The organism is Lewinella cohaerens DSM 23179 (genome assembly GCF_000379805.1).
In the GTDB taxonomy this organism is placed as follows: domain Bacteria; phylum Bacteroidota; class Bacteroidia; order Chitinophagales; family Saprospiraceae; genus Lewinella; species Lewinella cohaerens.
In genome coordinates, this window is sequence record NZ_KB903534.1 from 1 (window position 1) to 57,671 (window position 57,671).

A 57,671-nucleotide genomic window follows, 5' to 3' on the forward strand; every position below is an offset into this window, starting at 1 on the left:
TGTGACGCTTGCCCCACTTCTTCGACAGGAGACAGCGACGGGGATGGTGTATGTGACGATGCCGATATCTGCCCTGGTTTTGATGATCTGGTAGATACTGACGAAGATACCGTTCCCAATGGCTGTGACCTTTGCCCTGGAGGGGATGATTTATTAGATAATGACCACGATAATATTCCTGATGAATGTGACGATACCATCAATGGAGGAGAGGGCACGGGAGTTGAGGTAACTGGAAATAATGTCGAGGAAGTCTATCCCAACCCGACTACAGGAGAATTACGCTTGATTCTCGCAAAACCCTATGAAGGAGCCGTACAGATTTTTGATGTGTTTGGAAACTGTGTACTTACTTATTCAGCAACAGACGAGAAATACCTGAGACTCAACGTTGAGTTGCTGCCCTCGGGAACGTATATAGTCTTGTTGAATACCAGAGGGGCTTACGGTGGGTTTAAGCGTTTTGTGAAAGTCAATCGTTGATTTTTTGAATGCATGAGTCATCACGGATTCTGATGACAATCAAAATCCGTGATGACTCATGTTTACTGTAGTAAGCGTTTTATCCGCATATACTCTCCGCGGTTGTCAGCGGTGCCTCGACAGCCGAGCTCTTGCGCTTTGGCGTCAATATCTGCTACTCTGTTGCCTGGATTAGGGTGAGTAGACATGAATTCAGGCGGACGGCTGGCGCTGGAATCTTCCATCTTGCGGAAAAAACCTGCAGCGCCGTTGGCATTATAACTTGTGCCGCAGAGGTAAATGACAGAGTACTCGTCGGCTTCACTTTCGTGACCTCTACTATTTTTCAAGCTGGCCAACCCCAAAGCAATTTGCTCAATCATACCTGGCTCAGCATTGCCGGTAACGACACTGGCTAAAATTTGCAGACCGTAAAGTTTAGTCATCTGCTGGGTGCTATGGCGCTGAGCAGCGTGGGCAATCTCATGGCCCATTACGCCTGCTAACTCATCTTCTGAGTCTAGAAACTTGATCAATCCGGTATACACATAAATGTATCCCCCCGGTGTCGCAAAAGCATTGAGTGTTTCAGGGTCGTCAATGATCTTTACCTCCCAGGCGAATTCATCTTTGTGAGCGACTTTACCCGAATTAAGAATCTTATTAGTAATACCTCTGATGTATTGATAGACTTCCTGGTTGCTTTGCTCTGGAAGAATGGGGAACTCAGAGGGGTTGGTATTGATTTCTTGGCTTACCTGCCGACCCAACTCAATATCCTGTTCAACAGAAAATAAGTTGAGGCCTCCTCCGCTACCACTACAGCCGATGGCAAAAAAAGAGATGATCATGGTACCAATGAGTGCAAAACTGAAATATCGCATATAATAACACGTTTGAGGTTGGTTGATAAGGAACAGCACAAATACTAATGGTTTAAACACCCATTAAAAGTAATTTGTTAGCTGTAGACTATTAAACGTAGGCAAACAACGAAAATGCTATAGACCTTGTTAAAAAAAAGGTAAGGGATTATAAAAATAATCCATAGCCGTTAAACAATAGTTAAAGACAGTAGCTAACTTCGGCCCTCTTTGTATCTTTTTCGTTGTTAATCCGTCCACAAGGTGAAGATAAATTTTAATTTTGGCCTTGAATTCAAAGCAATTAATTCATTACCCGTTATGATGTACCGCAAAATATTACCACTGTTCTTCGGAGCACTATTCTTTTTCAGCCTTTCGGCCAATGCACAAAAAATCGCTTTCGTTGATGTTCAGGAAATCCTGGAAAACATCGTAGAATACCAAGAAGCGCAAACAGAACTCGATCGTTTAGCTAATCAGTGGCGGCAAGAAATTGCCAAAGAATACGATCAAATTAAGGGCATGTACAACCAATACCAGGCAGAACAAGTCCTTCTTAGCGAAGATGCGCGAAAGCAGCGTGAAGAAGAGATTATGAATAAGGAAAAAGCTGTACGAGATATGCAGCGCGAACGCTTTGGCCCCGAAGGGCAATTGTTCAGTCGCCGCCAGCAGCTTGTACAACCAATTCAGGAGAAAGTCTACGCTGCTATCGAAAGTTATGCCAATGAGCGAGGTTATGATTTTATTTTTGATCGCTCTAGCGATTCAGGGATGATTTTCTCTAACCCCCAGTACAATAAAACGGAGGATATTCTCCGCAGACTTTAATTGAGAACAGCACGAAAATAAAACGCGATTTTGTTTTTCATATTAGTTGAATAAACAGTTCATTTAAAGTGTTTTAACTATTTGGAAAACTTAAGGAAAATCGCGTTTTATTTTCTGCGCAATACTCGGTTGAAAAAAAACAACTAATTTTGCCGGTCAATTCATTGATCACAACATTTGAGAGTTACACAAAATCACTAGAAGAGATGAAGAATGTATTTAAAATAGGCGCTTTAACCCTTGCAATGTTCGCCTTTGCTTTTACTGGTCAAGCCCAGCAGACCTTTGGTTACGTTGATGCCCAGGCTATTTTAGCAGAACTTCCTGCTGTAAAGCAGGCAGAAGCTAACTTGGAAGCATTACAAGCACAATTGCAAAAGAAACTGGAGGCTAGTGTTAGTCAGTTCCAGCAGGATGTTCAAACTTTCCAGCAAAAAGTTGAACGTGGAGAACTTTCACGGATACAGCAGGAAGAGCAGCAGAGAGCGTTAGAAGCACGCCAGCAGGAATTAGCTCAGGAGGAGCAAGGCATGGTTCAGCAAATTCAGGATAAGCGCACCGAATTACTGGAGCCTATCTATGATAGCTTAAACGAAGCCATTGCATCTGTTGCGGAAGAAAATGGTTTCACGTTTATCTTCGACAAGCAAGTACTACTGTACAGCGAAGAAAGCCAGGATATGAGCGAAGCTGTAAAGGCTAAGATCAATATCTAGTTTTGTCTTCCGGAAATAATAATCCGATTGGAGTCTTTGACTCCGGCATTGGCGGCCTTTCGGTCGCCAATGCTATTTCTGGTCTCTTGCCCAACGAGAGTCTAATTTATTTTGCGGATACCGGCCGGGTTCCCTATGGGCCAAGGTCGCGCAAAGAAATTACCGATTTCTCAGCAGAAATCACTCAGTTTCTACTGGATCATCAATGCAAAATGATCGTCGTAGCTTGTAATACAGCTACTGCGGCAGGCTTAGAATCCTTGCGTAAACAGTGGCCCGAAATTCCTTTCATAGGGATGGAGCCAGCCGTAAAACCAGCAGCAGAAGCTACCCGCTCAGGCAAGGTAGGCGTGCTGGCCACGCTCTCTACCATACGAAGTGAGCGCTATGCAGAACTGATGCGCCGCTATGCCGCAAATGTGCAAGTTTTTGAAAACCCTTGCATCGGCCTCGTCCCCCTTATCGAAGCAGGTAAACTTAATCACCCTGATACCATCGAGCAGCTAAAAGAAATTTTGATTCCCATGCTGCAAGAGGACGTCGATACCATCGTTTTGGGGTGCACGCACTATCCGTTTTTACTTCCCTTTCCAAAAGACATCGTACCAAGCGATTGCAAAATTATTGACCCGGCCCCAGCTGTGGCTCGACAGGTAGCCAGGCGGTTGGGGAATTTAGCCTTAGTAGCTAGCTCCGCACATCAGGCCGAATACCATTTTTATCGTTCTGGCGCGGTAGCAGACCTCTCACTCTTTACCAAGCTCCCCTGGCAGATACACCCAGTGATGGAAATGCTTAAAGGTTAGAAGTTGTTGAAATAATAGCCCTTGTGATAAAGATTATCTTTTCCTACTGACGAATGTCAGGAAAAGGAGTGCAATATATGCGGAATTTAGTACCAAGATCAAGCATTTGATCGGTATTAAAACCAGCATATTATGTTTACTAACTTTTCCTTCACCGGCTCCGAAGTGTTTCTTGGTCTCGGCCTTCTGGCTGCCCTGGTCATCGGAATAATCATTGCGGGACGATATCGCTTATCGAACCTTGCCCAAACTAATCTCAAATCCCAACACGCAAACGATCCTGTAGGTGCTGAAATTAAGGCACGGAATAAGTATCCTGAAGTAGATGTATTACACAATACTGGTATCTTCTGGAAATTAGGGTTAGTCGTTGTTTTGGCCCTTACGGTAATGGCCTTTAACTGGACACAGTTTGAAAATAAAGTCGATATTCCGGAAGGTGCAATGGATATGGATTTTGATATTGAGATGGAAGCACCTCCGCAGACCACAACACCTCCCCCTCCTCCCCCTCCACCGCCCCCCGTCATTGAAGAGGTACCTTCTGATGCTGTTCTCCTTGACGAGCAGGAAACGTTTTCCGATCAGTCTGCTAGTGCAAATTTAGCGGTGAGTAATGCGCCTGTGGCAAAAGTGGATGAAGGGCCTGCCCCACCTCCACCACCTCCACCACCTCCTCCAGCATTGGAAGTGAAAGAAATTTTCAAAATTGTAGAGGATATGCCCCGCTTCCCTGGTTGTGAAGATGTTGGAACGAAAGAGGAAAAAATGGCTTGTTCTCAGCAGAAATTGCTGGAGTTTATCTATGATAATATCAAGTATCCAGCTATCGCCCGTGATAATAATGTCTCTGGTACAGTAGTTGTCCGCTTCGTTGTCCAGGATGATGGTTCTATTGAGAATGCAGAAATCCTAAGAGATATTGGCGCAGATTGTGGTGCTGAAGCACTTCGGGTAGTGAAATTAATGCGTAATCTTCCAGAAAAATGGACGCCAGGGAAACAAAGAGGCCGTAATGTACCGGTTTACTTTAACCTTCCTATCAAATTTGTTTTGCAGGTAGATCATTAAAGTATTTATAAGCATGTTTAAGACATGAGTCATCCCGAATTTTGATTGTCATCAAAATCCGTGCTGACCAACGGCAAAACCTACCGTTAAAGACGAAACCCCATGATTTCTATTAGTGAAATCATGGGGTTTTCTAACTTAAAGTCAGGCTGGATTTTGGCCTTAGCCAAAATTCGGGATGACTTATGTTTCTGTTTTACAACGCTACTTCAGCTGCTGCTAAAACGGTCATCTGCTCGGCATCCTGTATAAAGAGAATGATCTTGCCATTGGAAAAAGTACCCAATACGCTGGTATCTACGGTTAAAGCACCTTGCGACTTAGGGTTGGTCTCACTGATTAATGCTCTTACTACATTGGTATGAGTGAGGTGGTGTCCGCTATTTTCACCACGAGGGACATCGTTGGCCAGCGTTGTTTCAATAAGCGCAATTTGCAATACAATATCATTGGTTTTTCCGGTTATTTCATAAGCTATTTCTCTGCTGTTTCTGTCGTTTTGGGCTGGGTTTAGGGAGACCAAGAGGTTACTTGTTGGAGCTTGTTGAGAAATACGCTGAATGGCTGCTCTTACTTCTTTTTCTCGTGACCCAACGTGAGCACGTTGGCCTTGGATAACCATTTGAGGGGTGTAAACCCGATGATCGGGTAATACTTGAGCGTACTGGCGTTGGCGTTCGGAAAAAACAGCTTGACTGTAGGGGTCTGCCCAACCCAGACGATTCCAATAGTCGACATGATAGGAAAGTGCAATTACCGCCATGTTGCCTTCTTCGGCCTCCTCTACGAGTCGTTGTAATACCTGGTCTGCTGGTGGGCAACTAGAGCATCCTTGGGAAGTAAATAGTTCTACCAGAACAGTTTGGGCAGATGTTGTTTTATTTATGATAGTAGGACTTCCGTCTAATTCGCTGTTGTTACCTCCCCTTAAGCAGGCAATGAATAAGGCTGCTAATAGCAAGCTTCCGGTTATTTTTAATTGAAGAGACATTGTTTTCCTGCTTTTGGTATCGTAGAATAAACGCTATTTAATCTTGCTTCGTTGGTTAAAGGCCTGTACATTTACGGACAATATGAAAAAATTGGTTCAAAATATTACCTTTCTTGAGAACCGTCGCCGCCTTGAGCGTCGTCGCCCTTTGGGGCGCAACACTGTCATATTATCCCACCGGGTGGGCTTTTAGTAAAGTCTTCCTTCCCTCATTTTGAGCAGTTTTCCTGTTACAGAACCAGAGCTAGTCTAGGCACCCCTTTTAAAGTAGGGTGTTTCTTACTTACTTATCAAGTTAATTTTCAATGGAAATTATTATTCGTGTGGCTGATGCCAACGATTTCCACTACGCCCCGGCTATTTGTGAATTGATCAAAGAGTCGGCAAAAGTACGAGGCACAGGAATTGCCGAGCGTAAGCCGGAGTATGTGTGTACCAAATTTGAGAATGGCAACGCAGTTATTGCCCTTTGTGATGGCAAGCTAGCGGGCTTTTGCTACATCGAAGTATGGAGTCACGACCGTTATGTTGCCAATTCGGGCTTGATTGTAGCACCAGAATTTAGGCGATTAGGGCTGGCTCGAAAGATCAAGGAGCGGGTCTTTCAGCTTTCGCGTGAAAAATACCCAACTGCTCATGTTTTCGGCATCACCACGAGTCTTGCTGTTATGCGAATTAATTCTCGCTTGGGGTACGAGCCGGTAACCTTCTCGGAACTCACCCAGGATGAGGCTTTTTGGAAAGGCTGCCAATCGTGCCCTAACTTCGATATCCTCGAACGAAATGAACGTCGGATGTGCCTGTGTACAGCCATGCTGGCACCAGCATTGGAAGAAACCACAACTATGGCTACCGATCTCAGTAATCTTATTTTACCCAATCAACCATCAGAATAATGACAACGCCTAAAAAAATAGTATTGGCTTATAGCGGAGGCCTTGACACCTCTTATTGTATAAAATACCTGACCAAAGAACATGGTTATGATGTACATGCCCTGACTGTAGATACAGGTGGGTTTTCTCCTGCGGAATTGCAAGAAATGGAAGAGCGGGCCTTTGCATTAGGCGCCACGTCATATCAAGCAGTAAATGTGACCGAAGCGCTTTATGAGGAATGTTTGCGATTCTTGGTGTATGGAAATTCCCTGCGGTACCAAACTTATCCACTGTCTGTAAGTGCTGAACGGATGTTTCAAGCCCTGGAAGTTGCCAAGTATGCCAACCTGATTGGCGCTGATGCCATTGCACATGGAAGTACCGGCGCCGGAAACGACCAAGTTCGCTTCGACCTGACTTTTCAGCTATTGGCGCCAGGGGTAGAGATTATCACTCCTATTCGCGACCAGCAATTAAGCAGAGAAGCAGAAGTAGCTTATTTGGCAAGGCATGGTGTTTCATGGCCAGATAAAAAAGGCAAGTACAGCATCAATCAAGGCATCTGGGGTACCTCGGTAGGAGGACAGGAAACACTGACTTCGCACCAGAATCTGCCCGAAGAAGCATGGCCAGTACCCGTAACTGCCACCGAAGCACGAACCTTGAAACTTCATTTTAAAGAAGGTCAGTTTGTTGGTTTTGATGGTCAGCGTTTCGATCATTCTGTAGCGGCGGTGCAGGCCTTGGAGGCAGTTGCAGCACCTTATGGAATTGGTCGCGATGTTCACGTAGGAGATACGATTATCGGGATCAAAGGGCGGGTAGGTTTCGCTGCGGCGGCTCCGATGCTGATTATAAAAGGGCACCACTTATTGGAAAAGCATACCCTTGCCAAATGGCAGCTATATTGGAAAGAACAATTAGGCAACTGGTACGGGATGATGGTACACGAAGGCCAGTTTCTGGACCCTGTCATGCGGAATATGGAAGCTTTTCTAGAAGACAGCCAAAAGACAGTAAGTGGAGATGTGTTTATAACATTACACCCTTACCGGTTTGTATTGGATGGTATTGATTCTCCGTACGACATGCTCGGTGCTGGTTTTGGCCAATATGGCGAAATGAACACCGGTTGGAGCGGTAGCGATGTGAAAGGCTTTACCCGTATTCTGGCCCTTTCCGGGCAGGTGCAGGCAGCAGCCAAAGGAAGCTCGAAATAGAAGCTCGATAGCGACGGGTTTTGGCAAAGCCATGGCATATACCCGTTAGCGAAAAAAGCAAACCATGACAAGGAAACATACTGTAGGCATTATCGGCGGCGGCGGATACACGGCCGGCGAATTGATCCGAATTCTACGTTGCCACCCGGCAGTGGAACTCCGTTTTGTTCATAGTAATAGCCAGGCTGGTAAGCCTGTGAGCAGTATTCATCAAGATTTGGCTGGCGACTTCTTTATGGACTTTACCGCCGAGGTAGACCCAAAAGTCGATGTGATTTTTCTATGTAGTGGCCACGGGAAATCTCGCGGCTGGTTGGCCGAAAATGCAGTGCCAGCAGAAACGCTGGTCGTAGACTTGAGTGCAGATTTTCGGTTAACGGATGACTTCGTTTATGGTTTACCGGAAATGAACAGAACAGCCATAAAGGCTAGCAAGCGTATTGCTAATCCAGGCTGCTTTGCTACGGCGATCCAGTTGGGCTTGCTGCCTTTGGCGGCGGCTGGGAAACTGCAAGATGAAGTGCATATTCATGCCATCACAGGATCGACAGGTGCGGGCCAACAACCGCAGCAGACGACGCATTTTAGCTGGCGAAATAACAACCTTTCGGTGTACAAACCTTTTCAGCATCAGCATTTGGCAGAGATTGGCCGTAGCCTGAATTTATTGCAAGGAGAAGCAGTACCAGACTTGGCATTCTTGCCTTTGCGAGGCGATTTTGCTCGTGGCATATTTGCTAGCTTGTACCTTGATACGAAGCTTTCAGAAAAAGAACTTCAGGTTTTGTTTCATGACTATTATGCCGAACACGTTTTTACGCACGTAGTTGCCGAAAACCCTCATTTGAAGCAGGTGGTGAATACGAACAAGTGTCTGGTACAGGTAACCAAACACGGTGATCGTGCCCTGATCATAAGCGTGATTGATAATTTGCTGAAAGGCGCTTCCGGGCAGGCGGTGCAGAACATGAATTTGGCCCTTGGGTTAGAGGAAACGACGGGGCTGCAGTTAAAGGCTATGGTTTTTTAGAGGGTTTTCTAAAAAAAAACTCCGTGTCTCCGTGTCTCCGCGGTAGAAAAAATCTTTTGTGCAATTTTGTGTTTTTATGCCTTCGTGGCTTAAAAAGTCAATTGAATATGGCTGCTAAAAATAGGAAAAGATGAATCTCTTCGATGTATACCCCCTTTTTGATCTGGAGCCCGTAAGGGCCGAAGGTTGCTATGTTTACGATCAAAATGATCGCAAGTTTTTGGATTTTTATGGAGGTCATGCTGTCATTTCTATAGGGCATAGCCACCCTCATTATGTGCGACGCTTGCAGGAGCAGGTTGCGAAAATCGGTTTCTACTCTAATTCCGTGCAGAACCCATTGCAGGTGGAGTTGTCACAAAAGCTGGGCGAGCTATCTGGCTGCGATGATTACCAGCTTTTTTTGTGTAATAGTGGCGCTGAGGCCAATGAGAACGCGCTGAAGGTCGCCAGTTTTGCGACAGACCGGAAGCGGATCGTCGTATTTGAAAAGGCATTTCACGGTCGTACTTCGGCGGCGGTGAATATTACGGATAACGACAAAATAAAGGCACCCATCAATGCGACCTTTCCGGTAACGTTTTTGCCCCTAAATGATACGGCAGCGGTAGAAAGAGCATTGAAGAAAGAGGATGTTGCCGCCGTAGTGGTAGAGGGTATCCAGGGGATTGCTGGCATTTATGTGCCATCGTCGGCTTTTTTGGAGGAAGTAGCAGTGCTGTGCAAAAAGTATGGAGCCTGTCTGATTATGGATGAGATCCAGTCTGGCTTTGGTCGCAGCGGCAATTTCTTTGCTTTCCAGCGCGCCAATATCCAACCCGACCTAATTACCATTGCTAAAGGAATGGGCAATGGCTTTCCGGTAGGAGGAGTATTAATCCATCCCCGTTTTGAGGCTAATTATGGCTTGTTGGGGACGACTTTTGGGGGGAACCACTTGGCTTGTGTGGCGACTTTGGCGGTGTTGGAAGTGATGGAGCAGGAAGGATTACAAGAGAACGCGCGGAAAGTTGGTGCTTATCTGAAAACGCAGCTGGAACAACTACCTGGCATCAAAGAAGTACGAGGAGAAGGCCTGATGCTAGGCTTACAGCTTGCCGAACCAGCGGGCCCATTACGTAAGCAATTACTCTTTGAGCATGGTGTGTTTACGGGCTCTGCTGCACAGGCAGAGACGATTCGCTTGCTTCCACCGCTAGGTATCGGCAAGGCAGAGGTGGATGTGCTAATGGAGAAGTTAAGGTTGGTCTTGGTCTAGTTATAGTGGCCTATCCTTCCTAGATAGCTATCTTTTGGGTACTTTACTATTTGATACGTTTGTCTTACCAATGATTAAATTGAGATCCTTCTTGATAAGATAATTTGTTCACAAATCTTAAATAAAAAAATACAGACTGTGAAAACTAAATTAGTAGTACTTATTGCAATCATTTGGGGCGGTTGTTACCATCTACATGCCGACTCTCCACTGACTTCTACTTATATGAGTGAAAGCTATGAAGATGTACCAATAGTCATATTGGCATTCCAAGCTGAGGGCAAATTGACGGATGAGTTAATGGATTATATTGTTGACTCTGAAAATGATATAGACATTAGAATTGCCATTGTAAATGCATTGTCATGGGGGCATGAAGGAATTGAAAATGCAGAAATTTTCCTGGCGTACTTGGAAGGAATTGGAATGTTTACTGATTATGATGATTTTACGAGTAATGCTCCCTGGGACTTATTAATTTGCATGGCTTATTTAGATGCATTAGATGATTATTTTAACGTTAGGAGTGCAATGTCTTTAGCAAGAAAGGCTAGGTCAAAAAATAGCAATAGCTATACCGTTAGTATTATTTGTGCGCTTATTGAAGCACAAATAGCTATGCATAGTGGTATGCATAATTGGTGTAAAGCATATAATTTGACTGATCAAGTACGAAATGATTTATCCCTTAAACAAGATATGAGAGAAGGGGCTGTAAATAACATTTTTGAATACATGGATGTGTATGAATCTTATTGTGAATAATTCCGATTTACGGCTTCTTCGAGGTTTAGCCTTATTAGAACAGAAAATGACGTTGCGATAATGTTCCCAACTCAGAGGCGGAACGACAACTCCGAGCACCGGAGCCAAAGGTGTTATTGGGACTTTAACAACAGAAGCGGTAAATGCTAAAACAGCATTAGAAGAAGAGCTATTGAATATTAGGAACTAAGTGCTTCCCATAGACACAAGGAGTCTCAAAGCCCACTATCGCTATGCGATGGTGGGCTTTGATGTTTACGAGGAACGGTCAGCCTTTTATATGGGGTTATAGGTGAATGTATAGGTGGTGCTGTGTGTAATTCGGCTATTTATCTGCAATAATTCATTTTGACGATTAGCTAGCTGCAACCAAAACAGACGTATTTTGTCCACGTAGGGAGTACAATAAGCGCAATAGTGGTGACGGGTATAGAATGTTAAGCCCAATTAGAACAAAAAAAGTATCTTGAAATGGATGAGATAACTATAGTAAATCGTGAATTAACAGCTGGCGAAGTTGAGAGAATGGATTTAGGGTTTGAAGAACTTGCACTTGAGGAAGATTTAGAAATAGAAAGCTCAGATAGGTTCAGTAATGTAGCATTAAAAGGAAACACTTTTATAGGATGTTCATCTGGTTTAGGCTATAAAAACGGTGGAAACTATTCAGGGTGGTTTTTTCTGACAGATTTGTTTGTCGAGAAGGAGTATCGCTCCAAAGGGCTTGGAGAAAAATTATTGCAAAAGATAGAAGAACAAGCTATAAGGGTAGGAGTGAAGCATATTTGGCTATGGACCTCAGGTGATAAAGCACTTAGGTTTTATGAAAGGCAGGATTATAAAAGGTTTGCGGAAATGGAAAATTGGTATTCCGATGGAAGTAGTCGAATTGGGTTAAGAAAGAATTTATAAACGTACGAAGGTTGTCTGAGGCGAGGTAATAATGGCTTGAGACCATTAGGAAAAGGAAACGATGCGAAGACAAGAGAAGAAATCGAATAAAAGGCTATGTATTGTATTTAAGGTAAATAATTGGTGGCTGGAAAGAACACGGATTTGAGTTTTCGCCAATCTTTATGACCGTGGTTTCTATATTTGCATTGAATAGTTGGAATAAAAATACCATGGAGAACAATAGTAAGTTAACCGGAAAGAAGGTCCTCGTCACTGCTGGTGCTCAAGGCATTGGCGAAGCCATTACCAGGCATTTTATTGATAGCGGAGCCAATGTTGCGGTCCACTATTTCTCCAGTGCTGATACCGCGAACCAATTGACGGAATACGCAACGAGTAAAGGGCAAAAAGCGGTTGCGATCGGTGGCGATTTAACAAAAGAAGCTGATGCGAATGCAGTGGTCGAAAAAACAGTAGCGGCGCTTGGTGGTTTGGATATACTGATCAACAATGCAGGTTCACTTGTTGCGCGTAACCTGCTAAGCGATATGGAGACGAAGTTCTGGCACAAGGTAATGGACATTAATCTAACCTCCATGATGCTTGTGACGCGAGCAGCAGCTCCTTATCTGGCAAAAAATGAGAACAGCAGTATTGTTAATTTGGCATCACTCGCCGGGCGTAAAGGCGGGCACCCAGGTTCACTAGCTTACGCTACCAGCAAAGGTGCTATCTTAACATTTACACGAGCGCTCGCTACGGAATTTGGGGCTCAAGGGACTAGAGTTAATGCTGTTGCCCCGGGGCTTATCCTTGGAACTTCTTTTCACAATACGCATACAACAAAAGAGTCAGCGGCTGCAACAACGGCTGGCATTCCAATCCAGCGAGCCGGCAATGCAGATGATGTAGCGCGAGCGGTTTTATACCTGGCGTCGGAATACGACGGCTTTATTACCGGTGCTACGCTTGACATCAATGGTGGTGTCTACAATATGTAGTTTGTAGTAAAGCGTATGTAGTTGAGCTCTAAACCACGAAATCTAATAAAAATGAAAAAATCAGTTGCCATTATATGTGCTGGTGGCCCAGCGCCGGGTATCAATACGGTTGTTAGTACGGTGGCCAAAGTCTTCTTGAAAGATGGCTATAGGGTGCTTGGTGTGCAATATGGTTATAAAGGCCTTTTTTCAGAGGAGGTACCTGTTAAAGAGTTTGATTTTGATCATGCAGATAGAATTTTTAGTCGTGGTGGCTCTACGCTCATCATGAGTCGTTTCAAGCCAAAGGACACGGACTTTAGAACGGCTTTTTTTGAGAAAGAAAACGTGAAACTATTGGTCACCATCGGAGGTGATGATACCGCTTCGACTGCCAATAGAATTACTAAGTTTTTGGAAGAAAAAGGCTTGGGTATTGCTAATATTCATGTGCCTAAAACAATAGACAATGACTTGCCGCTGCCAGGGCGTAATCCTACATTCGGGTTTCATTCTGCCAAAGATGAAGGGGTAAAGATCGGTAATACCCTTTATGAGGATGCGCGTACTACTGGAATGTGGTACATCATGTCTTCTATGGGGAGGTCTGCCGGGCATTTGGCATTTGGCATCGGTACTGCCTGTCATTTTCCGATGATTATCATACCAGAGATGTTTGATAAATCAACGCCAACAATAGAGAAGATCATTAATTTAATGGTTTCGACCATTGTAAAACGACGGATTCAGGGCATTCACTATGGTGTAATTATTATCAGTGAAGGTGTTTTTCATGCGATTACAGAAGAGGAGATACTAAATGCGGGCATCAAATTTACCTTTGATTCGCATGGCCATCCGGAACTAGGGAATGTTAGTAAAGCAAGTTTCTTCAATGTTTTATTACAAGAAAAGCTGAAAGCGCTAAATATCAATATCAAGACCCGCCCAAATGATGTAGGATACGAACTGAGGTGTTGTCGCCCGATTGGTTTTGACCTCACGCTTTGTTCTCTTTTGGGAATCGGCGTTCAAAAACTTTATAAGTCAGGCATTAGTGGTTGCATTGTGAGTGCAGATGCAGAGGGCAATATTGCTCCTGTTTATCTATCTGACCACGAGGATGAAAACGGAAAAGTGAAACCTCGCTTGGTGAATATGGAATCAGAGATTTCACGCTTGTTTTTCAAAAGCTTAGACTATATCACAACAGCAGATTATTCAAGAACGGAAGGTTTATTGGAGGAGCCTGCTGATTATGATTTTCATAAAATATTGAATTGGTAAAAAATGTACTTTGTTTTAAATTAGTCATACAGTTTGCAATTAGTCGTTAAAAATAAACGACCTGATATAGGATTTTTCAAGGGATAGTTTTTTAAAATAAGTGTACGCGCTATTTATGAAAAACTAAAACCCCATGAAAAATTCTACCTTTTTATTTTTGCTTTTAGGATTCGTTTATTTAATGCCTTTTTCTTCAACCAAGGCACAAATTGTCATTAACGAATTCATGTCCTCTAACAACGAGACGCTTTTTGATGAAGATGGAGATTCCAGTGATTGGTTAGAGATTTTTAACACCAGTGGTGAGCCTGTTTCTTTGGCAGGGTATTATTTAAGTGACGATATCGAAGATTTGTATAAGTGGTCTTTTCCCGCGATCGTCTTGTCTCCCAAAAGCTACTTGATCATCTTTTGTTCGAGCAAAAATAGATCAGGTGTTGATGTGCCTTTGCATACTAATTTCAAACTTAATGCTGAAGGCGAAGACATTCTTTTGGTAAAAGACGATGAGATTATTCAACATATCCTACCCGTCGATTTGGAGGAGGATATTGCCTTTGCCGGTTTCTTTGGCGAAAACTATACTTTCTTAAGCACATCTATTGCCAGCCCTGGTGGCCCTAATTTACTAGATCTAGAAGTAGATTTTTCACACGAAGCTGGATTTTATGAAAATGTGATTGCGCTATCCCTAAATTTTGACGAGCCCGCTTTGAGTGACTTGGAAATCAGGTATACCCTTACGGGGGATGAGCCTAGCCGTACTGATGCCTTGTTTACAAGCAGTATTTTAGTTGATGATAGCTCCGAGGAAGAAAACCTGTTAGCAAATATTCCCTGCACGCCAGATTTCGCAGACTGGGATGGCGAAAATTACTACCCGGCATGGAGTCCGCCAGAAGAAAAGGTAGCCAAAGGAAGGGTCGTCAGAGCAGCGGCCTTCTTGGCGGGGCAAAGGATCAGTTGGGTAGCTACTCATACTTATTTCGTTTTTTCTGAAGGCAGAGAAAGGTATGATTTTCCAGTGGTTTCAATTGCTTGTCCTCTTGATAGTCTTTTTTCTTTTGAAAGAGGGGTTTATGTACCTGGAGCCGCGCTGCAAGCCGATAACCTTGTATGGTCAGGTAATTATTTTAATATGGGTTCAGACTGGGAAAGAAGGTCAAATTTCGAATATTTTGATGATGGTGAAGCAGTCGTTAATCAAGCAATAGGACTAAGAATTCATGGTGGTAAGACCAGAGGTGCAGCTCAAAAGACAATGCGCCTGTACGCCCGTTCAAGTTATGGTGAAAAGAGATTCGATTACCCCTTTTTTAGCAATAAAGAACAATCCAGTTATAAACGATTATTACTTCGTACCACAATGGGGGCATGGACCAATACTATTTTAGCAGATGCCTTTACTCATCAGGCGGCTCGTGAGTTAAATCTTGATATACAGGAGTATCAACCCGTTATTGTTTTTATTAACGGAGAATATTGGGGGGTACATGAACTAAGAGAGCACTTTGATGAGCATAAAATTGCTGATGATTATGGCTTGGATAAAGATGCTATCAATATATACAACTCCTACGGTGAAGTTATTGAAGGGGAGCCAGATACAGAATTTATATACTTAAGGGATCAATATCTTGTGCAGAACGACATCACGGACCCCCAGGTTTATGACTATATTAAACAGCGGTTTGATATAGATCATCTTATCGACTATTTCTTCACAGAGATTTTTTTCAACAATCCCGATTGGCCTGGTAATAATTCAAAAATGTGGCGCTCAGACACCTACGACAATAAATTTCGTTGGTTATTCTATGATCTTGATGGGGGGATGGGACAACATCGAATTTACGATACTTTGTTGGCAGAGTTATTAGGAGGTGAAAGCGCTGGTGGGGAAGACAACTGGACAAATGCCTTGATCAGTACTTTGATAAAAAACGAGACCTTTAAAGAGCAGTTTGTCAGTCGAGCAAAATATTTGTTGAAGGAAAAATTCAATCCTGAAAGCTTATACCCTTTGGTACAGCAAATGACCGCTGAATACGAAGGCGAAATGGAGGAACATTTTAGAAGGTGGAGCAATTGGCAGTCAGCAGCGATTTGGCGAAATAATGTCTCTACGCATATTGCTAAGTTTGTCTTTTTACGAGCTTGTGAAATGGAGGCACAAATGGTTGATTATTTTGGTATCGAGCCTTTTTTGGAGTGCAATAATGAAGAGCTTTCAGATGCGCACGTTTATCCCAATCCTAGTAATGGAATAATCAATATTGTTTTGGATATAGAGAGAGAGGGATTGTATTTCTACCTGGTACACAATCAACTTGGGCAACTCATAAGGCATGAGGATATAGTACTTTCCTCTTTTGGAGGTTCCTTGGATTTATCGAGTTTACCAGCGGGGGGCTACTATTTATCCCTATTTGATGAGAGAATGAAAAAAATCACGACTAAACAGGTCGTTATACACTAGTATATGAGTAACAAAGGGAAAAGACTGGCCGATAATTACGTCAAGACGCACCTTGGTGAGTTATGGGGTGTCCATCCTGAATCATTTAGAGAATATGCTGAAGTGTATCGGTTTTTAGCTAATAGCAAAACGTTTATTGAAACACTGACCTTCTTTTTGCATAGTAATCTAGAGAAAAAATTCTGTAGATTGACCATGAAAAAAGCAACAAGCGCTTAGCTGGACTTTTGGCTAAAGCCCAACTTAGGCGATCTCACAGAAACAGATTGTTCAAGAGCCGTAGACTTATTGGGCGAACCTGAGCATTGCAAATTTCATGAAATTCAATTGACCAAATCATTGGTGATTTTCCCCACCTCCCCCTTTTTCCGAAGTATAGCTGACAGTTCTCTTACTACTATACAGTAGTTTGACGGAGATAAGCTTATTTTGTGGACACTTTGGCCTAGCGATGTGCAAGGGTGGCCCTGCTTTGGCAGGGACAGACAGCGATACCGATTTAATCGGGATCGCTGGCCGAACGAACAGTGAGCCCTGAAACGTAGCGCCCCGCCTACGGCAAGGGGAGGCCCCAATGATCCAATCCTTTTACAAATATTGTCAAGAATCATAACTTATCCGGTATGAGAACGCTTTTACTATGCTTTTTTTTGAGCGCATTTGCAACCTTTGGCTTTAGTCAGGTAGAGGCTCCTTATGGTGAGCCAGGCCAGGAAAACCTGCCACAGTGGGTACAAATGCTATACGCAGATAACGCTGATGTAGGAGCTGTATTGGCGGCTTTTAAGGCCTATTATGCGGAAAACACTTTCGTGAAAAACGGGCATACCCAATACCTGAAGCGACTGCTGCGAGAGCGGGAAACTTATGCCTTTCAGTTGACGAACCCGGAGCTGACGGCTGACGAGCGGCAAGCCATGAAAACAGCAGAGGAGCGCTATCTGGAACAGTATGAGCAGCAACAAGCAGGCCGTTCGGGCAACTGGACAAGTATAGGGCCGCATGATTGGGATCATGATGCGGGTGGACGAAGCTATGCTCCCGGTGCTGCCCATGTATATACGATAGAACAAAGTACTGTAGATGCCAACCTGATGTACGCGGGGACAGCTACCGCCGGCCTGTGGAAAAGTACCGACCGGGGAAGCTCATGGACGAATGTGACCCTGGACCAAGTGGCCAATAGTGTGTATGCCGTAGAAATAGACCCCGCAGATAATAACCGGGTGTACGCAGCTATGATGGGCAGTATTTACCGTACGACGGATGGTGGTAACAGCTGGGCACCAACAGGGAATGCCAATTTTCAGGCGCTAGACTTGTCGACAAAAGATATAAAAATAGCTCCAGGAAGTGGTGCCTTATGGGCTGCCACTAATGATGGCCTGTACCGATCTATGGATAACGGTGATACCTGGACGGAGGTGCTTTTTGGTGATTTTCAAGAGATAGAGTTCCACCCTGTGAACAGTGAAGTGATGTATGTGATTCGCCAAACGGGTAGCCGCACGGAGTTTTATCGCTCGATTGATAGTGGAGAGAACTTTATGTTGCAGGCTGGAGGCTGGCCAGTACCCAGTGGTGGTTTTGAGAATAAACGTGCAGAAATAGCGGTGAGCCCGGCGGCTCCCGACAAAGTATATGCGCTACTGACGGGACAAGTAAACGACGGCAGTGGCCTGTACGGCGTATACGTGAGTGAAGACCTCGGCACCAGCTGGACCTTTAGCTGCTGTGGTGATCAGCCAGGAGGGCCAGCATCGCTGGATAATATCAACATGATGGCTTGGGCCGATGATGGCACCGATGATGGCGGACAATACTACTACGATCTGGCACTGGCGGTATCGCCCACTAATGCTGATCAGGTATTTGTAGGAGGTGTGAATATGTGGGTGTCGAATGATGGGGGGAATACGTTTACCTGCCCGTCGAAGTGGAGTCATTCGTATAAACCGAACTATGTACACGCCGATATTCATGATATTAACTTTTATCCCAACGGCGACCTGTGGGTAGCCAATGATGGTGGTATCTTCTATTCGACGGATAGTGGAGAGAATTTTGACCGCAGTATGTATGGTATTGCCGGGTCTGATTTTTGGGGCTTTGGGCTTGGGTTCAATAACGACGAGTTGATGATTGGTGGAGCCTACCACAACGGCACTCTGGTAAAAAACGGTAATGTATACATCAACGATTGGGCTTGTATTGATGGTGGTGATGGTGTAGGCGGCGCGGTGAACCCCATTCGTGAAGACCAGGTGTATAGTAACTACAACATCAAGCGGATGCCTGCCGACCGAACAGTGGCGCCTACAACTCGAGGGTATGCTATGGAGCCATCGTGGACCTACGTGACCGGGCGGTTTAGCCAAATAGAGTTTGCCAGCGATAATTATAATGTTCATTATTTTGGTAATGGAAACGGACTGTACAAAACCGAAGACGATAACCGCAGCGTATCGCAACTCTATGATTTTGGAGAAGAAGTAGGCGATGTAGAAGTAGCCTGGACGGACCCGCAAACCATGTATGTGACGACCTTTCCTGATTATTGGGGGGCAAAGAAAATTTACAGAACGACGGATGGTGGCCTGAATTGGACCAACATAACACCAGCAGCTACCGCTAGTAGCGGCGTACCCTACGATATAGAAGTGAGCTACAACGATGCACAGATCATCTGGGCGGCGAGAATTGGACGATCAACAGATGATACCAACAAGATCTTGCGCTCGGACAATGGTGGCGAAACCTGGTACGACATCAGTGGTGCTGCCCTGGCGGGAGAGGTGCTGACGAATGTGATTACCCAGCGCGGTACGGATAACCAGTTGTATTTGGGAACAACGCGCTCGGTGTACCAGAGCCCTACGGGGTATGCAGGTTGGGAGTTGTTTGCGGATGATTTGCCAGCGAGTGCCCGTTCGCGCCAGTTGGCGATCAGCTACCGTAATGGGACGCTCTTTAATGCGACAAATCGAAGTGTGTGGAAGTCGGATTTGGCACAAATCAGTAGTGTGGAGCCACAGATAGCTGTGGACAAATACTTTTCGGGATGTAGCCGGGATACCTTCCGTTTTGCGGATCACTCGACGGCGCCTTTTGATGCAACCTTTGCCTGGGAATTTCCGGGGGCAAGCTGGGTGAGCAGTACGAGTGAGCGCAACCCGATGGTGATTTACAGTACTGCTGGTACTTACGATGTGAGCCTGACGGTAAATGGGGAAAGCCAAAACCTGGAAGCATTTATTGAAGTGGGCGACGATTGTAGCCCACAATTGCTAGCAGGGCAGGCTTTGGCATGTGCTGGCGATAATGGGCATTTCATTTCTTCGACATCGCTGGATGTTACGACGAATACAATGACGCTGATGGCATGGGTTCGGCCGGAAGGCGTGCAGGATGATTATACTGGCCTTGTTTTTAATGATGCGACCGGTGCAGGGATGAATTTGCGTGGAAACAATGAATTGGGCTACCACTGGCCAGGAGGCAGTACCCNCTGGGCGTGGAGCAGCGGCCTGCGTGTGCCGGAAGATGAATGGTCGTTTGTGGTGATGGTGATCACCCCCGAGCAAGTGACCTTTTACCTGAATGAAGAGGAGGTGACGCGTGTTTTTGACGACCCGATAGAACCTGCTTTTTGGGGTAACTTCCGGATAGGAAGCTATCAGGGATGGGGCTCACGCAACTTCCGTGGCCAGCTTGACGAAGCAGTGATCTGGAACCGGGCACTGGATAGGGACGAGATCCGCACCTGGCGGCACCTGACCAAACAGCGACAGGTGGACCCCGCGCATGAACTGTACGATGAAACATTGTTGGGGTATTACCAATTCAATGAGTTTAGCGGAGCGGTATATGATCGTGCCAACAATAACCACGGAATTTTATCAGGTATTGCAGAAAGGACACCTTCGAGTGCACCTATTGGCGACGGTAGCAGCAGTAAGCAAACGGTGAATACTGGTGGTAGTTACGCTTTTACGGCAGAGCAATTGATGCTTGATTTCCCTTCGGCAGGAAGCTATCCTGGAGAAGAAGTGGTGGTGACGAGATTGGAAAATGCACCGAGCTTATTGCCAGAAAATAGCCTGCCTACAGAACAGTATTGGATTGTAAATAACTATGGTGAAACACCATTTAGTGCACTGGAAAGCTTGGTATTTGCAGGGATTTCAGAAGTAGATGCTACCACGGCGGCAGCGCCAGAGCAGTTTATTCTGTACCAACGCTGGGCCAATGCCGACGTTACGGCGTGGGGCTCTTTTGTCGACCAGGCCGATATGGCTGATGAAGCAACCAGTGGCTTGGTATTTAGTACGGATAGTGAGATAGAGGAACTGGGTCAGTTTGCGCTGGGTGGCGACGAGACGTTGATCATAGTGGGTACGGAAGAAGCACCGTTGGCAGATGCCTGGGCACGTGTGTTTCCCAACCCAATTGGTGTGAATGGCCAATTGCGAATAGAGAGCCAGTTGGTAGGACAAAATGTGTTTCAGTTGTTCAATCAGGAAGGCCGCCTGCTACGTACTACTCGCTTTGAGGGCGGTGTATATCTACGCTTGACAAGCTTGCCAGCGGGGACGTACACTTACCGGATCGTAAATGGAGAGGAAGTGACTAGTGGGCGGTTGGTGAAGGGGTAGTGGTCTAAATTAAAATTGCGGGTTACCTATTGGTGTTTTTTTACTAATTATAGGTCGTGCTACGCTGCGCTTGCGGTAGAGCCGACGCAGCTGGCGGTAGCCGCGCTACGCGCGAGCGAAGCGAGCACAACCCACTCGCGAAGCGAGTACCCTCACGAATCCCGAGCATTCGGGATGAGTACCACCATGACCCCGGCAAAAGACCGGGAGAACACTAACCCTTACCCTTCCATCTCCCCTTCGTCAGCAAAGCTATAGAAGCCCTTTTCACTGATAATGAGATGATCGAGTAGCGGCAGGTCGAGCTGTTTGCCGGCCAGGAATAGTTTGTGAGTGAGCATACAGTCGGCCTGACTAGGTTGGAGGTTGGTGCTGGGGTGATTGTGGGCCAGAATGATGGAGGAAGCTTTGAGCGCTAGCGCGCGGCCGAAGACGAGCTTGGCATCGACGACGGTACCGGCACGGCCGCCGGAGCTGATCTTTACCCGGTGGATGATATAATTGGCCCGATTGAGGCAGAGCATCCAGCATTCTTCGTGTTCGAGGTCGGCGATCAAGGGGGCAAGGCAATGGTAAGCATCGGCGCTTTTACGCACCTGCGGACGATCACTTAATGGCGTGAGTTGGCGGCGGCGACCCAGCTCTAAGGCAGCGATGATGGTCACCGCTTTGGCTTCTCCGATGCCGGGGAACTTTAGGAGATCAGCACAGGTTTGTTTGCCCAGCAGGTGCAGGTTGTTGTCTACTGCTTTTAATATACGTTGGGCGAGGCTGAGCGCACTTTCCTGACGGCTACCGGAACCTAGCAGAATGGCTACCAACTCGGCATCACTAAGTTGTTGACGGCCTTTGAGGAGGAGCTTTTCTCGGGGGCGGTCTTCTTCTGCCCAGGCAGTAATCGCTAAAGAATTGGAGGAGTAGTTGTTGAATGTTGGAATAACGGACATGGTATAGCATTAGGTTTGCCTGCACGCTAGCTGGTCGCAGACAAAAGAGGTTGAAGGAAATAAATGCTTACCCGGAATTTAAGAGGGAGGAAGGAGACTAGAGAATAAGTCGTGTTCCGTTTCCGTGCGTTGATGTACGCGTATTTCCGACCCATCCTGGATCGGTGTTTCTCAAAGATAAAGATAAAATTAAAAACAGGTTACCTATCTTCGCTTTTATGAATAATTTTCGTTTTCAACGCGGTGAGCGGTTAAAGAGCAGAAAGGAGCTGGAACGGCTTTTTGAGCCGGGAGGCAGTGCGCTGATGCAGTACCCTTTGCGCCTGGTGTGGCGCCCTGTGGAGGAGGCACGTAGTAGTTTTCCGATACAGTTTACGGTGAGCGTTTCCAAGCGTCGCTTTAAGCATGCGGTAGACCGCAACCGAGTAAAACGCTTGGTGCGGGAAGCTTACCGTTTGCGGAAGCACGAATTATACGATGCCTTGCCTGAAGAAGGCCCTCAGCTAGCTTGGATGATCATTTTTATAGGTAAAGAATTGCCTGAATACGCCAAAGTGGATAAGGCGATGCGTAAATTGATCGCCAAGTTTATAAAACAATATTCCTTATCACAGACCAACGGTTAGGGTGAGAGAGGGGTCTTTGTTTAGTTGGACGTTGGGCAAAAGTCCGTAGAAAGATGCGGGCTGCTTCGCGCCTTTAGCGTATAGGGTAGAGGGATAACAAACCATTAGGAATTAATATCCAACTTGGGCAAGAAAATCTGATGGTGAAAATTTTTCAATAGGTTGCTACTAGCGTTATCAACTCCGAGAACCGCAGGGACGATCACCAAAGGTAAAGTCCCTCTACCTTTTACCCAAAGTGGCGATAAAATCGCCACGCATCCCTCTACGGTCTTAAAGAACTGCTATGCGGAATGCCGAAAGTGTGATACATAAACCCCCAAATTATGCGCTACCTATACCTGTTTGTTTGCTTTCTTACGGTGAGTACCCTTTCAGCTCAGCGTGTCTTACTTATTGAGAAACTCAACAGTGCTCATACGACAAAATTATACGTTGGTGATTATATTCAATACCAGCTCGTAGGGGAGAAGGATTGGTACGGTGAGCGAATCTATGACCTCCGTGATGATACCCAGGCCTTGGTTTTTCCTGATCGTTATGTGGCTATTGAGGATATTGCGATGCTGCGCCAGGGAAAACCTTGGGCACGTAACATAGGTATGATGTTGATCACTTTTGGGGTGTCTTGGTCGGGGTTTGCACTATTAGGAACAGCTACCGATGGCGATCCTGAGACAGGATACCGAAGCAGTGATGCCATTGTGACGGGGGTGGCTGCTGGCACAGGCTTGTTGTTGCCTGTTTTGTTTGGAACGAGGCGGTTGCGATTTGGCGAAGGCCACCGCTTGCGTCTGAGGATTCTTGATATTAGTTTTTAGTTAGGTTATCCCAAAGTCTAGCTTACTATTTTATCTTTGCGCTGATCAAAACCTATCAGGATGACGCTGCGCGATTTTTTCGATGCCACTTCGGCTCAACCCATTTACATTGTATTTTATTTTACCATGATTGTCTTGGTGGCACTTCTTACTGGCTGGTTGGCCAAAGGCGAAGGCGAAGACAGTCCTTGGAAATACCTTTATAGTGCGTTGTTGTACCTGGTGTGTGTGCCCGGTATTTTTGCGATAAGCCTCCAGATTTACCTCTTCCTTTTTGAACGACGGAGTATTTTTGATATGAATATTCTATTGGAAGTACTGCCAGTGATTAGTATGATCGCTACGATACTTATTGTGCGGAAAAACGTGAACATGGATCGGATTCCCGGCTTTGATAAGCTATCGGGTTTGGTGATGATGATCTGCGCTGCACTGGCTATTATGTGGTTTATTGACCGGACCAGAATTGTGGTCTTCAGCTATATGCCGTTTCAGACGGTACTCCTTATTTTTGCGGGGTTAATGCTGGTCATTCGTTTGGGATGGTCAAGAATGATTAAAGGATAGGGTTGAATTTCTTTTTGCGCAATAATAAAAAAACAGCACGAAAATAAAACACGATTTTGGCTTTCATAATAGTTGGCCAAGCGTTTCATTTTAAGCGGGTTAACTATTTGAAAGCCTTGTGAAAAATCGTGTTTTATTTTCTGCGCAATAAAAGGACTATGGACAGTAAGACACAAGAAAAGAAAAACGCGGCTCTTAAAGCTGTTGAGCAGGTGCAGTCTGGTATGACGCTGGGGCTAGGAACAGGCAGTACCGCCTATTTCGCTATCGAAGCAATTGGTGAGCAATGGCAAGCGGGCACGCTTACGGATATCCGTGCGATACCCACCTCAGAAGCTACAGCTACCCAGGCACGGAGTTATGGTATTCCGCTGGTGGAGCTGGCCGATGTTGACCGTATTGACCTCACCATTGATGGTGCCGATGAGTTTGACCCTCACCTGCGGTTAATCAAAGGTGGCGGTGGTGCTCTCTTTCGGGAAAAACTGGTGGCTTTTGCTTCAGACATTATGCTGGTGATCTCGGATGCCTCCAAAGAGGTAGAGCACTTGGGCGCGTTTCCGCTACCGGTGGAAGTATTACCAAAGGCAATCCGCTTGGTAGAGCGCGTGCTGACGGAGAAAGGTTGCCGCCCAACGCTACGAACCCAAAAGGATGGTACGCCTTACCTGACCGATAATCAGAATTATATCCTCGATTGTCAATTGGGAAAAATCGCCGATCCAGAACGGCTAGACCTGGAGTTCCACTTGGTGCCTGGTATCGTAGAGACGGGCCTTTTCTTAGGCTTGGCTACCCAGGTTATTGTTGGGCAGGGAGATGAAATTAAAGTGTTTGGATAGTAGAATAAGTCTAGTAACTACGCGGGCCTTCTACTCACCAGATAAGCATGGCTAATGGCCACTTCTTCTTCGGGCATTTGAGCATAGGGAGCCGCAAGAGGAATCTGCCGGACCTCGGCGAGATTGCCTGCACGATTTTTCTCTTCGGAATATGGGATAGCCAATTGCTGGTAAAGCTCGCGGTAAGTTTGTAGCCGCCATCTATTTTGTGGTTGGATAGGATTGTCGATCCACTGCCATTGTGTTTCCGAAAAACGAAGGAAGTTGTAGATCGTAATGCTTTTGTCCATGTGGGCAAAATGATCCGACATGTCAATGAAATGGCTCATCACGCCGCCAGGGGCTGTCAGGCTCCAAAGTTTTTCGACAATACCACCGAGTACTTGCGGATAAATGTGCTCGTAGGTATTATTGGAGGAAAGGAGAAGGATTTTTTCTTCGGGCAACTCAAGCGCACGAATATCTTTTACAATCGGGATAAAGTTCAACCGTTCGCACAGGCTGTTTAGTGGGGTGGTGAGGGTAGCTTGCTCCCGAATATCCTGGAGAGTTTGCCAACGTTCCTGATCAATAGCTCCCAGGCCAGCGAGAAAACGCTCCTGGTGGCGATCAATTTCTTCGAGGCAACGCAAGAGGGTAGCTGTAGTCAGGTGAGCAGAAATATCAACACTATAAATTTTATCGGCCCCTTTAAGAAAGTAACCAATCGGAATGATAGGATACCAGCCGGTACCCAATTCCAGGCAGGTAACGCCTTTTAATTGATCTTTTCCATTGGTGGCAGAAAAATGCTCCAAGTGATCCAGTAAATGCTGGAACTTGTTGAAAAAATGTTCCTCATGTAGATCAACACCCTTGGTGACGTACTTCTGAAAGAAAAAATTAATCCGGTTCCGAAAAGGGAGAAAAGAAATAATTTTTTGGACAATGGCCTTAAGGTACCACTTCTTCATGCTTGTTGGTTGCTATTAGAGGTCGCAAAAATAGCACCTTCTAGGAGAAATTACGTTCTTATCCTGACTTTCGGTAAAATGTCTGTAGAGAGATGTGGTCCATTCTAATCCCCTCCTTACGCCTCCGTAAGGAAAATGGGCAATACCAATTTATCCCACTGCATTACTATTTTTCCTGGTGCCAAACGGAATTCGAGGGTAGCACTGCTGGAATCTACACCAACGGGCTTGACAGGAACACGGAGGGCATCCTGAGCTGCATCATATTCGTAAGCCCCCCACTGATCAACAACTTTATTGAAAATGACTTGCCATTCTTTTTCGGCAGGAATTGTAAAAAGACTGTAGGTACCAGCGGCCAGGATATCTTCTCCGACTAGAATGGATTCGTCGAATGTAATACGCGTCGCTTCGTTGGCACCTGTCCGCCAAACTTCTCCGTAAGGGACGAGTGAGCCCCAAATAGCCCGCCCTTTGGTAGAGGGGCTGCCGTAATCGATAGTGATATCCACGCCATTGAGTTCTCCTTTCAATTCTTTGCGAGGGCTAGCCAATTCTGCTTCTGTAACAGTGACAGTAAACTCAGGCTGAGGTGCACTAAAAGCCAGTGGTTCTTTTTCCTCCGGAGCTGTCGGGGGTGCTGGTGGGGAATCGCAAGAAATGAGTAGCAGAGAAATAAGAACCAATGAAGTGAAAAGGGAAAGAACGGTCTTCATAGAAAAATGATTGCGTGAATTTTTTACATCAATTAACATCCAATAATCTGAACGTTATCGTATATCAATTGGTTGCCCGGAAATAATAAAATACTAATTGCAGGGTAGTCAATTGATTATGATAAAAAAAATATGAGCTAAGACCAACTAAAGAGATGGTTTTGCAAGGCAATTTTAGTAGTTTTACGCTACATCCCTTAACTACCTACCTGTGGCATGCGCACTTACTTACTGCGTTATGCATGTATCCTTAGTAACATCTACTGGTCTGTTGGATTTTTTGTTGCACCGAGTGATTGGTGACTAGCGTTCGTTTTGATAGTAAAGCTCAGAAGTAAGGGTTACTTCCTGAACTTTCTGTCGTCTACAAGCCAGTAAAATTTATACACTATGAACAAGACGACTACACAGGTCTTCAGTCTTACTACACTAGCTTTTTTGTTTCCTCTTTGGCTATCCGCCCAAATGATTTGGCCAGGTGATATCAATAATAATGGTATTGTCAACGGCATGGATTACCTCTATTGGGGGGTAGTTAATCAGAATAATGGACCTGCACGCCCCGATGCTACTACCGAATGGGAAGAACAACCTATGGGTGCTGCCTGGAGCAACCAGTTTCCCATAGGAGGAATGAATCACGCTTATGCTGATGTCAATGGTGATGGGCAGATTACTGCGGCGGATGCAGATGCATTGGGTAGTAATTTTAATCGTAATCACGGTACACTTATACCTGATGCTTTTCAAACAGGACCACTTTCCAACCAAGAGCCTGCTATATCTTTTGAGCGACTATCTGAGGAGGAAGTCGCCTCAGATGAAGCGGGTGGAGTCATTTTAGTACTTGCTCCAGAACAGCCTTTTAGTGCTTTTTATGGCATCACTTTTACCCTAAATTACCACCCAGGGATACTGGCTACTGATGATGGTGTGCTCATAGGCCTAATTGCCGATACCTTTTTTAATCCAGACAATAGTGATGTAGCTGCGTTTGTGAATAATAATTCCGCTACAGGAAAAGCGGTCATTACCCTTGTTCGTACCGACCAAAATAATGTAGACGGTGGCGGAAAGGTCGCTCGAATTCTGTTGAATTTTGCAGACCTTACTGTCCCCGGTACACCAGATCAGCTAAATTTTACGATCAGTGATGTACTGGCTATTGATCATGATATGAATATGATCATGATGCAGCCGGGAAGCTTTAGCTTTTCTACCCAGGGAGTTACTGCTGGTTGCCCCAACACGGTAAGCCCGGTTTGTGGCAGTGATGGTCAAACTTATTTGAACTCTTGTTATGCAGAAGCAGCGGGTGTTTTTGATTACACTCCCGGTGCTTGCTTTGATGATAGTTGTATTGATCCGACACAGATTAACCCAGATGCCGTTTGCCCGGCAGTGTACGAGCCTGTTTGTGGTTGTAATGATATTACTTACCCCAACGAATGTGCTGCGGATGCAGCTGGTGTACAAAGCACTACCCCTGGGCCATGTGCACCTAGTAGTTGTTATGACCCTCAATATATCGTTGCCAGTCAGGCGACAACCTTGAACACTACGACCGGTGTGATTACGGCCAACTGCCCCACTGCGGGGATTCCTGTGTGTGGTTGTAATGGTGTTACTTATGCCAATGCCTGCCTTGCGGAAGCTTCAGGGATTACGGTATACACCCAGGGAAGTTGCGAAAGTGCCTGTGTTGATCCTTCTCAGATGGACTTGAATGCGGTTTGCCCAACGGTATACGACCCCGTTTGTGGTTGTAATGATGTTACTTATTCTAATGCCTGTATTGCGGATGCAGCTGGGGTAACCAGCTACACCAATGGCCCGTGTAATGGTGGGTCAGCCTGGTGTAGTGAGGCTATACCGGTGCAATGTGGTGACTTCCTTCCTTACGAAACGACCGTAGGTGCAGGTAACAATATCCTCCAATACCCAGGATGTACCAGTACTTCTTTTTACGGCCCGGATCGTGTTTATGTGATCAACAAACAATCGGCAGGTGATCTCCAGATTGGTTTGGAAATCCTGACGCCGGGAATGGATCTTGATCTTTTCCTATTGGCTGACAACTGTAGCCAACTGACTTGTTTGGCAAAAAGTACAACAAGTAATACCAATACAAATAACGAAGGAATTATCCTTGAAGATGCGCCTATTGGCACTTACTACATCGTTGTAGATGGCCAGTACGCACAGTCAGAAGGAACTTTCCGCTTGGAGGTAAGCTGTGGCTATCTTTTCTGCGGAAACTCCGTGCCTCTTCAGTGTGGCCAGCCCTACCAGGGGACCAACCTTAATGGGCATGATGACGTATCTCTTTATACTTGTGGCAATGTGCTCAATGTAGAAAACAACGGACCGGAGATCGTTCATACCTTTACTACGACGCAGGCAGGGCCGGTAAGCATTAGCTTGACAGGGCTTTCTGCTAACCTGGAACTCTTCTTGCTCCGTTCTTGTGATCGCGGTGACTGTATGGAATACAGCCAAAATTCGGGAAACAATAGTGAATATATCAACGAATACCTCCCCGCAGGCACCTACTATGTGGTCGTTGATGGCTACAACGGTGCAGTGAGCGATTACACCTTGCTGGTAGACTGTAGCAGTAGCAGCAGCTGTAATTTTAACTTTACAGATCTTTCCGCTACCTCCAGCGGCTGTGGCCAAAACAGTGGCTCTATTCACATCGCTTCCAGTGGAGGTACCCCAAATTATCTGGTGACTTACAGCGGGCCCCTCAGCGGCAGTTTTACGACGAGTAGCAATTCTTGCACGATCTACTACCTGCCTCCGGGCACTTATACCATTACGAAGACAGATGCCCAGGGATGTAGCATAAGCGGCACTGTCACCATTCTAGGCGGTGGCAATCTATCGGCAACGCTAACGCCTAATGATGCCGTTTGTATGGATCAGGGTTCTATCGGTGTCTATGTCAGCAACGGCCAGGCTCCTTATCAGGTTTATATTACCGGGCCTACTTCTGGTAACGTCACTTCCAATAGCAATAATTTTACCATCAATAACCTGGATGCAGGAACCTACACCATCCATATCACGGATGCCCTGGGGTGCTCAATTTCTCAGCAGGTAACCATCGACCATACCAGCGGTAATTTTATTTGGAACTATACCGTTACGCCAGCAGCGTGTGGCGGCTATGGAGCTATTCATGTAGATACTTACAATGGGGAGGCACCTTACAATATTCTCGTCAGTGGGCCGATTAGCGGTAGCGCAACAGTATATGCCAACAGCTTCAACCTCATCAATCTACCTGGAGGAACTTATCAAGTGACGGTGGAAGACAACAATTGGTGTTCTTACACCCGTACCATCGTAATTCCTAATGGTAACCTTACAGTAGACGCCAACCCCAATTCCGGTGTCTGTGGGCAGGAAGGAAGCATTACGGTCGACGTAGATAACGGTAGCCCTGCATATACGATTAGTTGGACGGGGCCCGAAAATGGTTCTACCATCACCAATAGTGCTACTTACGTTATTCCTAACCTTACGGCAGGTACTTATACCATCAATGTCGTAGATAGTAATGGTTGTAGCGATTCACAATTAGTAACACTTTCAAATAGTGAAGGTGGCGGACTAACCTTTAATGTTATTCCATTGCCGGGCAGCTGTAGCCAAAATGGTGCCTTATGGATTGATATTTATAACGGATCTCCTCTTTACACCATCAGTTATACAGGCCCACAAAATGGCGTTCTGACGACTAGCAATGATGGCCTTGATATCCCTAACCTGCCTTGTGGTACCTACACCCTCGTTATCACAGATATGAATGGTTGTAGTGGGATACAAACCGTAGAGTTAGGTGGTTGTGAAGAAATTGACCTCGACCTGACGCCGCAGAATGGTATTTGCGGGCAACCAGGCTCTCTCTTGGTCACCCTCAATGGCGGTTCTCCGGTATATACGGTCACTTGGACAGGCCCCGTAAGTGGTACCACTACCACTGCTACCAATATTCTCAACATACCAGGGTTACCGGCAGGCACCTATACCGTGCAAGTAGTGGATGCCAATGGTTGTACCGATTACGCAGTAGCACAGGTGAGTACGGCAGAGTCTAATTTGGTAATTAATACCAGTGTTACAGAAGCGCAGTGTGGTACAGAAGGTGCTATTTTTGTGAACCTTGCTGGTGGTGTTCCTCCTTATCAGTTGAGTTGGAGTGGCCCGGAAACGGGTTCCCAGATTTTTAGCACCAATTTTACTACAATTGGTGACTTGACCGCAGGAAACTATACCCTCTATGTAACAGATGGTAATGGCTGTTCTGCATCGACGACAGAAGAAATTCTCAACGTAGGCAGTGACTTGGATATTAGCCTTTTAGGCAACGATGGTATCTGTTCTCAGTTTGGAAATATTGGTGTTTACATTGCCAATGGTACTGCACCTTATCAGGTGAGTTGGAGCGGGCCGGTTAGCGGTTCTGGCGTTTCACCAACGACGGTTTATCAAATCCCGAATACACCTGCGGGCACTTACAATGTAGTTGTTACAGATGCCAATGGTTGTTCTACTTCTGGCACAGTGCAGGTGATGGTGCAGAATACACTATTAGCAAATTTGCAAATTTACAATGGCATTTGTGGTAGTAATGGCAGTATTCTGGTCAACGTGACGCAAGGTAACCCGAGTTATACCATCACCTGGTCTGGCCCAGAAAGCGGATCAATTGTAGTAGCGGGTAACCAATATGCTATTACAGGCTTGCCTTCAGGCACCTACACGGTGGTGATTACCGACAGCAACGGTTGTTCGCGCACTCTGACAGGGACCGTGACCAATACCAATGGTGGCCTTGAAGTAAATACTGCACTGATCTATAATATTTGTGGACAGTACAATACCATTTGGACTGATATTATCGGGGGCACCCCTCCGTATACGGTCACTTGGCAAGGGACAGAGAACGGCTCTGGTATGACTAATACCCAAGGTTTCGAAATCATGGACCTACCTCCGGGTACCTACAAAGTGATTGTCGTAGATGTCAACGGCTGTATGGATATGGAGCAGGATATTATCATTTACCCTGCGCCGATGGACCTCTTTACGGTCACGCCTAATGACGGTATTTGTGGTGAAACAGGCAGCATTCAAGTGGATATAGATGGCGGTACAGCACCTTATGTGCTTAACTACAATGGCCCCGTGAGTGGCACCCAAAACTATAATAGTTCAGGTGTTAGTGTGTTGAATAACCTCCCTGGCGGTACTTATACCTTTACGCTAACGGATGCCAATGGCTGTACCCAAACCCAAACCGTGGTCTTGGATACAGGTACACCCGTACAGATAATAACGGCACTGATCTACAACGAATGTGGTCAGTACAACACCATATGGGTAGATATCATAGGAGGTACTCCTCCCTATACAGTCACCTGGATAGGCCCTGAAAGTGGCTCGGGTACAACGACGACGCAAGGTTTTGAGATCGAAGACTTGCCTCCGGGCTCTTACAAAGTAATTGTTGTAGATGCCAACGGCTGTATGGTGATGCAGCCGGATATCATCGTTTATCCTGCTCCGGTTGATATATTCACCGTTACTGCTGACCCTGGTCTTTGTGGAGACGATGGAAAAATTAATATCAATGTTACAGGTGGTACAGGCCCTTATACCCTTACCTACACCGGCCCGCTTTCTGGGACGATCAATGTGGTTATGGGGCTTCAGGTGCTTACGGATGTACCCAATGGCACTTATACACTGACGCTGACGGATGCGAATGGCTGTACCGAGACCGAGACAGTCACCGTAATCAACACGGGGACTCCGGTAGAAATTGTTACGGCCTTGATCTACAATGAATGTGGTCAATACAATACCATCTGGGTAGATATCATAGGAGGTACTCCTCCCTATACAGTCACCTGGATAGGCCCTGGAAATGGTTCTGGTACAACCACTACGCAAGGTTTTGAAATAGAGGATCTACCTCCGGGCTCTTACAAGGTAATTGTTGTAGATGCCAACGGCTGTATGGACATGGAGCAGGACATCATCGTTTATCCAGCCCCTGTAAACCTCTTCTCTGCAACCTCGATCAGTGGAATATGTAGCGGCCCAGGTAGTATTATTGTTGATATATTAGAAGGTACACCGGTGTTTAACCTCAGTTGGACAGGCCCTGAAAATGGCTCGACTACTTTCTCGGGTAATACTTTCACAATCGAAAACCTTCCTGCTGGCACCTACACGCTTACGCTCACAGACATGAATGGCTGTACGGAAACAGAAGTTGTTATTGTCAGTACGGGAGAAGATGATGTAGACCTTACAGCGAGCGGCAACAACGGTAACTGTATCACCAATGGATCAATCACCGCGCAGGCAGCTGGTGGTGATGGAACTTATTTGCTGACCTGGACGGGGCCAGAAAGTGGTAGTGCCAACATAGGTAACACGCCTTTCCAAATTTCCGATCTACCTGCCGGTACGTATACCCTTTCGGTCAACGATGGCAATGGTTGTGATGATGTAGAAAGCGTGACGCTGTCGACACCGGAAGATGACCTGCAAGTCAATCTTACACCTACCCCCGGTGATTGTGATAGCGATGGACAGATTGCTGTAACCATTGTGGGCGGCACACCTGGCTACACCGTTAGCTGGTCAGGCCCAAGCAGTGGAAGTGCAAATATCGCAGGACAGTTTTTGGTGATTCCTAACCTTCCAGCAGGTGCTTACAATGTGACGGTAGTGAGCAATGATGGTTGTTCTGAAACAACAAGCACTGTACTCACGAACCCAGGAGGAGCGCTAACCATAGCAGCGAGCCCAATCGCTGGTGTTTGTGGACAAACGGGGTATATCTTCCTGAATATCTTTGGCGGTAACGCTCCTTATCAGGTTTCATGGACGGGACCTAGCTCTGGAACGCTCACGGCTAATAGCGCAAACGTACAAATACCAGGGCTGTTGCCAGGTGGTTATACCATCACGGTTGTCAGCGGTAACTGTAATGGTGCAGTCAGTAGTATTTTGCCTGCTTCTGCGCCTGATCTGGAAGTGACGGCGACCTCCACAGCTGCAATTTGTGGAGCTGGTGGTAGTATTAATGTAAGCCTTGCCAACTTTGTGGGAAGTACGACCATCAACTGGTCTGGCCCGCAGAGTGGTAACCAAGTCATTAACGGAGGTTCTTTGGTGATTCCTAACCTTCCTAATGGCAGCTACACCATCACCGCTAATAATGGCAGTTGTTCAGACATCACCCAGGTGACGGTCAATAACTCCAATAGCAATATTGTGGTTTACGCCACACCTGTACACGCGGTTTGTAACCAGAATGGTAGCATCAACGTCGGATTTTCTGGCGGACAAGCGCCTTACACTGTTAGCTGGACAGGCCCAAGCAGTGGTAGTACGACAACAAGCAGTACCGGTTTCCAGATTCCAAACCTCAACCCTGGTACTTATACGGTCACGGTGAGCAGCGGCAACTGTAATGGTAGTGCTACAACGACTATTAATAATACAAGTAATAACATCAGTATTACAGCGGCCCCTCAAAATGGCACCTGTCTGTCTGATCCTGGTTTTGTACTGACCTTCAGTGGCGGTACAGCGCCATATATACTTACCTGGCAAGGGCCTGAAAATGGTTTTACCAATGTTAATGCTACGACTTACACCTTGAGCGATGTGCCAACAGGCTTGTACAGCTTCATGCTTACAGATGCCAATGGCTGTACAATTTCTACGATTGCAACGGTAGGAAGTAATAACATTGACCTTAGCCTTACAGCCCAAAACGGAATCTGTGGTGATAACACCGCTATTTTTGTCGACATATCGAACGGCACGGGGCCTTACCAGATTAGTTGGGTAGGTGAAGTGGAAGGTTTTGCGACGTCTAACAGTCCTAACTATACCATCTCTAATTTGCCAGGTAGCCCTTATATCGTTACGGTGCAGGATGCCAATGGTTGTATTACTTCTGGTAATATCACTGTGGTAAGTGGTCCGACGGATTTTGAAGTCGTTCACACTGTCAGCAATAATGGTTGTGGTGCTCTGAACAACATCTGGATGGACTTCTTCAACGGAGAAGGACCTTATACCATTGAATGGATAGGCCCAAGCAGCGGTACAGATACCACACCACATGATTATTACGATATTCAAAACGCGCCTACAGGTATCTACATCATTATCATCACAGATGCTAATGGTTGTGTGGATGTGCAGCAGGTAGAGGTTTATAATATTTTGAATACACTTGATGTGTCAGTCGTTCCACATGATGGTTCTTGTGGAGAACTGGCCACCATTGATGTATATGTCGAAGGGGGAGAACCCTGGTATACCATCGCTTGGTACCTTGACCAATCTCCAGAAGGAGAGATCGACATCAACTCTAATCACTATACGATTGATGGCTTGGAAGCAGGCACCTACTACGTACGAGTGACGGATGACAATGGTTGTGAACGTACTGCTACCGTTTCTGTGGAAACACCGGCAAACCTCCTACAGCTGGAAACATCAGTCGTAGGCCCGGGTTGTACCAGCTTAGGTTCTATTGGCTTGATCATGGGAGGAGGAAATGCTCCTTATACGATAGATTGGAGCGGCCAGCAAAATGGCACCGCTGTTTCTAATACCAATAGTTATCTACTGAGTGCCCTCAACGGCGGTGATTATCAGGTGACGGTAACGGATGCCAATGGTTGTACAAATACCTTGGATATTACGGTGCCTGGAACAACAACAGGCAGCCTGGTAGCCGGGTTTGATTACGAAGTTGATGGATTGAATGTCAGCTTTACCAATATGTCCAGCAATGGATTTTACAGCTGGACGTTTGGTGATGGAAATGTTGACGGTGTTCGTCACCCTGATCATTCTTATACCAACTCTGGTACGTATGAGGTATGTCTGACGGTGAGCGGTAATTGCGGTTCAGCTACGCACTGTGAAACGATTACGATAACCGCTCAGAGCAATCTGGCAATTTTGGATATCGGCGAATCAGAAGGTGGTCCCAATGCAACAATACAGGTGCCAGTGACAATTGAAAACGTTCAAAACATTATCTCTCTTGCGGGTAGCATTGAAGTGATGAACGAATCAGTTGCTGTCATTACTGGCGTGACCAATAGTATCATTGCTCCTCAATACAATGTGTCTAATAATACCTTTAGCTATTTCAATAATACTGGCGATGGCCTTGATGTAAATAGCGGAGATGTACTGTTTTATCTCAATGTATTGCTTGTCGGTGATATAGGGGAATCAACCGTTATCAAGTTTGTACAAACGCCACTACCGATTGAAGTAGGAGTAGTGACTGATGGCGCACCGATGGTCGTTCCTTACACTTTGTCGATGGGATCAGCAACGATCACAGCGATGGCTGCATTGAATGGTCATATCTCGACTTATTGGGGCGACGGTATTATAAATACCGATGTGACCATTACCGGCCCAGGTATGGAAGAAACCATGACTACAGGGGAAAGTGGCAGTTACAATTTGCCGAACCTGAATCCAGGAATGGAATACACCGTAAGTGCACAAAAAGACCTGGAGCATAGCAACGGACTTTCAACTTATGCACTGTTCATAGGCCAGCGTTTTCTTTTGGGAATGAATCCGCCACAGATCACATCTCCTTACCAGGTAATTGCTGGTGATGCTAACTGTAATGATGCCTTCACTACACTTGACCTCTTCCTCATCCAACGTCTGATTATCGGCGCGCAGGAGGAATTTGATAACTGCCCGTCATGGGTGTTTGTCACCGAAGGGCAGCAGATGCCTACCGACTTTGATGCTTACAATGTATTCCCATACGCTTCTACCAGTACGATGATGCTTATGGAACCGGAAACGGCCAACTTTGTAGGGGTGAAAGTGGGAGATATCCTTGGTCAGGCCAATCCGGATAACTTCGGAGGACTTGATGATGATCGTACCACAGGGCAGTTACCATTTACGGCAGAAAACCTTTCGGTAGCTGCTGGTGAAGAAGTAACGCTTTACTTCCGTAGTGCTGAATTTGCAGATATTGTAAGTTATCAGTTTGGCTTGCAGTTCCCGGTTGGGGAGGTCGAGTACCTGGAGTTTTTCCCTGCTGAAGAGCAGCCATTCCAGACAGTGGTGATTGGTGATGATGGTGCCGATGAAGGCAAGTTGCGCCTTAGCTGGTTCAGTCTTGATGGGCAAGGCCATAGCTCCAGCGCTGATCAAGCCCTGTTTGCAATCAAATTCCGCGCTTTGACGGATATTGAAGATTGGAATACTGTTCTGCGTCTTGATCCCGGATCAATGCTGCCAGAGGCTTACAATAACAATGACGAAGCACTGGACCCAGAGGTCAATTTTGGAGAAGTTGTAACAGGTACCGATGCACCGACGGAAAGCAAATTCCGCCTGGATCAGAATACACCGAACCCATTCAATGGCGCTACGGTGATTAACTTCCGTTTGCCAGTAGCTTCTGATGTCGCCTTTGTGATTCACGATGCCTTTGGCAAAGAGGTTTACCGTGAACTAAACAGTTACGGTGCAGGTGAAAACCGTTTACTATTGAATCAATTGAACCTACCAGCTGGTGTGTACTATTATACACTGAGGGCAGGTGCAGACATGGCTACCCGGACGATGGTAGTTGTGAAATAAGATTTGTTTGTTATATGAAAGTAATCCCTCAGTCAGGCACTCGTTTGCCTTGCTGGGGGATTTTTACTTTGTGGCCCCTATCTTTGGGGAGGATTAGTAACATCCCAAAACTATGAAACTACACTTATGGCTAAGGCGGACTAAAGTCCCTCTATCCTTTACTTCAGGTAGCGATGAAATCGCTGCGCATCCCTCTACGCTTATTGGTCAATTACCCAATATCAAACGAAGCACCTTCGTAGGGTTTATATTGGCCTTGCTCTGTTCCTTCCCCCTCACTGGGCAGAGTGTGCGCCTAAGCTTACCGGAGGTGACAGTAGCAGATGGCGAAACCGTCACCTTGCCACTCACCGTTACGGATTTTGATAGTATTGCAAGTTTACAATTATCTATCAACTGGGATACGGAGGTCGCTACTTATGTAGACTTTGAATTGGATGCCCTGCCTTTACTGGCGATTGGCGATTTTCAGGCAGACCAGGGTGAGCTTCGCCTCAGCTGGTTTGATAACGGAGGCGATGGAGAATCACTGCCAGACGGGACGGTCATTGCTCGTCTAACTTTCACAGCGATGGGCGACCCCGGTGATTTTACGACTTTACCCTTTACGGGTGACCCTTTAGCGATCCAAATTTTTAAATCCACCATGAGTCCAGGGGTATTTGAGCCGGTAGCGTTGGAACAAGACCCAGGGAGAATTGCAATTGCTTCACCTTTGGGCTTCAGTATAAATAGCAGTGACGTTTCTTGTTTTGGATTGGCAGATGGCAATGCTACCGTAAGTTTAGCAGTGGACCCCGCTGATTACTCCTTCCTTTGGACGGGACCAGACAACTTTTCGGCAACCAGCCTAAACCTCACCAACCTTAACGGAGGAACCTATCTATTGACGATCACAGATCAGGATGGTACGGACGTTTTTTCTTATGAATTAATCATTGAAGAAGCTACCGCTCCACTTTCTATTGAAAACCTGGAGGTAACGGAAGCCGATTGTGATGCGCCCAATGGTAGCTTGAACGTGTTAGCTACGGGAGGTACGTCACCCTTTACTTACCAACTCAATGGGATTAGTAACAGCTCCGGCTCGTTTATGGGCTTGGCGGCCGGAAATTATAGTTTGATAATCGAGGACGCCAATGATTGCACCATCAGTCTGGATACGATGGTTACAGCACCGGGAGCACCAGTGTTGGGCCTGCCGTCTTCGGTAATGCTTTGCGGGGAGAGTACCGCACTTGTACCTGGAGGGGTGGGGGATTACAATTGGTCGACAGGAGAAACGACGGATAGTATTGTGGTAACGATGCCCGGTAGTTACGCGGTGACCGTCACCAATATTGCTGGTTGTAGCGCCGAGGCGACCATCGAAGTGTTGCCGGGAATGATACCGATTGGTGTTTTAGAAACGGACTTTCCGGAAATTTGCCCCGGCGATAGCTTGCAGCTCAATGTAAGCGGAGGAAGCAATTATCGCTGGTTAGCAGACACCAGTAGCCTGAGCGCGATGGATATCTTCAACCCGCTGGCTTTTCCTGATACGACCACCAATTACCAAGTAGAAGTAGGCAATGACTGTGGTTTGGATACCCTGGCGTTTTCCTTATTGGTGTACGACGTTCTGGCAACAGCAGGGGCCGATACCTGTATTGCACCTGGTGATGAAGCACGACTGATGGCCCAAGGCGGCATCTTTTACACTTGGGAAGACAATCCTTTTCCTGTCAGTGACCCCTCTGTGCCCAACCCCACGGTGAGCCCGGAAGATAGCACGACTTATCGCGTTGCTATCACCGATATCAATGGCTGTGAAACCCTGGATGAGGTGACGGTATTGGTGGCCAATAACCCGGTGGAGAGTATTGTTCCTTATAATCTGATTACCCCCAATGGCGATGGCTTAAACGATGAGCTGGACTTTGGGCCAATTACAAAATTTGGTAGCAATTCCCTGAAAGTATATAACCGTTGGGGCGATTTGGTCTATCAAAAGCTCAATTACCAGAGCGATGAAGATCGTTTTGTGGGGCTTTACAAAGACGCTCGCTTACCTGCGGGGAATTATTTCTACGTGTTGGCTTTCCGCCAGGGCGAAATCAAGCAAACCTTAACCATCGTATGGGAATGATAAAGTATAAAACACAGCTGTCTTGGGTTTTAGACCTTTTAGCTAAGCGTATCTTTCGGCAAAAGTCCGTAGTTGGATGCGGGCTGCTTCTGCTTCGCGCCCTTGAAGTAGAGGGTAGAGGGAATAAGTTGGGACTGGGTCTGCTAGTAGCGATAGCGCTGTTGACTGTTACAAACATGAGTGCGCAGCAATTACCTGCGCGCAGCCCCTTTGCCTCCAATAACTTCATTTGGAACCCAGCGATGACGGCCGTCGAAGATTACTGGGAAGTGGGCGTGACCCACCAACAAGAATGGGTCGGCTTTGAAGACGCACCTGAAACCACTACCATTTATGGCCAATACCCGGTGTTGAAGCAAAACTTTAGCTTAGGAGGGTTCCTGGTACTGGATGAGATCAAGCCGATCCGTAACAATACCTTGGCGCTGACCTACGCTTATAAGCTGAAATTTGGAGGAAGGAAACGACGTAGTTCAGGCCCAAGAACGCAGGCTCAACTGTCGTTGGGATTAATGCTGGCCATGCAGCAGGTATTCATTGACGGTGGCGAGTACATTATCCGCGATGCTGGTGATCCCTTGCAGCCAGTTGGAGAATTGAATGAATTTATGCCGAATATAGGCGTAGGCGTGTTTTTCGCTTCCCGGCCCAGTGGCCCTAATGACAAAAGCTTCTTCTATGTTGGAGCGGGAACCAACCAGATACTGCCTCAGGACATTACCTTTCGAGAAGCCCTGCCCACAGGCAACTTGGAACGTGCCTTTCATGCCAATGCCACCATCGGTTACCGCTCGGCGGGTACTAACTTCGTGATAGAGCCCTCCTTTTGGTTGAATACTGCCGGAAAGAACATCAGCAATAGCCAGTTTAATCTGAATATAGAATACCCCAAAGCTTTTTGGGGCGGCTTGAGCTATAGCCTCAATCAGACGTTGGCGCTACAAGTAGGCTACCTTTTGCAGGGAGGATTTACGGATACAGATACCATCCGTTTGGGCTTGTTGGGCTCGTTCAATATGGGCAGTTTTGGTGCTTCGCGAGGCTTGGGCTATGGTTTTTATGTGGCTTATCGTACGGGAGCTTAGGGGGCGGGTTTGATAGTTTGGTTGTTGGATGGTTTGATTGTGGGGCCAGGGGCATTCGTATAAATACATTCATGCAGCTACACTGATAAGCAGATTCCGTCGGATTTGATTTCCGATTTCGATTTTAGGGAAGGTCACTCAACCCTTACACCCTTCCACTTTTCCACCCTTACACCTCCTAAGGAATCGTAATAACAAACCTTCGGTTGAGTTTGTTGTTCGCTTTTACAATCAAGCTGTATTCTCCAGAAGGAGCGTTACTGAGATCGAGCGATTTCTTGTAAGGGCCAGGGATTTGGCTTGGGTATTCGAGGCGAGCCATTTCCTGCATTCTGCTATTGATCAGAATAATTTGTACTTGTGCGGTTTCGCCTAAGCTATAATCAATGTGAACATTACCATTGATATCAGGACTGATATTGGCAACGTTACTGTTACTGTTGTTGGTGTTAAGAGTGATGTCATTACCGACTGATGTTTGAGGGCGTGAATTGGGGTTCATGATTCTAACGACATCTCCCTCCTTGGGGCTCCAGATCACTAGGCCGTAGGGTGGTTCAAAAATGTTGTTGGGGTTTACTTCTGCTACCCGGTTCGAACCTTCGGTTTTTATGGTTCGAATTTCGATTTTATCTTGATCTACAAAAATCCATTTGAACTGATTGAAGCGGCCATAGCTGCGTGTCCAGGGCTTGGGGTCGTCGGCTGCTCGGAGGGGAGCGCCCCAGCCACCTTCGCCAGTATATACGGTACCGTTGGCATCGTCTCTAATGAAACCTTCATGGCTGCCGGGTTCTTTGCTTGGGCGAATGGGCCAAGTGCTTTTTACAACGTGGGCATCCGACTCCATCACTAGCTGTACCTTGTATTTGTGGAAAAGAGTGGCCCATTGTGGGATCAAATCTTCGCGCTCGCGCTTTGCAGCCGTATGTGGGCGCATAGCTTGGTGGTATTGTGCCATCCGCCAGGTGACTCCTTGATTGGCCTGAAGGTCACGACCCAACCAGTCGCGTTGTTCGCCAGCACCGGGGATTTGTGTATTCAGGGTATACAGTCGGAATAAATTTCCGCCCATGGTAAGTGCATAGTACACATCAGGGCTGGGGACATCAAAACAATTGATCAATGGATCGTTACTAGATTCGTGATTGCCACGAGCGGGAATGATTGGGAAGATGCGGCCATCGCTGCCAATGGTCAATTGCCAGTCATCAAACCATTCGCGCCATTCGGTATCAGAGTCATCATCGGTCATGTCTCCACCGAAGACTACACAGTGAGGCCGTAATTTACTGACCAACCGATTGGCATCGCAGCGGGCAAGCCGATGATTACGAGAATCGCTTCCTGCAATAATAGAAATACGTTCACCTGGAGAATCAGGAGCAGTTTTAAAAGAATAACGCTTACTCACCCCATCGGTGTCTTGAATGACAAAATAGTAAACCGTATTGGGTTGGAGGTTTTCCAATCGGGCAAAAACATTGTTCATCGCTTTGGCGCGTGCCGCTCGGGAAGGAGGAGATTGAAACCGGTAAGCCGCTGTATTTTGGCCGTGATCGGTTTTGTCATAAAAAATGACCGGTCGCCCGCCTGATACCTGATCCCAACCAATGACCATGCTGGTTGCAGGGTTGCTGCGCCAGGTTGCTCGTAGTCTTTCTACGCGACTAAAAGCACATAAGGGGAGTAATAAGCCAAGGACTACTAGCCACAGGCCGGTAGTGTGTAAAAAGGAACGTAGGAGTGCCGATTGCGGCATAGGCTTCAGTGATTTTTGGCGTTAACGAGAAGACAAAGCTAATAACTAAGTTTGCAATTTGTAAAAAACGGCACTTCTGGCTTTGGGTAGACACCCTTATAAAGGTAAACCAAAGGTAAATTATTGTACCTTCGGCCCGGAATTCAGCTTTTTTAAATTTAAGAGCTTGTTGGGAAATTTTGCAAACTGATTTTCAACAAACTCTAATCTAACAGCGTAAGCAAAATGGCTACCGATACCCAACTTTTCGACCTTATTCAAAGGGAAAAAGAACGCCAATTACACGGCATCGAACTGATTGCCTCGGAAAACTTTACCAGTGCCGCTACCATGAAGGCGATGGGAAGTGTACTGACAAATAAATATGCCGAAGGCTATCCTGGCCGCAGATACTATGGTGGATGTGAGGTAGTCGATGAAGTAGAACGCCTGGCTATCAGCCGCCTGAAGGAGCTTTTTGGCGCAGAATACGCAAATGTACAGCCACACTCGGGCGCTCAGGCCAATGCTGCTGTATTCCTGGCAGTACTTCAGCCAGGGGATAATATCCTTGGTTTTGACCTTGCTCACGGTGGCCACTTGTCACACGGCTCTCCTGTCAATTTTAGCGGAAAAGTCTATAAGCCTCATTTCTATGGTGTAGAGCAAGACTCTGGCCTGATTGATATGGATAAGGTAGCAGCTAAAGCCCGAGAGGTAAAGCCTAAGCTGATTATCTGTGGTGCTTCTGCTTATTCTCGTGATTGGGATTATGCTCGTTTCCGTGCGATTGCTGATGAAGTAGGCGCTTTGCTGCTTGCAGATATTGCTCACCCGGCTGGATTGATTGCCACCGGGTTGCTGAATGACCCGATGCAACATTGCCATATCGTAACTTCTACGACTCATAAGACGTTACGTGGCCCACGCGGTGGTATCATTATGATGGGTAAGAATTTTGATAACCCTTGGGGACGTACGACCCGCAAAGGCACGCCACTAAAAATGTCGGCGGTACTGAATAGTGGTGTTTTTCCTGGTATGCAAGGTGGCCCTCTGGAGCACGTCATTGCAGCGAAAGCGGTAGCTTTTGGCGAATGTCTGCAACCCAGCTATAAAACTTATGGAGAGCAGGTTATCAAGAATGCTCAGGTAATGGCCCAGGCTTTTGTTGAAAGAGGTTACAAAATAATCAGTGGTGGCACGAGCAACCACCTTATGTTGATTGATTTACGCTCTAAAGGCGTAACCGGGAAAGTAGCTGAAGCAGCTTTAGGCCTGGCGGATATCACCGTGAATAAAAACATGGTGCCATTCGATACAGAATCTCCGATGGTGACCAGTGGTATCCGGATAGGTACAGCAGCTGTAACTACACGCGGATTTACCGAAGAAGACTGCCTGCAAACGGTAGCATGGATTGATACGGTGCTTAGCGCACCGGAAGATGAGCAGCAACTTGCAAAAGTTAAACAGGCGATCAACGCTCACATGGCTAAGTTTCCGCTTTTTGCTGGCGAAGCTGTGGAGGCGTAGGTTAAGCTTAGTATTACAAATAAAAACTCCGAACGGTACTTGTGATCGTTCGGAGTTTTTGTTTTACGGAACAAACGGGCGTTTACCCTTCAATAAAATTCGCAGGCGGCGTAAAGAACCCTTCCGCCGGTGTCACAAACGAAATATTGCGTAACGTTGCTTCTCCCAATTGCTCCGTCAATCCTTGGTCGGGTTGCCAGCCCCAGAATTTCCATTCAGTGGCAATTGGTATACCGTCTACTTTCTGGTAGTTGAGGTATTGGATAGCGTGAGGGTCTTCCTCCGCTTCTTCCTGACTTTTTCCAGCAGTGACAATGTAGGCGGCCACTTGTGTTAGTAGTGTTTCCGTATCGGCATAGACAACATACCAATCATCGGGAGCATCACCTGTGCCGGGTGCAAAACTCAATTTACCGGTAGCGTAAGTATCACCATTTAGATTGGTGTTGGGGTAATCGTTCCAGACCGTACCACTATCGTTGAGTTTATAGGGAAGCATAAAGAAGTACGACCAGGTATATGCTGCAAAGCGGGTGCTTTTGAGGTTTTCGGTTTCGGGAGCAACAAACATTTTATCATCTTGAACATAGATTTTCTTACCGTCTTTGTAGGCAATCAGCGCTTGTCGCGAATCAGTACTTAAAGTTAAGGTGCCATTCAGACGTTCATTGCCACCAAAGAAAAGCTGGAGGTCAAACTGAATAGCCTCGTGCGACCGGAAGCTTTCTTTCTGGTGAGCTGTTTCTACCTTTTCGGCGAAAGTGAGGGGCGCTGGAGTTTCTACTTCGGGCGTAGTTTCTGCCGGAGCCGTTGCTGTTGGGCCACAAGCCAAGAGAGTAAAGAGGAATGTTGAAAAAATAAGGGTACGTAAGATCATTGTTAGTTGGTTTTGTTTCTAAAACACACGTATATAAAAAGAGGTTCTCCCTCACTCAATGTTGAGGAAGAACCATCGACTATTTCAATCACACTTTATATTTAAGCATTAGCGGTTTCCAGCGCTACGGCTGCAGGGAAATCCACAGGGAATTGGCCGATGCCGTGCAAGAAGTTGCTAATGATTTTGTCACCGATCACGATGAGGGCATCTACCAGGTTTGCTTTGGTGTAGCCAGCGTTGAGAAACGCATCAACATTGGCTTGAGCTGGTTTGCCACGCTGTATGGTAGTATCTTTTACGAACCTAGCAAGTGCATCCAACTTTGCGTCGAAAGAAGCAGAGCCGCCTCGTAGCTCTAAAATTTGATCGTCGTTGAAGCCGTTCATTTTCCCTAGCGTAGTATGTGCTGCCAGGCAGTAGTCACAATCGTTGACTTGGCTTACGACCAGATTAATAACCTCGCGTTCTTTGGCCTTAAGGCTGCTTTTTCTGTTTTGCAAAGCCAGGTAGTCTGCTAGTGCCGTATCGCTGTATGCAAAGGTAGCGTAGAGGTTAGGGACAAAACCCAGGCCTTTTTCCAGGTTGTCAAAAATGGCTTGGTTGCCAGTAGAAACTTGATCGCGGGTTGGAACTTGTAATACACTCATGATATACTGTTTTGAATTATTAATATCTTGTTTCGTTGAACAGTACAAAGATGAGGGGAGGGGAGCGGGAAAGGTTAGGATGCATTTCCCGGCAGCTGGTACAATTTTCCTTTTGGTGAAAAAATAATAGCCACAGAGACGCAGAAACACGGAGTTTTATTTTCGCTTGAATACTTTGGTGCCTTGGTGGTTCAAAAAAAATCACCCCAAGGGGGCGACGAAGAATAAGTTTCCCATTTCAGACTAGAGATTTTGGTGTTGAACGAGGCGCGAAGAACGCGCATAGCCAAAGCTACGCAAGTGATGAGCAAAGAAGTTCAGCGGCAGAAGATCAGTATTAAAGGGAGGAAGTTATTCTTCGCCGCCCCCTAAGACATGCTGCTCCCGAAAAGCCGAAGGCGTTAGCCCCGCCTGCTTTTTGAAAAAACGGCTGAAATAGGCAGGGTCATCAAAGCCCAAGTCGTAAGCGATTTCTTGGGTTTGTTTATCAGTGAAAAGGATAAGGCGTTTGGCTTCCAAGACGACCCTTTCCTGAATAATTTGTTGGGGAGACTGTTGGTTGTAGGTAGAGAATAGATTGGATAAGGTCTTGGGTGACTTGTGCAAGAGATCGGCATAGTCTTTTACTTTACGCAGGGTGCGAAAGTGCATATCTACCAAAACATTGAACTGGCGAATGGTATCAATTTGTCCATCATTTAGTTCTTGGACGATGAGCTGCTCTTTGGCCAGTCGGGTACAGATAATAATGAGCCGCTTGAGCAGCATTTGCAACATGTCTCCCTGGATGTTGTCAACGGTGCGGAATTCTTCCAGAATGACTTCCAGTAGCAACTCAAACTTGCGCTCCTGTTTCTCTGGAATGGTGATGATAGGTAAATCCTGGGTGCCAAAAAAGAGAATACCGTTGCAGGAAACCTCCTCGTCGTGATCAGCAATACAATAAAACTCGCGGTTGAATAGCAGAGCGGTTAACGGAGGGGCGGTGGTAGGGAAACCAAGGTGTTGAAAATAGGTCGTAGTGAGTAACTGCCCAGGTTGTAGTTGGATTTGTAGATCATCAAGATGAAGGGAAACAGCTTCGTCATTACGATTCCACAGAAATTGAATGACGCTCTCCTGGATGGAGAAGCTACTGGCATCTTTTTGTAAATGATCTGTATAGCCAAAAATAGCGCCGAGCTTACGATCCGTAAATTCCTGTTTCATGATACGAGATTAGTCTGATATAGAAACGTAAGCACGAAAATTTTGGTTGCACAGGGCTTTGATACATTGGGCGTGTTTGTCCGTCAGCGGTCGCTTCATTTTATTTTTATGATGCCATTTTTATATAGGTCCAGTGCATCGTTAATAATGAGTTTGATGGTTGCAATGGGCAAATCCTCATCAGGATTTATATTAAGCACCTTCATTCGGGTTCGCGTCCCTTGATCCAATTCGGGATGATCAAGGTGTTTACCTTCTACCATAAGTAGATAGGGCTGCCTCGTTTTCTTATCAGTCGAAAGAAAGCAAAACATCTTTTTGCGGTAGCAGAAGCAGGGCATGCCCCACTTCTGCGTTTCCGAAATATTTTCATTTTGCTCAAGAATGATACTTCGCAAGGCCAAGAGACAGCTTTGATTCGGTTCTGTCTGGTTCGAGTAGAAATGTTCTATATCTAAGTTCATCAGCTGTACTATTTGACCCCAACCAGAAATTCAATTTCTGCATCTAAGGGGTTTTGGGCTTTCTCTCCAAAAACCTCAAAGTCGGCATCATAAGCGCGATCGATGTCCATCTCCCAAATTTTTGTCCATTGCTTGACGATGATGCCATCATTCAGGTTTCCCTTCGTAGTCGTTTTTATATAATTACCTCCGGAAAGGGATTTTCCGACCATGCTTGCTGGAATATCCTCCAACGTTACCACCTTACAGCCAATCATAGCGGTGTATGGCTTGTTGTGGTCGCCTTCGTAATCGGTGTAAAGCGAATAAACGGTGTTGTCTACCTTGTTGGGAATTTTGCCAAGGATTTGTTCGCCCATAAATTTGCCCCAAAGTTCGCCGATATCCTGAGCGGCTTGCCCATGCTCATTGGTTGTTCTGATGGCGATTCCGATAAACTTAAAAGGCTCAATTTTTACTGTTTGCACGTCGTTGTTTTTTTGATGTAGTGCAAATGTAGCGGCATCAGGTGACAGCCTTGTGTCAGGGGTAGTTTCCCATTTTTTTCGGCAGTCCTCCAGGTATTCATCAAGCGTAAGCGAATGAGGGGTGAAGTTTTTGCCAGTGAAGGCTAAACCTTGGATGCGATCCAACCGGAAAGCCCTAAAATCCTCCTTTTGCAAACAGAAGGCGATTAATATCCAGTTGCCTTTGGTGGTGTATACCGCAAAGGGTTCCACCTTGCGTTCCGTACGAGAATTATTTAGCGACAGATAATTGATGGTGACGATCTTAAAATCAGCGATAGCCGATTGGAGCTGGATTAAATGGTCACTGGTTTTTTCCTGGGTAGGGTTATCGCGTATTTGAATGCGATCAGCCAGAAATTCCGTCTTGATCTGGTGATTAATCTTTAAGACAGACTTGATTTTGGTAAGCGCACTTTGGTAATGCTTTGCCAGCGATTGATCCTTGTTTTTAAGGAGGAGGAGTTCTGCGGTGATCAAGGCTTGGGTCTCCTCTTCGGAAAACATGACGGGCGGCAGCTTGTAACCTTCCATAATGGAATAGCCTTTTCCCTCCTCTGTAAGAATAGGAATCCCCGAGCTTTCGAGGGTTCTGATATCCCGGTATACCGTCCTGATACTAACCTTGTGTTTTTCGGCAATATCCCTGGCGGTAACAATCCGCTTGGATTGTAATTGGGTAATAATTGCGGTCAATCTTGCCAGGCGGGGTTTATCTGATGCCATTATCTAGGAGCTTGCCCGGTAAAGATAGTTAGTTCTCGTTTTATAGGGGAATTAGCCACAGAGGCACCGAAACACTAAAATGCACAAAAAAGTACTAGGCTCATCTTAGTTTCCGAACTAAGATGTCATATCAAGCTGGTCCCCCGACCAGCTCACAGGACACTAGACGACTTGGCAATAAGATAAACGCTGCTGTTTTGTGTTTTCATGTCTTCGCGTCTAAAAACCTCCGTGTCTCGGTACCTCCGTGACGAATAGAATTAGGCCTTCGGGGCGGTTACAGCTTTCTCAACCTGAAGGTATACACGCCGTCACGGGTGTGTGCCTTCAAGTTCAACTTGTTTTTTGTGATTAGGTTGATGGAGGTGAAGTAGGCGAAAGACTCGCGATTGTCCGCGTCGTAGAAATACATGTCGAGATAAAATTCTACTTCTTCCTCATCGTCGACAAAATCCCATTCACATTCGTAGAACATTTCCCATGCGCCATCAAAGAAGGTATTTTCAGAAGCGTCTTCATAGACGGCGGCGTAGTCGCCGTAGAATTCAATCACATCGCCACGGAAATCATCAATAACATTGTCTCGGAAGAGATCCCAATCGCTGCGGTAGAAGGCTTTGTCAAATTCCCAGGCGCCCTCGAGTTTGTCTTCGCGGCGTTCCAGCCGCGCATCGGGCGTACAAGAAAAAGTGGTTGTGATAATACTTAGGATTACTAAAATTGCTAGGTGTTTCATGATCGTCGGGGTTTTATTTGGATACTAAAACAGTACTAAAAATACACCTTGTGAGGGTAAGAGTTGTCGCGCAAGTGCTGCTTTAACGAGGGTTTAACGGTTTGGGGCTGTTACCGTATTCTTGGAAAAGTTAAATTGAGGCTTTTGTTAACTAACGCGCATCACGATGAAAAATTCACACTCACCACTGATCGACTATTGATGAATAACGATTATCTCCAAGTCTACGGCTCACAATTATTGAATGGAGAACTGTACCCCATCGAAAATGCAAAGACGGTTGATCAACGCCGAGACTCTTTGGGTTTGGAGTCGTTGGAGGAGTATTTGGAGTATTTTTAGGGGGGGGATGTGATGGCGAGATGAATATTAAGATTCAGTGGAAGGGGTTGACAGGAGTAATTATTTTATCTACCTTAAGCCCGAATTTGTTTTGACTCTCTGAAACATACGCGCTTAATGACTCTGAATAGTTTTCCTTTCTATCCGCAAATGGATAGCATGGACTGCGGTCCTGCTTGTTTGCAAATGATTGCTAAATTCCATGGTAAGTCGTATCGACTTGCTGATTTACGTGCTTGGTGCCACCTAGATCGAGAAGAGGTAAGCCTGAAGGGTATCGCTACTGGTGCAGAGCGCATCGGTTACCGGACGCTGGCGGTTAAAATACCCTACCAAGCTCCTTCCAATCTTCCAAGTTTACAAACTGCTCCTTTGCCACTTGTACTACATTGGAACCAAAACCATTTTGTTGTAGCTTATAAATTAGATAAAAAACATGTGTGGGTAGCTGACCCTGCTCAAGGCAAGTTTAAAGTAGATAAGACAACTTTTTTAAACGCCTGGGCACAGGATGGCAATCAGGGCATCGCACTACTGATTGAAAAAAGCGGCTCTTTTGAAGAATTAGAAGCACCCGAATACCCGAAAATAGGCTTCTCCTTTTTGTTATCTTACATCAAGCCTTATACTAAGCTGCTTGGTCAGGTAGGTATTGGTTTGTTGTTAGGTTCCTTGCTTTCTTTGATCTTTCCTTTTCTTACCCAGGCTATTGTTGATGTCGGGATTCAGAATCAAAATGTAGGGTTCATTTACCTGATTCTTATTGGTCAGCTTTTTCTCTTTACGTCACAACTGAGTGTACAGTTTATTCAAAACTGGATATTGTTACACATTGGTACCCGTATGAACGTGGCACTGATCAGTGATTTTTTAGCTAAGTTGATGCGCTTACCCCTAGGTTTTTTTGATGCCAAGATGACCGGAGACCTGCTACAGCGAATTGGTGACCACCGAAGGATAGAGAGCTTTTTGACACAATCGACCATGTCGGTGCTGTTCTCTGTATTCAATCTGGTCATTTTCAGTATCGTCTTGCTGATCTATTCCCTTCCCATCTTTTTGGTCTTCCTCGCGGCGGCAGTGCTGTATTTTGGTTGGATTATTTTCTTTCTGCGAAAGCGTAAGGAGATTGATTACCGGGCATTTCAACAACTCTCGAGAAACCAGGAGACTCAGATAGAGCTCATCCAGGGGATGCAGGAAATCAAACTACAAGGCAGTCAATTCAAGCGACGCTGGAAATGGACAGAAATACAAGCTCGTTTATTTCGCGTACAAATAAGTGGCTTGGCATTGGCTCAATACCAGGAAGCGGGAGCCTCGTTTATCAATCAATTAAAAGATATTTTAATTACGGTACTCGCCGCTACCGCTGTGATTAAAGGAGAACTGACTTTGGGGATGATGCTGGCGATACAATACATTATTGGCCAATTGAATGCTCCGCTACAACAGTTGGTCACGTTTATTCGGGCGGCACAAGATGCTCAGATCAGCTTGGAAAGGCTAGGAGAGATTCATACAGAAGCGGAAGAGGTTACCGATCATCACATTTCACTGGGGCAGTCTTCCTTTCAAGGAGATTTGGTGTTGGATAAGGTTTCCTTCCGGTACAATGAATTGCATGATTGGGTATTGGAAGACTTGTCACTTACTATTCCAGATAGTAAAGTAACCGCTATTGTTGGAGCCAGTGGCAGCGGAAAGACCACCCTGTTAAAGCTATTGTTGGGCTTTTATCCCGTAGAAAAAGGCCAGCTCAAAGTCAACGGGTTTAACCTGAAACAATTGAACATGGATCACTGGCGAGAGCAGTGTGGGGTCGTCATGCAGGATGGTTTTATCTTTTCTGACTCTATCGCGAATAATATTGCCGAAAGCGATGACCAGGTTGATTACGAAAAACTGTCGGGAGCAGTCCACGCGGCCAGCATTGATACTTTTATTGAAGGGCTACCGCTTGGGTATCAAACAATGATTGGTGCCAGAGGGAATGGCCTCAGTCAGGGGCAAAAACAGCGCCTATTGATTGCGAGGGCCGTATATAAAAATCCTCAGTTTTTGTTTTTTGATGAAGCCACGAATGCTTTAGATGCCAATAACGAAAAAGTAATTGTCGAACGCCTGAATTCCTTCTTTGGTGGGCGAACGGTGGTGATCGTTGCCCACCGGTTGAGTACTGTCCGAAATGCGGACCAAATAGTAGTGTTGGATGAGGGCCGAATTACAGAGCAGGGTACGCACGAGGAGCTCACAAAAAAGAAAGGGGCTTACTACACCTTGGTGAAAAATCAACTTGAATTAGGGAATTAACGTGAGGTTTGCTTTTGTGTATTCCCAGAGGATACTTTACGCAAGCTAAACCTCACTGTACTAGGTACTTAGTATAGGGTAGAGGGATTTTGACTACCCCAGATTCGAGATTATACCAAGTACCATGTACGTTGGGGTTTGATGCAACTCAGTTCACTAATAATGAGAACCTTACATTCAAACCTCACGTGAATTAATAAACTGAAAAGAATATACTTATGCCACATCATCCAGAACATATTGCGGTCAATGACCTGCTGGGAAAACCACCGGGTTGGCTTTTACGCTCCGGTATTAGCCTTGTCTTTGTCATTGTTCTTTCGGGCTTGCTGCTTTCCGCATTTATCCATTATCCTGATCGGTTGAATGGACAGGTCGTTATCCAGCGAGAAAGAACGCCAGTAGCTTTGGTTCCTACTATCAATACCTTTATTGATTCCCTGTTTGTGAAAGATGGAGACGAGGTGAAGAAGGGGGATATCGTGGCAATATTGCACAGCGATGCAAATTGGCAGGAAATGATGGCACTTAGCCTGGTTTTGGAAAGCAATTCGGAGGAAGAAGGTTTGGAAGCGTTTACGGAACTGGGAACCTTGCAATCGCTCTATGGCCGTTGGATAGCCATCAAGAGAGAATATGCGTATTACGCCAAAAATAACCCCACCGCCCAGAACAAAGAAAATATTCGTCGGGACATCAAATACAATGGCGATTTGATGCAAACCACCAGGGATGAATTGGATTTGTTGGATCGACAAATAGCATTAGAAAAAAACGATTATGAAAGACAGCGGGGGCTAGCCAAGGAAGGGGTGATCAGTATCCAGGAGCTGGAAGAAAAAGAAAAACGGTGGTTAGGCTTCCAACAACAAAGAGAAACGCTCCATGCACGATTGATCGAATACCAGCTGAGAATTAATAATTTGAATCAGCAAATCGAAAAGCTGGTATTGGACAATAAGGACCGGTTTTTTGAACTAGAACAATCCTATCGCCAGCTTACCGAAGAATTGAGCGGCCGGATGCAAGAGTGGAAAGACACCTATTTACTCCGCGCAACAATTGCTGGACAGATCATTTTTTCAGAAGCTGTTGATACCAAGCAGCAAGTCTCTTCTTCGGCTCCTTTGTTGTATGTAGAACCCACAGGAGCAGATCAGACCACTTTGTTGGCCAAGATTAGTATTCCAGCCACCGGGCTAGGTAAAATTACCACTGGCGATAGATTAATCATCCAATTAGATGCCTACCCCGAGAAGGAGTATGGTACCATTAGCACACAGGTGGATGAAATAAGGGCCATGCCTTCCGTCGATAAAGAAGGGGGCGCTACTTACCAGCTTATCGCCGCCCTGCGGGAACCAGTGGAAACGACCTACAAAAAACACCTACCACTTAGCCTTCAGATGACGGGCACTGCGACCATCATCACCAAAGACCGAAGTATACTCTCCAGAGTTTTTGAACAACTACTCTCTTTGATTAACCAAAATTAACGCGCTTCTCAAAATCAATACAGCACAAAAATAAATTGAGACTTCGTTTTTTAAATAGATGAGTAAGCGGTTCATTTCAAGCGTGTCAGCTATTAAAAAACCTCAGAGACCTCGAAGAAGCAGCGAAGCTAAGACTCAATTTGTTTTTTGCGCAATACAAAGGCCTATGACACAGATCGAAAAAATTTACTTACTGGATCGCCTCCATCACCTCATTCGTAGAAAAGGCACGGGTAACCCCAAAGCATTAGCCGATCGCCTGGACGTTTCGGAACGTACGGTTTATAATTTGATTGATACCCTCCGGGGATTAGGCACAGAAATCACCTACTGTAAGGACAAGGAGAGTTATTGTTATGAGGAGGAGGTGGTGTTGAATTTTTTGCCGGTTTTTGATGGGGATAGGGTGAAGGGGGGAGGTGTTGGTAACTACTTAGCTAAAAAAATATTTAAAAATGTTGATGGGAAATTTTATGCTGCAAGATTGATTCAGTGATTGGTAATATTTTTGTATTGTACTGTTTTGGTGATGTACTCTTATACGTAATTAAAACAGAAGTACAAGGGGATGCCGAAAACTGATATTTCCTCAGACCTGTGTCAATGAATCCACTGTTGATAAAAAGTGGAAAGAAGTATTACTTTTTTGAAGACGATGCAGGTATGGTGTATTGAGGGGAGATAACTTTGTTTTGTAAAGAATAGGAGAAATCACCAGCAATAGGGTTGATGAACGCTATTAGGCTTAACAAAAAACAAAGAGGAATATGCGATATAAATGGATGCTTTTGATTGTACCTTCTATGGTGTTTATCGTACCATCTTCCTATGCCCAATTGCGGTATGTTTACGGCGAGCCGTTTGATAGTCTTTACAAGCAGGCGGTAGCCGCCGAAGAAGCCGAAGACTACAGCCTTGCGTTAGCAAGGTATGATGCGGCATTTGGAGCGTTCGGGGATGACTTTCCCACAGCACCTATCTACACATCGGCTTTTTATGTGGCTTACAATTCCAGTGAATGGGATAAAGCAATATTCTATTTAGGTAAATATACAAACGATTGCATAGTTAATGAAAAGGAGTATAGATTGTTGATGGGAGCCGAAAAGTTTACTCCTCTCCGCAACCATCCCCAGTGGCCTGCTATATTGTCGAAAATTGATAGCAAACGTAAGGCGTACGGCGAGGTCTATGAAGAACTCCTACACATAGGTGCGCGCGACCAAGCATTGCGGCAGATGATGAAGTGCGCGGAGGGAAAACTCAAAGATTCGCTCCAAATTCGCTACTTCTACCAACTGATGAACCAAGAAGATAGCCTCAACCTACTGGCTGTGGAGGCCATTATCGAAAAGCACGGCTGGTTGGGCAATTATCAGGTTGGCGAGGATGGCAACCGCATACTGATGCAAGTCATTCAGCACAACGATTTGGCTACGCAGGAAAAATACCTCCCTCTGATACGCGCATCTGTGGAGCAGGGACAGACAGATGCGACGTCACTCGCCTTTTTGGAAGACCGCATCCGACTGTACCAAGGACGCTACCAAATATACGGTACCCAAGTCATCAAGGATGGCGAAATCTACCGGGTATTCCCCATCGAAGACCCCGATCAAGTGGATGCCCGCCGTGCCAAGCTCAACTTCGAGCCATTGGTTGAATATTTGAATTTTTTCGACATTAAAATCAATAGCCCCGATGAGCTACAGTTGGACTACCTGCTGGAGCGGTGGACTGAATAGTATGGTTCTTTGACAATTTGTGTGGTGGGCCTCCCTACGGGTGCTACGTTCCAAGACTTGCTTCGCTCGGCTGCCTTCTACGTCGGCATCTGGCTTCTCCCTATTTAATCGGAAGAAGCCATCCTTGCACATCACTAGGCCGAGCATTTCATCTCTTTTCTCAAAGAACCAATAATATAAAGGCATAGGGAATCGCCGAACCCCTTCAATAAGTAGGCATTACATTTTTAAATCAGTTTATTTATGAAATTCGAGAAACTTAATTTGGTTAAGTTTGACTCAGTGGAGTTGAATGAAGAAAGTAAAACGATTGTAAAAGGCGGTACTGATACATACATGGTTTCTGCTAAAAAGGATGGAGATGGTACCATTAGTGACGCAGGAATAAAACACGATGGTAATGTTAATTAGTAGTAGTGCTTACTATTTCTGCTAGTCAGGTACAAGTACCCAAACTGAAAGGGATTGCACAAAAGAAAACAATCAGCCAATATTGGATATAACTGAAATTGGTTCTTTGTAAGTCTTTTGGGCAATCCCTGAATAATGGATATGGGGAAGAAGCGGAATAATTTTTCACAATTTGAAGTTGCCTATGCGATGGTACTAATTCTCAGTATGGAATCTGATGTGTCAACCATCAGTGTGATAGACTGGTTGGACTATTTGGGTAGTCGGTGGAAACGCGTAAATGGGGAGGATATTGATGAAACAAAGGATGAACTGTTTCTGAAAATAGCAAACGATGAGTTTTCTTTTTGTACGCTATTGGAGGGAGTAGACCACCACCAAGTAACGGCCGTTTGGGATCGAAGATTTCATGGCCTTAACCGGATTAGGCACTGGATATATTCTGATACATCAGACATCGGTATTAATAATGCTCGGCTGGAGAAGTTATTGATTGCCGAGGTGGGCAAAGTACATGCCTATACGTATGCTTTTTTCAGTGATTGCTTCTGGTTGGATACTCCAGGAGCAACAAATGTTAATAAATTGAGCGTTTTGGATTGCGCCAGTAAAGTTGGATTGAAGATACCAAGGACAGTTGTAACCAATAAAAAAGATAGTCTGATAGCCGCTTTCTCGGGTTGCGAAATAATCACCAAACACATTAGTGAAGCACATGGGCTGTTTTTTGATGCTACGCTTTTTATGAACTATACGGCTGTGGTCACAAAAGAGTTTGTTGATACGCTTCCTGAAACGTTCTTCCCATCACTGTTCCAAGAAAAAATAGAAAAAAAATATGAAATACGTGCCTTCTATCTGATGGGGATAATCTATGCGATGGCTATTTTCTCACAATCGTCAGAACAAACCAAGGTTGATTTTCGCCAGTATGATTTTTCGAATAGCAACCGAATGGTGCCTTTCGAGTTGCCGCTGTCTATACAAGCGAAAATCAATGACCTTATGGAAAGGCTAAATCTAAAACACGGTTCCATCGATTTGATAAAATCGGTGAATGATGAGTATGTATTTCTTGAGGTCAATCCTGTTGGTCAGTTTGGAATGGTCTCTTATCCTTGCAACTACTACCTTGAAGAAAAGGTAGCTCAAACATTGTCAGAATATGGAAAATAACACGGCTCCAACATTAAAAGAGGCACTCATGTCGAAGGGAATCAAACCTCATTTCCCAGTTGGCTTTGGTTTGTCGGAGGGTAAGCCATCTTTACCTGCTGAATACAATTTAGTCAAATTGCCCTACTACAAAGCCTTTCTTGACCATAGCCTTCCCTATCATAAACCCATCACTAAGATTTAGACAGACATGAATATGGGCAACCTGAATGATGATTGCTTGATGCTCTTCCAATGCTGTATGCTTGTGAAGGGACATTCCCGCGCATTAATTTGTGATGTTCAGAGGGGACAATTGTATTTCATTCCGAATACACTCTACTTTATCCTCACGAGCTATGACGACTTTAGTATAAACGAAATCAAGGACAGCTTTGATGAGGTGTATCATGAATATATTGACGAATACTTTGCATTTTTAGTAGAAAATGAACTTGCAATTCGATTACCAAAGGAAGAAAAGAAGATGTTTCCTAAAATATCTACAGAATGGCGAACGCCTCTACCTTTGACGAATGCGGTGATTGACATCGGGAAACAATTTGATAAAGGCCTAGTTTCGAAAGGAATACAACAACTGAGTGCATTAAAATGCTATGCGATACAGATTCGCTTTTTTGATGAAACCGATTTGGCAAATATCCAATATGTCTTGGATTTGTGTGCAGAAACCTCTATACGGGCACTAAGTATACTCATAAAAGACAGCCCTGGCCTATCGAACGACATCCTCACTGAATGGACTGACAAATATCAAAAGGTACAAGATATTACGTTACATACGTTACTCAATCGTAGCAAATATAGCCCGAATCAAACCATTTTACTAAATGAACGCTCGGTTACATCAAGTTTATGTTGTGGGAATATTACGCAAGCTTATTTTACCACAAGCATAGATCTCTTCACCGAATCCCTCCACCACAACACTTGTCTCAACCGCAAGATAGCGATAGACGTGGACGGCAATATCAAAAACTGCCCCTCAATGGCGGAATCCTTCGGTAACATACGGGAAACTACACTGGATGAAGCACTGTTAAAGCCTGGCTTTAAGAAATATTGGGATATTACCAAAGATAAAATCCACGTCTGCAAAGATTGTGAATTTCGGCATATCTGTACGGATTGCCGTGCGTACGTCGAAGACCCCGAGGATATATTCAGTAAACCGCTTAAATGTGGATACAAC

At 45.6% G+C, this 57,671-nt stretch carries 44 protein-coding genes (1 of these 44 running past the window's edge); 32 read left to right on the top strand and 12 right to left on the bottom strand.

Annotated features, from left to right (window positions below; translation table 11 throughout):
* On the top strand, positions 1-483 hold a 483-nt coding region (locus A3EU_RS29410; protein WP_044085479.1), incomplete at its 5' end, for a T9SS type A sorting domain-containing protein.
* Between the two features lie 62 nt (positions 484-545).
* Here the strand turns inward: A3EU_RS29410 and A3EU_RS0104775 are convergent.
* Positions 546-1,346 carry a M48 family metallopeptidase gene (locus tag A3EU_RS0104775; RefSeq protein WP_020534986.1) on the bottom strand — a complete coding sequence of 267 codons (801 nt, stop codon included), beginning with the start codon at positions 1,344-1,346 and terminating at the stop codon, positions 546-548.
* 243 nt (positions 1,347-1,589) lie between these two features.
* On the opposite strand from A3EU_RS0104775, the gene A3EU_RS0104780 reads away from it, so the two are divergent.
* The 4 genes from A3EU_RS0104780 to A3EU_RS0104795 all read left to right on the top strand — a co-directional run bounded on the left by A3EU_RS0104780 (position 1,590) and on the right by A3EU_RS0104795 (position 4,752).
* A complete protein-coding gene (locus tag A3EU_RS0104780) occupies positions 1,590-2,159 on the top strand; it encodes an OmpH/Skp family outer membrane protein (RefSeq protein ID WP_245569334.1) in 570 nt (189 codons plus the stop codon).
* Positions 2,160-2,365: 206 nt separating this feature from the next.
* Positions 2,366-2,875 carry an OmpH/Skp family outer membrane protein gene (locus A3EU_RS0104785; RefSeq protein WP_020534988.1) on the top strand — a complete coding sequence of 170 codons (510 nt, stop codon included), beginning with the start codon at positions 2,366-2,368 and terminating at the stop codon, positions 2,873-2,875.
* Between the two features lie 2 nt (positions 2,876-2,877).
* On the top strand, positions 2,878-3,681 hold the full coding sequence (gene murI, locus A3EU_RS29415) for a glutamate racemase (protein ID WP_020534989.1): 804 nt from the start codon (positions 2,878-2,880) through the stop codon (positions 3,679-3,681).
* 132 nt (positions 3,682-3,813) lie between these two features.
* Positions 3,814-4,752, top strand: coding sequence for an energy transducer TonB (locus A3EU_RS0104795; RefSeq protein ID WP_020534990.1), 939 nt, complete (start codon positions 3,814-3,816; stop codon positions 4,750-4,752).
* A 196-nt stretch (positions 4,753-4,948) separates the two neighbouring features.
* Here A3EU_RS0104795 and A3EU_RS29420 read toward each other — a convergent pair whose 3' ends face one another.
* Positions 4,949-5,743 carry a DUF1223 domain-containing protein gene (locus tag A3EU_RS29420; RefSeq protein ID WP_020534991.1) on the bottom strand — a complete coding sequence of 265 codons (795 nt, stop codon included), beginning with the start codon at positions 5,741-5,743 and terminating at the stop codon, positions 4,949-4,951.
* A gap of 305 nt (positions 5,744-6,048) precedes the next feature.
* On the opposite strand from A3EU_RS29420, the gene A3EU_RS0104805 reads away from it, so the two are divergent.
* The 10 genes from A3EU_RS0104805 (at position 6,049) to A3EU_RS35455 (ending at position 21,189) form a co-directional block, all read left to right on the top strand.
* On the top strand, positions 6,049-6,639 hold the full coding sequence (locus A3EU_RS0104805) for a GNAT family N-acetyltransferase (RefSeq protein ID WP_020534992.1): 591 nt from the start codon (positions 6,049-6,051) through the stop codon (positions 6,637-6,639).
* Positions 6,639-7,841 (top strand): argininosuccinate synthase, encoded by a 1,203-nt coding sequence (locus tag A3EU_RS0104810; RefSeq protein WP_020534993.1) that lies wholly within the window; start codon positions 6,639-6,641, stop codon positions 7,839-7,841. Before A3EU_RS0104805 ends, A3EU_RS0104810 begins: the two co-directional genes overlap by 1 nt.
* Positions 7,842-7,905: 64 nt before the next feature.
* Entirely contained in the window at positions 7,906-8,871 is a 966-nt protein-coding gene (gene argC / locus A3EU_RS0104815) for an N-acetyl-gamma-glutamyl-phosphate reductase (RefSeq protein ID WP_020534994.1), read from the top strand.
* Between the two features lie 130 nt (positions 8,872-9,001).
* Positions 9,002-10,129 (top strand): aspartate aminotransferase family protein, encoded by a 1,128-nt coding sequence (locus A3EU_RS0104820; protein WP_020534995.1) that lies wholly within the window; start codon positions 9,002-9,004, stop codon positions 10,127-10,129.
* A 138-nt stretch (positions 10,130-10,267) separates the two neighbouring features.
* On the top strand, positions 10,268-10,894 hold the full coding sequence (locus A3EU_RS0104825; protein ID WP_020534996.1) for a hypothetical protein: 627 nt from the start codon (positions 10,268-10,270) through the stop codon (positions 10,892-10,894).
* Positions 10,895-11,365: 471 nt separating this feature from the next.
* Positions 11,366-11,806, top strand: coding sequence for a GNAT family N-acetyltransferase (locus tag A3EU_RS0104830; protein ID WP_020534997.1), 441 nt, complete (start codon positions 11,366-11,368; stop codon positions 11,804-11,806).
* Positions 11,807-12,018: 212 nt separating this feature from the next.
* A complete protein-coding gene (locus A3EU_RS0104835; RefSeq protein ID WP_026211228.1) occupies positions 12,019-12,789 on the top strand; it encodes an SDR family NAD(P)-dependent oxidoreductase in 771 nt (256 codons plus the stop codon).
* Positions 12,790-12,840: 51 nt separating this feature from the next.
* On the top strand, positions 12,841-14,055 hold the full coding sequence (locus tag A3EU_RS0104840) for a 6-phosphofructokinase (RefSeq protein WP_020534999.1): 1,215 nt from the start codon (positions 12,841-12,843) through the stop codon (positions 14,053-14,055).
* Positions 14,056-14,188: 133 nt separating this feature from the next.
* Positions 14,189-16,534: a CotH kinase family protein gene (locus tag A3EU_RS0104845; protein WP_020535000.1), complete on the top strand. Its 2,346-nt coding sequence runs from the start codon at positions 14,189-14,191 to the stop codon at positions 16,532-16,534.
* A 3,176-nt stretch (positions 16,535-19,710) separates the two neighbouring features.
* Positions 19,711-21,189: a LamG-like jellyroll fold domain-containing protein gene (locus A3EU_RS35455; RefSeq protein WP_425412650.1), complete on the top strand. Its 1,479-nt coding sequence runs from the start codon at positions 19,711-19,713 to the stop codon at positions 21,187-21,189.
* Between the two features lie 221 nt (positions 21,190-21,410).
* Here the strand turns inward: A3EU_RS35455 and radC are convergent, their stop codons facing one another.
* Complete coding sequence (gene radC / locus A3EU_RS0104860) at positions 21,411-22,136, bottom strand: RadC family protein (protein ID WP_020535003.1); 726 nt, start codon at positions 22,134-22,136, stop codon at positions 21,411-21,413.
* A 218-nt stretch (positions 22,137-22,354) separates the two neighbouring features.
* Here radC and rnpA point away from each other — a divergent pair, with 218 nt between their 5' ends.
* From rnpA to rpiA, 4 genes are all read left to right on the top strand, one after another.
* Positions 22,355-22,762 (top strand): ribonuclease P protein component, encoded by a 408-nt coding sequence (gene rnpA / locus A3EU_RS0104865; RefSeq protein ID WP_020535004.1) that lies wholly within the window; start codon positions 22,355-22,357, stop codon positions 22,760-22,762.
* 326 nt (positions 22,763-23,088) lie between these two features.
* Positions 23,089-23,583 (top strand): hypothetical protein, encoded by a 495-nt coding sequence (locus A3EU_RS0104870; protein ID WP_020535005.1) that lies wholly within the window; start codon positions 23,089-23,091, stop codon positions 23,581-23,583.
* A 60-nt stretch (positions 23,584-23,643) separates the two neighbouring features.
* A complete protein-coding gene (locus tag A3EU_RS0104875) occupies positions 23,644-24,150 on the top strand; it encodes a hypothetical protein (protein ID WP_020535006.1) in 507 nt (168 codons plus the stop codon).
* A 158-nt stretch (positions 24,151-24,308) separates the two neighbouring features.
* Positions 24,309-24,992, top strand: a complete 684-nt coding sequence (rpiA, locus tag A3EU_RS0104880; RefSeq protein ID WP_020535007.1) for a ribose-5-phosphate isomerase RpiA — start codon at positions 24,309-24,311, stop codon at positions 24,990-24,992.
* A gap of 17 nt (positions 24,993-25,009) precedes the next feature.
* Here the strand turns inward: rpiA and A3EU_RS0104885 are convergent, their stop codons facing one another.
* Together A3EU_RS0104885 and A3EU_RS0104890 are read right to left on the bottom strand one after the other, a co-directional pair.
* Complete coding sequence (locus A3EU_RS0104885; RefSeq protein ID WP_020535008.1) at positions 25,010-25,945, bottom strand: hypothetical protein; 936 nt, start codon at positions 25,943-25,945, stop codon at positions 25,010-25,012.
* Positions 25,946-26,061: 116 nt separating this feature from the next.
* Entirely contained in the window at positions 26,062-26,661 is a 600-nt protein-coding gene (locus A3EU_RS0104890) for a DUF2911 domain-containing protein (protein WP_020535009.1), read from the bottom strand.
* A 390-nt stretch (positions 26,662-27,051) separates the two neighbouring features.
* Here A3EU_RS0104890 and A3EU_RS0104895 point away from each other — a divergent pair, with 390 nt between their 5' ends.
* From A3EU_RS0104895 to A3EU_RS0104905, 3 genes are all read left to right on the top strand, one after another.
* Positions 27,052-37,338, top strand: a complete 10,287-nt coding sequence (locus A3EU_RS0104895) for a Kazal-type serine protease inhibitor domain-containing protein (protein WP_020535010.1) — start codon at positions 27,052-27,054, stop codon at positions 37,336-37,338.
* A 112-nt stretch (positions 37,339-37,450) separates the two neighbouring features.
* Positions 37,451-39,466: a T9SS type B sorting domain-containing protein gene (locus A3EU_RS0104900; protein ID WP_020535011.1), complete on the top strand. Its 2,016-nt coding sequence runs from the start codon at positions 37,451-37,453 to the stop codon at positions 39,464-39,466.
* Positions 39,463-40,551 (top strand): PorP/SprF family type IX secretion system membrane protein, encoded by a 1,089-nt coding sequence (locus A3EU_RS0104905; RefSeq protein ID WP_169433319.1) that lies wholly within the window; start codon positions 39,463-39,465, stop codon positions 40,549-40,551. The genes A3EU_RS0104900 and A3EU_RS0104905 overlap by 4 nt, the downstream gene beginning before the upstream one ends.
* A gap of 178 nt (positions 40,552-40,729) precedes the next feature.
* Here A3EU_RS0104905 and A3EU_RS29425 read toward each other — a convergent pair whose 3' ends face one another.
* On the bottom strand, positions 40,730-42,313 hold the full coding sequence (locus A3EU_RS29425; protein WP_020535013.1) for a purple acid phosphatase family protein: 1,584 nt from the start codon (positions 42,311-42,313) through the stop codon (positions 40,730-40,732).
* 225 nt (positions 42,314-42,538) lie between these two features.
* Between A3EU_RS29425 and glyA the strand changes: the two genes are divergently transcribed.
* Complete coding sequence (glyA, locus tag A3EU_RS0104915; protein WP_020535014.1) at positions 42,539-43,828, top strand: serine hydroxymethyltransferase; 1,290 nt, start codon at positions 42,539-42,541, stop codon at positions 43,826-43,828.
* A gap of 82 nt (positions 43,829-43,910) precedes the next feature.
* On the opposite strand, the gene A3EU_RS0104920 is transcribed toward glyA, so the two are convergent.
* The 6 genes from A3EU_RS0104920 to A3EU_RS0104950 form a co-directional block, all read right to left on the bottom strand.
* Positions 43,911-44,705, bottom strand: coding sequence for a DUF6503 family protein (locus A3EU_RS0104920; protein WP_020535015.1), 795 nt, complete (start codon positions 44,703-44,705; stop codon positions 43,911-43,913).
* A gap of 101 nt (positions 44,706-44,806) precedes the next feature.
* Positions 44,807-45,355: a carboxymuconolactone decarboxylase family protein gene (locus tag A3EU_RS0104925; protein ID WP_020535016.1), complete on the bottom strand. Its 549-nt coding sequence runs from the start codon at positions 45,353-45,355 to the stop codon at positions 44,807-44,809.
* A gap of 351 nt (positions 45,356-45,706) precedes the next feature.
* Positions 45,707-46,564, bottom strand: coding sequence for a helix-turn-helix domain-containing protein (locus tag A3EU_RS35235; protein ID WP_020535017.1), 858 nt, complete (start codon positions 46,562-46,564; stop codon positions 45,707-45,709).
* Positions 46,565-46,659: 95 nt separating this feature from the next.
* On the bottom strand, positions 46,660-47,028 hold the full coding sequence (locus tag A3EU_RS0104940) for a DUF1801 domain-containing protein (RefSeq protein WP_020535018.1): 369 nt from the start codon (positions 47,026-47,028) through the stop codon (positions 46,660-46,662).
* A gap of 8 nt (positions 47,029-47,036) precedes the next feature.
* Positions 47,037-48,260: a WYL domain-containing protein gene (locus A3EU_RS0104945; protein WP_020535019.1), complete on the bottom strand. Its 1,224-nt coding sequence runs from the start codon at positions 48,258-48,260 to the stop codon at positions 47,037-47,039.
* Between the two features lie 277 nt (positions 48,261-48,537).
* Positions 48,538-48,996 (bottom strand): hypothetical protein, encoded by a 459-nt coding sequence (locus A3EU_RS0104950; protein ID WP_020535020.1) that lies wholly within the window; start codon positions 48,994-48,996, stop codon positions 48,538-48,540.
* A gap of 144 nt (positions 48,997-49,140) precedes the next feature.
* Here A3EU_RS0104950 and A3EU_RS34160 point away from each other — a divergent pair, with 144 nt between their 5' ends.
* From A3EU_RS34160 to gwsS, 9 genes are all read left to right on the top strand, one after another.
* Complete coding sequence (locus A3EU_RS34160; RefSeq protein WP_156825660.1) at positions 49,141-49,338, top strand: DUF6624 domain-containing protein; 198 nt, start codon at positions 49,141-49,143, stop codon at positions 49,336-49,338.
* Between the two features lie 117 nt (positions 49,339-49,455).
* Positions 49,456-51,651, top strand: coding sequence for a peptidase domain-containing ABC transporter (locus tag A3EU_RS0104960; protein WP_020535022.1), 2,196 nt, complete (start codon positions 49,456-49,458; stop codon positions 51,649-51,651).
* A 218-nt stretch (positions 51,652-51,869) separates the two neighbouring features.
* On the top strand, positions 51,870-53,147 hold the full coding sequence (locus A3EU_RS0104965) for an HlyD family secretion protein (RefSeq protein WP_020535023.1): 1,278 nt from the start codon (positions 51,870-51,872) through the stop codon (positions 53,145-53,147).
* Positions 53,148-53,313: 166 nt separating this feature from the next.
* Positions 53,314-53,643 (top strand): HTH domain-containing protein, encoded by a 330-nt coding sequence (locus tag A3EU_RS33455; RefSeq protein WP_020535024.1) that lies wholly within the window; start codon positions 53,314-53,316, stop codon positions 53,641-53,643.
* 271 nt (positions 53,644-53,914) lie between these two features.
* A complete protein-coding gene (locus A3EU_RS32505; protein WP_156825661.1) occupies positions 53,915-54,892 on the top strand; it encodes a DUF6624 domain-containing protein in 978 nt (325 codons plus the stop codon).
* A 243-nt stretch (positions 54,893-55,135) separates the two neighbouring features.
* Positions 55,136-55,303 carry a hypothetical protein gene (locus A3EU_RS34165; protein ID WP_020535026.1) on the top strand — a complete coding sequence of 56 codons (168 nt, stop codon included), beginning with the start codon at positions 55,136-55,138 and terminating at the stop codon, positions 55,301-55,303.
* A 135-nt stretch (positions 55,304-55,438) separates the two neighbouring features.
* Complete coding sequence (gwsG, locus tag A3EU_RS32510; RefSeq protein ID WP_020535027.1) at positions 55,439-56,479, top strand: grasp-with-spasm system ATP-grasp peptide maturase; 1,041 nt, start codon at positions 55,439-55,441, stop codon at positions 56,477-56,479.
* Positions 56,469-56,663, top strand: a complete 195-nt coding sequence (locus A3EU_RS0104990; protein WP_020535028.1) for a hypothetical protein — start codon at positions 56,469-56,471, stop codon at positions 56,661-56,663. The genes gwsG and A3EU_RS0104990 overlap by 11 nt, the downstream gene beginning before the upstream one ends.
* Before the next feature lie 12 nt (positions 56,664-56,675).
* Positions 56,676-57,671, top strand: the 5' portion of a protein-coding gene (gene gwsS, locus A3EU_RS32515) for a grasp-with-spasm system SPASM domain peptide maturase (protein ID WP_169433320.1). The gene runs 105 nt beyond the window's last position; only the first 996 of its 1,101 coding nucleotides appear in the window; the start codon lies at positions 56,676-56,678; its stop codon lies beyond the right edge, outside the window.

Coding starts and splice junctions, on each gene's coding strand:
- A3EU_RS0104775 (WP_020534986.1), bottom strand. CDS start 1,346: ATGCGATATTTCAGTTTTGCACTCATTGGTACCATGATCATCTCTTTT.
- A3EU_RS0104785 (WP_020534988.1), top strand. CDS start 2,366: ATGAAGAATGTATTTAAAATAGGCGCTTTAACCCTTGCAATGTTCGCC.
- A3EU_RS0104795 (WP_020534990.1), top strand. CDS start 3,814: ATGTTTACTAACTTTTCCTTCACCGGCTCCGAAGTGTTTCTTGGTCTC.
- A3EU_RS29420 (WP_020534991.1), bottom strand. CDS start 5,743: ATGTCTCTTCAATTAAAAATAACCGGAAGCTTGCTATTAGCAGCCTTA.
- A3EU_RS0104805 (WP_020534992.1), top strand. CDS start 6,049: ATGGAAATTATTATTCGTGTGGCTGATGCCAACGATTTCCACTACGCC.
- A3EU_RS0104810 (WP_020534993.1), top strand. CDS start 6,639: ATGACAACGCCTAAAAAAATAGTATTGGCTTATAGCGGAGGCCTTGAC.
- argC (WP_020534994.1), top strand. CDS start 7,906: ATGACAAGGAAACATACTGTAGGCATTATCGGCGGCGGCGGATACACG.
- A3EU_RS0104820 (WP_020534995.1), top strand. CDS start 9,002: ATGAATCTCTTCGATGTATACCCCCTTTTTGATCTGGAGCCCGTAAGG.
- A3EU_RS0104830 (WP_020534997.1), top strand. CDS start 11,366: ATGGATGAGATAACTATAGTAAATCGTGAATTAACAGCTGGCGAAGTT.
- A3EU_RS0104835 (WP_026211228.1), top strand. CDS start 12,019: ATGGAGAACAATAGTAAGTTAACCGGAAAGAAGGTCCTCGTCACTGCT.
- A3EU_RS0104840 (WP_020534999.1), top strand. CDS start 12,841: ATGAAAAAATCAGTTGCCATTATATGTGCTGGTGGCCCAGCGCCGGGT.
- A3EU_RS0104845 (WP_020535000.1), top strand. CDS start 14,189: ATGAAAAATTCTACCTTTTTATTTTTGCTTTTAGGATTCGTTTATTTA.
- radC (WP_020535003.1), bottom strand. CDS start 22,136: ATGTCCGTTATTCCAACATTCAACAACTACTCCTCCAATTCTTTAGCG.
- rnpA (WP_020535004.1), top strand. CDS start 22,355: ATGAATAATTTTCGTTTTCAACGCGGTGAGCGGTTAAAGAGCAGAAAG.
- A3EU_RS0104870 (WP_020535005.1), top strand. CDS start 23,089: ATGCGCTACCTATACCTGTTTGTTTGCTTTCTTACGGTGAGTACCCTT.
- A3EU_RS0104875 (WP_020535006.1), top strand. CDS start 23,644: ATGACGCTGCGCGATTTTTTCGATGCCACTTCGGCTCAACCCATTTAC.
- rpiA (WP_020535007.1), top strand. CDS start 24,309: ATGGACAGTAAGACACAAGAAAAGAAAAACGCGGCTCTTAAAGCTGTT.
- A3EU_RS0104885 (WP_020535008.1), bottom strand. CDS start 25,945: ATGAAGAAGTGGTACCTTAAGGCCATTGTCCAAAAAATTATTTCTTTT.
- A3EU_RS0104890 (WP_020535009.1), bottom strand. CDS start 26,661: ATGAAGACCGTTCTTTCCCTTTTCACTTCATTGGTTCTTATTTCTCTG.
- A3EU_RS0104895 (WP_020535010.1), top strand. CDS start 27,052: ATGAACAAGACGACTACACAGGTCTTCAGTCTTACTACACTAGCTTTT.
- A3EU_RS0104900 (WP_020535011.1), top strand. CDS start 37,451: ATGAAACTACACTTATGGCTAAGGCGGACTAAAGTCCCTCTATCCTTT.
- A3EU_RS0104905 (WP_169433319.1), top strand. CDS start 39,463: ATGATAAAGTATAAAACACAGCTGTCTTGGGTTTTAGACCTTTTAGCT.
- A3EU_RS29425 (WP_020535013.1), bottom strand. CDS start 42,313: ATGCCGCAATCGGCACTCCTACGTTCCTTTTTACACACTACCGGCCTG.
- glyA (WP_020535014.1), top strand. CDS start 42,539: ATGGCTACCGATACCCAACTTTTCGACCTTATTCAAAGGGAAAAAGAA.
- A3EU_RS0104920 (WP_020535015.1), bottom strand. CDS start 44,705: ATGATCTTACGTACCCTTATTTTTTCAACATTCCTCTTTACTCTCTTG.
- A3EU_RS0104925 (WP_020535016.1), bottom strand. CDS start 45,355: ATGAGTGTATTACAAGTTCCAACCCGCGATCAAGTTTCTACTGGCAAC.
- A3EU_RS35235 (WP_020535017.1), bottom strand. CDS start 46,564: ATGAAACAGGAATTTACGGATCGTAAGCTCGGCGCTATTTTTGGCTAT.
- A3EU_RS0104940 (WP_020535018.1), bottom strand. CDS start 47,028: ATGAACTTAGATATAGAACATTTCTACTCGAACCAGACAGAACCGAAT.
- A3EU_RS0104945 (WP_020535019.1), bottom strand. CDS start 48,260: ATGGCATCAGATAAACCCCGCCTGGCAAGATTGACCGCAATTATTACC.
- A3EU_RS0104950 (WP_020535020.1), bottom strand. CDS start 48,996: ATGAAACACCTAGCAATTTTAGTAATCCTAAGTATTATCACAACCACT.
- A3EU_RS0104960 (WP_020535022.1), top strand. CDS start 49,456: ATGACTCTGAATAGTTTTCCTTTCTATCCGCAAATGGATAGCATGGAC.
- A3EU_RS0104965 (WP_020535023.1), top strand. CDS start 51,870: ATGCCACATCATCCAGAACATATTGCGGTCAATGACCTGCTGGGAAAA.
- A3EU_RS33455 (WP_020535024.1), top strand. CDS start 53,314: ATGACACAGATCGAAAAAATTTACTTACTGGATCGCCTCCATCACCTC.
- A3EU_RS32505 (WP_156825661.1), top strand. CDS start 53,915: ATGCGATATAAATGGATGCTTTTGATTGTACCTTCTATGGTGTTTATC.
- A3EU_RS34165 (WP_020535026.1), top strand. CDS start 55,136: ATGAAATTCGAGAAACTTAATTTGGTTAAGTTTGACTCAGTGGAGTTG.
- gwsG (WP_020535027.1), top strand. CDS start 55,439: ATGGATATGGGGAAGAAGCGGAATAATTTTTCACAATTTGAAGTTGCC.
- A3EU_RS0104990 (WP_020535028.1), top strand. CDS start 56,469: ATGGAAAATAACACGGCTCCAACATTAAAAGAGGCACTCATGTCGAAG.